At 51.0% G+C, this 57,671-nt stretch carries 49 protein-coding genes (1 of these 49 running past the window's edge); 19 read left to right on the top strand and 30 right to left on the bottom strand.

All coding sequences use genetic code 11. The annotated features are described in order from the left end of the window. Positions 1-12, bottom strand: the 5' end (the start) of a protein-coding gene (locus EKM94_RS08735; RefSeq protein WP_125600542.1) for a guanylate kinase. Its footprint begins 552 nt before the window's first position; 12 of the gene's 564 nt are visible here — the first part of the coding sequence; the start codon lies at positions 10-12; the stop codon falls past the left edge of the window. 204 nt (positions 13-216) lie between these two features. Between EKM94_RS08735 and EKM94_RS08730 the strand changes: the two genes are divergently transcribed. Further along, a complete protein-coding gene (locus EKM94_RS08730; protein WP_125600539.1) occupies positions 217-426 on the top strand; it encodes a DUF2187 domain-containing protein in 210 nt (69 codons plus the stop codon). An 804-nt stretch (positions 427-1,230) separates the two neighbouring features. Continuing rightward, positions 1,231-3,192 (top strand): asparagine synthase (glutamine-hydrolyzing), encoded by a 1,962-nt coding sequence (asnB, locus tag EKM94_RS08725; protein ID WP_125600537.1) that lies wholly within the window; start codon positions 1,231-1,233, stop codon positions 3,190-3,192. A 515-nt stretch (positions 3,193-3,707) separates the two neighbouring features. Here asnB and EKM94_RS08720 read toward each other — a convergent pair. From EKM94_RS08720 to EKM94_RS08705, 4 genes are all read right to left on the bottom strand, one after another. Then, positions 3,708-4,046 carry a hypothetical protein gene (locus tag EKM94_RS08720; RefSeq protein ID WP_125600534.1) on the bottom strand — a complete coding sequence of 113 codons (339 nt, stop codon included), beginning with the start codon at positions 4,044-4,046 and terminating at the stop codon, positions 3,708-3,710. Positions 4,047-4,207: 161 nt separating this feature from the next. After that, complete coding sequence (gene brnQ, locus EKM94_RS08715) at positions 4,208-5,581, bottom strand: branched-chain amino acid transport system II carrier protein (protein ID WP_125600531.1); 1,374 nt, start codon at positions 5,579-5,581, stop codon at positions 4,208-4,210. Positions 5,582-5,669: 88 nt separating this feature from the next. Beyond that, positions 5,670-6,293: an LVIS_2131 family protein gene (locus EKM94_RS08710; RefSeq protein ID WP_125600528.1), complete on the bottom strand. Its 624-nt coding sequence runs from the start codon at positions 6,291-6,293 to the stop codon at positions 5,670-5,672. Positions 6,294-6,618: 325 nt separating this feature from the next. Beyond that, on the bottom strand, positions 6,619-6,837 hold the full coding sequence (locus tag EKM94_RS08705; RefSeq protein ID WP_125600525.1) for a hypothetical protein: 219 nt from the start codon (positions 6,835-6,837) through the stop codon (positions 6,619-6,621). 209 nt (positions 6,838-7,046) lie between these two features. On the opposite strand from EKM94_RS08705, the gene EKM94_RS08700 reads away from it, so the two are divergent. Beyond that, a complete protein-coding gene (locus EKM94_RS08700) occupies positions 7,047-7,229 on the top strand; it encodes a hypothetical protein (RefSeq protein ID WP_125600522.1) in 183 nt (60 codons plus the stop codon). Positions 7,230-7,271: 42 nt separating this feature from the next. Here the strand turns inward: EKM94_RS08700 and EKM94_RS08695 are convergent, their stop codons facing one another. Continuing rightward, entirely contained in the window at positions 7,272-8,180 is a 909-nt protein-coding gene (locus EKM94_RS08695) for a LysR family transcriptional regulator (RefSeq protein WP_125600519.1), read from the bottom strand. A 118-nt stretch (positions 8,181-8,298) separates the two neighbouring features. Here EKM94_RS08695 and EKM94_RS08690 point away from each other — a divergent pair, with 118 nt between their 5' ends. Further along, the gene (locus EKM94_RS08690; protein WP_125600516.1) at positions 8,299-9,510 is read left to right on the top strand and encodes an aminotransferase-like domain-containing protein; all 1,212 of its coding nucleotides are present in this window, start codon (positions 8,299-8,301) and stop codon (positions 9,508-9,510) included. Here the strand turns inward: EKM94_RS08690 and EKM94_RS08685 are convergent. After that, entirely contained in the window at positions 9,503-9,769 is a 267-nt protein-coding gene (locus EKM94_RS08685; RefSeq protein ID WP_125600513.1) for a hypothetical protein, read from the bottom strand. The genes EKM94_RS08690 and EKM94_RS08685 overlap by 8 nt on opposite strands. A gap of 13 nt (positions 9,770-9,782) precedes the next feature. Further along, a complete protein-coding gene (locus EKM94_RS08680; RefSeq protein ID WP_125600510.1) occupies positions 9,783-10,169 on the bottom strand; it encodes a hypothetical protein in 387 nt (128 codons plus the stop codon). A gap of 469 nt (positions 10,170-10,638) precedes the next feature. On the opposite strand from EKM94_RS08680, the gene nrdH reads away from it, so the two are divergent. The 3 genes from nrdH to nrdE are packed head-to-tail and all read left to right on the top strand — an operon-like array spanning position 10,639 to position 13,402. After that, complete coding sequence (nrdH, locus tag EKM94_RS08675; RefSeq protein WP_125600507.1) at positions 10,639-10,878, top strand: glutaredoxin-like protein NrdH; 240 nt, start codon at positions 10,639-10,641, stop codon at positions 10,876-10,878. Beyond that, positions 10,879-11,262: a class Ib ribonucleoside-diphosphate reductase assembly flavoprotein NrdI gene (gene nrdI, locus EKM94_RS08670; RefSeq protein ID WP_125600504.1), complete on the top strand. Its 384-nt coding sequence runs from the start codon at positions 10,879-10,881 to the stop codon at positions 11,260-11,262. It begins immediately after the preceding gene. Continuing rightward, positions 11,237-13,402: a class 1b ribonucleoside-diphosphate reductase subunit alpha gene (gene nrdE, locus EKM94_RS08665; protein ID WP_125600501.1), complete on the top strand. Its 2,166-nt coding sequence runs from the start codon at positions 11,237-11,239 to the stop codon at positions 13,400-13,402. Before nrdI ends, nrdE begins: the two co-directional genes overlap by 26 nt. Before the next feature lie 68 nt (positions 13,403-13,470). Here the strand turns inward: nrdE and EKM94_RS08660 are convergent, their stop codons facing one another. Then, positions 13,471-13,662: a hypothetical protein gene (locus EKM94_RS08660; protein WP_125600498.1), complete on the bottom strand. Its 192-nt coding sequence runs from the start codon at positions 13,660-13,662 to the stop codon at positions 13,471-13,473. 315 nt (positions 13,663-13,977) lie between these two features. Beyond that, the gene (locus EKM94_RS12830; RefSeq protein ID WP_263853242.1) at positions 13,978-14,100 is read right to left on the bottom strand and encodes a hypothetical protein; all 123 of its coding nucleotides are present in this window, start codon (positions 14,098-14,100) and stop codon (positions 13,978-13,980) included. A 296-nt stretch (positions 14,101-14,396) separates the two neighbouring features. Here EKM94_RS12830 and EKM94_RS08655 point away from each other — a divergent pair, with 296 nt between their 5' ends. The 3 genes from EKM94_RS08655 to EKM94_RS08645 all read left to right on the top strand — a co-directional run bounded on the left by EKM94_RS08655 (position 14,397) and on the right by EKM94_RS08645 (position 16,532). Then, on the top strand, positions 14,397-14,591 hold the full coding sequence (locus EKM94_RS08655) for a hypothetical protein (RefSeq protein WP_125600495.1): 195 nt from the start codon (positions 14,397-14,399) through the stop codon (positions 14,589-14,591). A gap of 32 nt (positions 14,592-14,623) precedes the next feature. Further along, positions 14,624-15,592 (top strand): class 1b ribonucleoside-diphosphate reductase subunit beta, encoded by a 969-nt coding sequence (nrdF, locus tag EKM94_RS08650; RefSeq protein WP_125600492.1) that lies wholly within the window; start codon positions 14,624-14,626, stop codon positions 15,590-15,592. Between the two features lie 355 nt (positions 15,593-15,947). Further along, positions 15,948-16,532: a VanZ family protein gene (locus tag EKM94_RS08645; RefSeq protein ID WP_125600489.1), complete on the top strand. Its 585-nt coding sequence runs from the start codon at positions 15,948-15,950 to the stop codon at positions 16,530-16,532. Positions 16,533-16,711: 179 nt separating this feature from the next. Here the strand turns inward: EKM94_RS08645 and EKM94_RS08640 are convergent, their stop codons facing one another. The 5 genes from EKM94_RS08640 to EKM94_RS08620 all read right to left on the bottom strand — a co-directional run bounded on the left by EKM94_RS08640 (position 16,712) and on the right by EKM94_RS08620 (position 20,569). Further along, the gene (locus tag EKM94_RS08640) at positions 16,712-17,494 is read right to left on the bottom strand and encodes a putative ABC transporter permease (protein WP_125600486.1); all 783 of its coding nucleotides are present in this window, start codon (positions 17,492-17,494) and stop codon (positions 16,712-16,714) included. Between the two features lie 11 nt (positions 17,495-17,505). Beyond that, entirely contained in the window at positions 17,506-18,168 is a 663-nt protein-coding gene (locus EKM94_RS08635; RefSeq protein ID WP_125600483.1) for a hypothetical protein, read from the bottom strand. A gap of 185 nt (positions 18,169-18,353) precedes the next feature. After that, positions 18,354-19,679: an extracellular solute-binding protein gene (locus EKM94_RS08630; protein ID WP_164511168.1), complete on the bottom strand. Its 1,326-nt coding sequence runs from the start codon at positions 19,677-19,679 to the stop codon at positions 18,354-18,356. Positions 19,680-19,934: 255 nt separating this feature from the next. Then, entirely contained in the window at positions 19,935-20,189 is a 255-nt protein-coding gene (locus EKM94_RS08625; protein ID WP_125600478.1) for a hypothetical protein, read from the bottom strand. Then, on the bottom strand, positions 20,162-20,569 hold the full coding sequence (locus EKM94_RS08620; protein ID WP_125600475.1) for a hypothetical protein: 408 nt from the start codon (positions 20,567-20,569) through the stop codon (positions 20,162-20,164). Before EKM94_RS08620 ends, EKM94_RS08625 begins: the two co-directional genes overlap by 28 nt. 453 nt (positions 20,570-21,022) lie before the next feature. Between EKM94_RS08620 and EKM94_RS08615 the strand changes: the two genes are divergently transcribed. Further along, positions 21,023-22,423, top strand: coding sequence for a C69 family dipeptidase (locus tag EKM94_RS08615; RefSeq protein ID WP_125600472.1), 1,401 nt, complete (start codon positions 21,023-21,025; stop codon positions 22,421-22,423). Positions 22,424-22,679: 256 nt separating this feature from the next. Here EKM94_RS08615 and EKM94_RS08610 read toward each other — a convergent pair whose 3' ends face one another. The 4 genes from EKM94_RS08610 to EKM94_RS08595 all read right to left on the bottom strand — a co-directional run bounded on the left by EKM94_RS08610 (position 22,680) and on the right by EKM94_RS08595 (position 28,271). Then, positions 22,680-24,743, bottom strand: a complete 2,064-nt coding sequence (locus tag EKM94_RS08610) for a beta-galactosidase (RefSeq protein WP_125600469.1) — start codon at positions 24,741-24,743, stop codon at positions 22,680-22,682. Then, a complete protein-coding gene (locus EKM94_RS08605; protein ID WP_125600466.1) occupies positions 24,743-25,591 on the bottom strand; it encodes a sugar ABC transporter permease in 849 nt (282 codons plus the stop codon). Before EKM94_RS08605 ends, EKM94_RS08610 begins: the two co-directional genes overlap by 1 nt. 2 nt (positions 25,592-25,593) lie before the next feature. Then, positions 25,594-26,871 (bottom strand): carbohydrate ABC transporter permease, encoded by a 1,278-nt coding sequence (locus tag EKM94_RS08600; protein WP_125600463.1) that lies wholly within the window; start codon positions 26,869-26,871, stop codon positions 25,594-25,596. Between the two features lie 125 nt (positions 26,872-26,996). Next, complete coding sequence (locus EKM94_RS08595; protein ID WP_125600460.1) at positions 26,997-28,271, bottom strand: extracellular solute-binding protein; 1,275 nt, start codon at positions 28,269-28,271, stop codon at positions 26,997-26,999. 196 nt (positions 28,272-28,467) lie between these two features. Here EKM94_RS08595 and EKM94_RS08590 point away from each other — a divergent pair, with 196 nt between their 5' ends. Next, positions 28,468-29,496 (top strand): LacI family DNA-binding transcriptional regulator, encoded by a 1,029-nt coding sequence (locus EKM94_RS08590; RefSeq protein WP_125600458.1) that lies wholly within the window; start codon positions 28,468-28,470, stop codon positions 29,494-29,496. A gap of 561 nt (positions 29,497-30,057) precedes the next feature. Here EKM94_RS08590 and EKM94_RS08585 read toward each other — a convergent pair. From EKM94_RS08585 to EKM94_RS08575, 3 genes are all read right to left on the bottom strand, one after another. Further along, positions 30,058-30,261, bottom strand: a complete 204-nt coding sequence (locus EKM94_RS08585; protein ID WP_125600455.1) for a hypothetical protein — start codon at positions 30,259-30,261, stop codon at positions 30,058-30,060. 81 nt (positions 30,262-30,342) lie between these two features. Continuing rightward, complete coding sequence (locus tag EKM94_RS08580) at positions 30,343-32,682, bottom strand: HAD-IC family P-type ATPase (RefSeq protein WP_125600560.1); 2,340 nt, start codon at positions 32,680-32,682, stop codon at positions 30,343-30,345. A 98-nt stretch (positions 32,683-32,780) separates the two neighbouring features. Next, positions 32,781-33,173 carry a hypothetical protein gene (locus EKM94_RS08575; RefSeq protein ID WP_125600452.1) on the bottom strand — a complete coding sequence of 131 codons (393 nt, stop codon included), beginning with the start codon at positions 33,171-33,173 and terminating at the stop codon, positions 32,781-32,783. A 361-nt stretch (positions 33,174-33,534) separates the two neighbouring features. Here EKM94_RS08575 and EKM94_RS08570 point away from each other — a divergent pair, with 361 nt between their 5' ends. The 6 genes from EKM94_RS08570 to EKM94_RS08545 all read left to right on the top strand — a co-directional run bounded on the left by EKM94_RS08570 (position 33,535) and on the right by EKM94_RS08545 (position 47,172). After that, positions 33,535-35,910, top strand: coding sequence for a bacterial Ig-like domain-containing protein (locus tag EKM94_RS08570; RefSeq protein ID WP_125600449.1), 2,376 nt, complete (start codon positions 33,535-33,537; stop codon positions 35,908-35,910). Positions 35,911-36,275: 365 nt separating this feature from the next. Further along, positions 36,276-38,375: a bacterial Ig-like domain-containing protein gene (locus EKM94_RS08565; RefSeq protein ID WP_125600446.1), complete on the top strand. Its 2,100-nt coding sequence runs from the start codon at positions 36,276-36,278 to the stop codon at positions 38,373-38,375. 273 nt (positions 38,376-38,648) lie between these two features. Further along, on the top strand, positions 38,649-40,790 hold the full coding sequence (locus EKM94_RS12825) for a bacterial Ig-like domain-containing protein (protein ID WP_125600443.1): 2,142 nt from the start codon (positions 38,649-38,651) through the stop codon (positions 40,788-40,790). A gap of 813 nt (positions 40,791-41,603) precedes the next feature. Next, positions 41,604-43,109: a gluconokinase gene (locus EKM94_RS08555; protein WP_125600441.1), complete on the top strand. Its 1,506-nt coding sequence runs from the start codon at positions 41,604-41,606 to the stop codon at positions 43,107-43,109. Positions 43,110-43,431: 322 nt separating this feature from the next. Continuing rightward, the gene (locus EKM94_RS08550; protein WP_125600438.1) at positions 43,432-44,073 is read left to right on the top strand and encodes a hypothetical protein; all 642 of its coding nucleotides are present in this window, start codon (positions 43,432-43,434) and stop codon (positions 44,071-44,073) included. Positions 44,074-44,307: 234 nt separating this feature from the next. Then, positions 44,308-47,172 (top strand): helicase C-terminal domain-containing protein, encoded by a 2,865-nt coding sequence (locus tag EKM94_RS08545; protein WP_125600435.1) that lies wholly within the window; start codon positions 44,308-44,310, stop codon positions 47,170-47,172. On the opposite strand, the gene EKM94_RS08540 is transcribed toward EKM94_RS08545, so the two are convergent. From EKM94_RS08540 to EKM94_RS08515, 6 genes are all read right to left on the bottom strand, one after another. Beyond that, positions 47,138-47,377 (bottom strand): hypothetical protein, encoded by a 240-nt coding sequence (locus EKM94_RS08540; protein WP_125600432.1) that lies wholly within the window; start codon positions 47,375-47,377, stop codon positions 47,138-47,140. The two genes, EKM94_RS08545 and EKM94_RS08540, sit on opposite strands and share 35 nt — an antisense overlap. Positions 47,378-47,950: 573 nt before the next feature. Continuing rightward, entirely contained in the window at positions 47,951-49,534 is a 1,584-nt protein-coding gene (locus EKM94_RS08535; protein WP_125600430.1) for an ABC transporter, read from the bottom strand. Continuing rightward, complete coding sequence (locus tag EKM94_RS08530; RefSeq protein ID WP_125600427.1) at positions 49,527-50,294, bottom strand: ABC transporter ATP-binding protein; 768 nt, start codon at positions 50,292-50,294, stop codon at positions 49,527-49,529. The genes EKM94_RS08535 and EKM94_RS08530 overlap by 8 nt, the downstream gene beginning before the upstream one ends. A 320-nt stretch (positions 50,295-50,614) precedes the next feature. Continuing rightward, positions 50,615-51,517, bottom strand: a complete 903-nt coding sequence (locus EKM94_RS08525; RefSeq protein ID WP_125600424.1) for a DUF7916 family protein — start codon at positions 51,515-51,517, stop codon at positions 50,615-50,617. Between the two features lie 39 nt (positions 51,518-51,556). Further along, positions 51,557-53,335, bottom strand: coding sequence for a glycoside hydrolase family 35 protein (locus EKM94_RS08520; protein ID WP_125600421.1), 1,779 nt, complete (start codon positions 53,333-53,335; stop codon positions 51,557-51,559). Continuing rightward, positions 53,328-54,680, bottom strand: coding sequence for a PTS sugar transporter subunit IIC (locus EKM94_RS08515; RefSeq protein ID WP_125600557.1), 1,353 nt, complete (start codon positions 54,678-54,680; stop codon positions 53,328-53,330). Before EKM94_RS08515 ends, EKM94_RS08520 begins: the two co-directional genes overlap by 8 nt. A gap of 295 nt (positions 54,681-54,975) precedes the next feature. On the opposite strand from EKM94_RS08515, the gene EKM94_RS08510 reads away from it, so the two are divergent. Further along, a complete protein-coding gene (locus EKM94_RS08510; protein ID WP_125600418.1) occupies positions 54,976-56,163 on the top strand; it encodes an ROK family transcriptional regulator in 1,188 nt (395 codons plus the stop codon). 153 nt (positions 56,164-56,316) lie between these two features. On the opposite strand, the gene deoD is transcribed toward EKM94_RS08510, so the two are convergent. Together deoD and EKM94_RS08500 are read right to left on the bottom strand one after the other, a co-directional pair. Next, positions 56,317-57,015 (bottom strand): purine-nucleoside phosphorylase, encoded by a 699-nt coding sequence (gene deoD / locus EKM94_RS08505; RefSeq protein ID WP_125600415.1) that lies wholly within the window; start codon positions 57,013-57,015, stop codon positions 56,317-56,319. Positions 57,016-57,069: 54 nt separating this feature from the next. Next, positions 57,070-57,357, bottom strand: a complete 288-nt coding sequence (locus tag EKM94_RS08500) for a hypothetical protein (protein ID WP_125600412.1) — start codon at positions 57,355-57,357, stop codon at positions 57,070-57,072. Positions 57,358-57,671 lie beyond the last annotated feature (314 nt).

The following is a 57,671-nucleotide window of genomic DNA, read 5'->3' as shown; positions in this document are numbered from 1 at the left end:
GTTTGTGTTCATTGCAACATCGATACTCCTTTTGAGTTTTGGTTTGGTGGTCAACCAGCGTTGCGCTTTGACCCAACGCGGCCGGTGCTTGCTTCATTTGCAGTGCGCCACCGGCTCCAGTCTAGCGGTACCCCGGGAACCTGGTCAGCGTCCCCGGGCAACCCAGGCCAACCAACAAACCTTTGCCAAAAAAATAAAACGAAATGAGGCCGCGTCATGGAAATCACAGCGATCAAAATTGGCGATCAGTTCAAATGCCAAGTCAAGGAAGACATGGACTATCACTTCACCGGTGAAGTTGAGAAAATCTACGAACACGCGGTGCTGCTTCATATTATTGAACACGACGCGCGGGATAACGAGAATGTTTATGAGTTGAACAATCGCATTGTCGTTAACTGCAAGCAATTATCCGCGATCGCCTAGTGTCCGTGCCCGCGTCCCGACCCTGACCATCAAGTCACTGAAGGTCTGGACGCTTTGCTGCGCGTGCCTAACGTGTTAGGTCACAACGTCAACCAAGCAAGACTGCCCCTGCTTCCGTGGGGTCGGTCTTTTTTTCGTGGTTGGATTTTGGGGAAACGCCGCCGCAAAACTAAGCAAATGGTGATTAGGTTCATTATACCGAATTTTGCCCCGGTTTTGAGCGTCAATCGTGGAAATCTTTGGGCAAATTTCCCCGCCACCGCTCACGCCGCTCGTTATGGTCGATTCTGGCGCGGCCGACGATTTTTTCTCAAATTTCGCTTGTGTTTTATAATCATAAGTGCCATGCTTGATAGTTGGGAGTAGCTCTTAATCACTTTGTCGCGCGCCCGATTTTTTGGGTTTAGCGGCGGCGAAGGAGCAGGAACGCGGAAATTTAGCTTGCCATCAAGATGACATGTTTTCACTTGGGAGAAATGAACCTGCCACTTAGGTTCGGGAAAAACGATTACTTGATTTCATTTATTTTAGGGAAAACGGAACGCGTTGGCGTACTTAGAAGTATGGCTGTTTAACTGAACTTCGGTTAAGTGCGGCGAGCCGACCCCGCCGTTGCAAAAACTTTTTTCTCTTGCGATCCAGTGAAAGCTTAAATAAATCTTACGAGCATTACTGATTAACTTTCCGCCAAACTGCTGTTAAAATGAAAGGCGAGCAGAATCTCAAACTGTTTTTCAGAAAATAAATAAGTCAACTGGGCAGGGCACGCAGGATTGTGCATTAAGCAGACATTAAGGAGATAACATGTGTGGAATTATAGCATTTGACGACACAACGATCACTGACAAGCAGACGGTGATCGAAGATATGATGGAAATGATTCGCCATCGTGGGCCAAATATCAAAGGCGGCGGGCACTATCTCAATGACCAGGTGGCGCTAGGCTTTTGTCGGCTAAGTATCATTGATCTTCAAGGCGGTGGGCAGCCAATTTCCAATGAAGATGGCACGATCATGATCACTTTTAACGGTGAGATCTATAATTACCAACATTTACGGACGGAACTACTGGCGGCGGGCCACGTGTTCAAAACCAAGGCGGACACCGAGGTCTTGCTCCACGGTTATGAGGAATGGGGCATGGCCGGGACGTTGAAGCGGGTCCGGGGCATGTTTGCCTATTTGATTTGGGACGACAACAAGCAGACCCTTTATGGCGCCCGCGATTTCTTCGGAATCAAACCTTTGTATTATTACGATAATGGCACGACCTTCATCATCGGTTCTGAGATCAAGGCCTTTTTGAAGCACCCAAATTTCAAAAAAGAACTGAACAAGGACGCGCTGAAATCCTATTTAATGAACCAATACAATGATCTCCCGGAAACTTTCTTCAAAAATGTCTATCGCTTCCCGGCCGGACATTGGTTCGAGCGACATGACCAGCACACCAAGTTGCACGAATATTGGGATGCGAAATACGACATCGACTATAACCGCACGCCAGAAGAAACGGTCAAAGCGATCGATGAAACCGTGGCGGAATCCGTCAAAATGCACAATATCGCTGATGTACCCGTTGGTAGTTTCCTGTCTGAAGGCGTCGATTCCAGTTATATTACCACGCTCTTACGGCCTAAAGAGGTCTTCAGCGTTAATTTCGACAATGGCCCTTACAACGAAGCTAGTGCGGCCAAAGCCCTATCTGACGCCGAGGGGCTCCATTTCAACGAAACAACGGTCAATGCCGACGAAGCCTTCCATGACTTTGCGGAAATGCAGTACCACATGGATGAACCTGATGGCAATCCCTCACTGATCCCACTGTGGTATCTTTGCCGCCTCGCCCGGAAGAAGGTCACCGTCGCTCTTTCTGGCGAAGGCGCGGACGAACTTTTTGCCGGTTATGTCAATTACGGCATGCACTCCCATCACCAACTGATCAAAGTTTTCGCCAATGGCTTGAGTAAATTGCCGCTGGGGGCGCGGACCCGGCTGGCCCATGGCATCAAGCGAATGCCTAATTTCCCTGGTAAAACGCACTTGTACACCCATACCGCCGAGCCCTCCGCTTATTATGTCGGGGAATCGGTGATTTATGATCCCGACCAACCCACGATTTTCACCAGCAAACAGGCCAATCAGGTCTTGTGTGCCCCTTATCGCAACGACGCCGATATCCATGACAACTATCGCGAAGACTTCCGCAAAGTCGCTAACGCCGAGGCTGTCAAGCAAATGCAGTACATCGACTTGCATCATTTTATATTGAACGACATTTTACAAAAAGCCGATAAGATTTCCATGGCGCACTCGCTGGAGCTACGCGTGCCCTTCTTGGATAAGAAGGTTGCCGAATTGGCCAATTCAATTCCTTCCGACCTCCTCTTGACTAAGAATGATACCAAAGACATCTTCCGGCAAGCGGCGGCGCGTCACTTGCCCGAGGACTGGGCCACCCGCCCCAAACTTGGCTTCCCAGTACCGATCAAGACGTGGCTCCGCGAAGAGAAATATTTCCAGCAAGTCAAGGCGTTATTTAACGAAGATTGGGTCCGCGAGTTCTTCGACCGGGACCAGATCATCACCCTCCTAGTCGATAACTACACCGGCCGCATCGACGCGCGCCGCCAAGTTTGGACGATCTACACCTTCCTCGTTTGGTACCAACTGTACTTCCGCGATTTCGACAACACCATGGCGAAATACGCCCACGTCCAGCCAGAAGTCCAGGCCTTGATGGACAGTGGCAAGCTGACCAACTGAGCTGCACACCACGTCCCAACAAACAGCCGCTAACCAAAAGCGGCAAACAAAAAGTGATCGCACATCCGGGCAGGATGGCGATCACTTTTTTTAAGGGGAGGAGTAAAAATGAAGAAAAATTTGGTTTGTTAGCAACACCGGGCAAGTGTGCCAACGGGCGCGTCGTGGCGGGCAACCACTGAGCACCACTGATCATTGACGGGCAATCAATGATCGGATTTAAGTTTAAGATTTGTCTTGGAGTTGATAGATTACAAGGGCTGTTCGCGCACCGGGCAAGTGTTTGACGTTTTCCTTTGCTTTCTATGTTGATAACTATAACCTGAATGTTTGAATTGCTTTTGCTCAAATTGTGCTACTTCGGCGATGAAAATTTGAAGAAATTATGAACACGTTTCAAAACAGAGTGTGAGCCACCCCGGGTTGCGCTTGAGCATTAGCCTAGCGATTGTTTTGAAAGCGCATCTTGCTTCCGGAACAATCGCTAGGCTAAGCGGAAAGCGCTGGGGTGGCGATCACGTTTCTATCACGACCGCGGCTTGCGCTGCGAGAATCGGGGTGAGCTCGCTGTGGGCATCACTTTGAGCTTCGCAAAAACCGCGAATCTCAAAGCTGAGCCTTGGTCTAAGTGGCAAAGCCACTAAGACCAATTTCACGGCGATCTCACCCCGATTCTCTCCGCTCCAGCCGCTCAAAGTTATAACAGGCGTTTGAGCACTCTCGCTAACTGACAGGCTAAGACCAATTGATGAGGTACTACGCAATTGACGACCTTGGTTCGTGGTTTTCAATTTGAACTTGGTGACACCGGGAAAGGCTTGGCTGATCTGCTCGATCAAGTCTTGCTGAATCAATGTGATTGATTGGGTAGCGGTCAGAAATCATTTTTTTGCGTGGCAAAGTTGCTGGCGTAACCCGAGAGATACCAGCCTTTTTGTTCGAATTCATTACAATGTTGCCAGACTGCCCCGCCAGCGACTAGTAAATCAGACGGCGCTGATTTGATCGTTCAAAATCAAAACGAGCGATCGGACCGCAATGGATCGCGCGGATCCCAGAAATTATCTAAAAGTAACCCAAATAATAAACCGAGAATCGCCGGGATCAGCCAGCCCAAGCCATAATCAGACAGGGGCAAGGCCGCGTTCCACCAAGCGAGGCGATTCAACCAGGCCGATTGATCGATCAATTTCCCCGGCAGGCTGGTCAAAGCGGCCAAAAGCGCAGGCAGCGCCACTAGAATCATCGGCATCCGGTAAGCCCACCGATGAGGCGGCTTGACGAAAAAGGTGGTCAAAGCGCTGAGCACCAAGGCGATCGCCAGCGGATACATGAAGGTCAAGAAGGTGTCCGAATAGGTGATCAGCTGGTCCAAGCCGACATTGGCGATCACGACCGCCACGCCGCTCACTAGCAAAATCCATTTTTGGTAAGCCACTCGGGGATAAAGTTGCTCGAAGGTCTCGCCGAAAGATGTGATCAGGCCCACCGCTGTTTTCAAACAGGCCAGAATCACTAGGGCGCCTAGGACCACTTGGCCGAGATTGCCGAAATAATGATCCGCCACCGTGGCCAAAACAACGGCCCCATTCGTCTGAACACCATAGCGCTGCACACTGGTCGCGCCTAAATAAGCCAAACAGCCATAAATCACACTCATCAAAACCGTACTGATGATTCCAGCGCGGATCGTTTCTTTGGCGACCATCTTCGGCGTGGTCACACCGCGCTGCCGCACCGCATTCACGATCACGATTCCAAAGGCCAGCGCCGCCAACAGATCCATCGTGTTATAGCCAACACCGAAGCCGGTGCTGAACGGATGGCCACCATAGCCCACCAGCGCCCGCTGATCCACCGCCCCCATTGGCTTCAGAAACGTCACGGCCAACAACGTCGCCAGAATTACCAGAAACAGCGGATTCAAGATTTTGCCAACATAATCCAGCAACTTAGCCGGCCGGCGGGACAACCAATAAGCCACCCCTAAGAAAATCAGCGAAAACAACACCAAGGGCCACCATTGCGAACTCTCCGTCAAATAAGGCCCGAAGCTGATCACAAAGGCGGTGTCCGCCAGGCGCGGCAAAATAAATAACGGACCGATCATTAAATACAACAGCACCGTGAAGATCCGCCCAAAATGACGCCCCACTTTGCTGGCGATCGCCAACAACCCATTGCTCTGGGTCAAGCCGATCGCGCAAACGCCCAGCAGGGGCAACCCCACCGCGCTGACCAGCATGCCCAATAAAGCGGGCCAGAAGTGTTGCCCCGCGCTTTGCCCCAACGACACAGGAAAAATCAAATTGCCCGAGCCAAAAAAGAGACCAAATAACAAAGAGCCCGTAAAAATCAATTCGCGCGTGCCTAATTTATCTTTCTTCAATCCACTACCCCAAAACTTTCTCGCCTAAACCGTCATTCTAGAACAGCCAATTGGATTTTGCCCGGTCCAATTGGCTGTGTTTTTTTAATCAATCTTCACTTACAAAGGTGCTTGACGGCACTCGGATCATCGTGTATTCCAACGCGTTATGACCGACCTTCATGCCCAATCCATTCCAGAAACCCGGCTTATAAGTCGCCTCGACCCGGGCCACAAACGCTTGATTGTAGCGTTTATCCGCCTTCTTGATCATCTTGTTCGGGAAATGGTAAACCCGCGCGCCAATCGAAACCGGCTTGCTCCCAGTCGCGATACTCGCGTGAATACTCTTGACCTGATTGCGATGACCCTCAGTCCAATAGGTGTACGTTTGGATCGCTTCTCGTCCCGAGCCGCGAGCAACGGTGACCATATAGCCGGTCCCGCCACTGGTTTGCAGCACCAACGGCTCGGTCGTGTAGCTGACAGCCACGCGGTCCTGTTCGCTGACATCGACCCGAGTGAACAAGGTTTGGTACGCCATGAAAACAAAGCCCGCCGCAAACACGACGACCAGCAACATGTCTTTGCCGAAAACGGGCCAACTGAATGTCTTCCGGTTCATCACGATCATGCGAATGTGGCGATGGCGGATGTTTTGAATTATTACGATGAGATAGACCAATAATAGCAACCATGCACCAATACCGATCAAATTCCAACCTGAATTCATTTTCAATACCTCCCAAAAGCATCTATCTAAAATTATAACTTATTCTCTCGGTCCCTGCACGGAAACAAAGGTCATTCCTGCGAAATTTTCTGGAAACGCGCACTTTCCTGATAGTACGATGCCCGCAGCTTGCGCTGCGCGTGGCGTTGGTGGATGGCAGATGTGGTGGGGCTCCAGGTCGGGCTGGGGGTGGTGGAACGCTGCGGGCACGACTTGAAGCTTTTCGGAAGTGCACCAAAAATCTTCAAGCTCGGCCTTATTGTAGGCGATAAATCGCCAACAATAATATCGCGGCTGACTCACCCCCAGCCCGACCTTCCGCCAACTAGTAAACAGAACACCAACGCCACGCTCCGCTCAACGTTATCTTATTCATTGAAGCATTCACGCCAACTGGCGAACTATGGCTAATTGATGGAGAGCCACGCGGTTGACGGCCGTGGTTAGTAGTTACAAGATTTAAATTGGTGACACCAGTGAAGTCTGCCAGATGAACTAAGGCAAGTTCTGGAGGAATCAGCTGGATCGGTCGATTTCCACACAAGGATTGGTCAAGGAAGCAAGTAGAGATTGTTCAGCCGACGCAAAATATCCCGACTTCTTAATCCAAATCTGTTGGTATTGCCGTACCACCTCAAAAGAGGGCGATTGTTTTGACCTCTAGCTCGCAAAAGCACTTCGTCAAATCCTTCGCCTCGATTGCAGATAGGCTCAATTCTGTTCAGCAACCGGCTGGGACTGCGCGGCTCAGTGGTGAAATTGTCCTTGGCGGCTTTGCCGCTTAGGACAAGGCCTGATTTTGAGACAAACCGCGCTTTTTGCGGATTGGCTCAAAACAGCGCCCACCACGTTCCAGTCCGCAACAGCAGTCCCAGCCGGTTGCGCTCACGCGCAACACCCTACCACACCCGCAATCAAGCGAAAAACAAAGAATAGAGGCCCACCATTACAAGCCCAGTCCAAACCAATCGCCCGCCCCTAATCCCGTGGCGCGTTACCCAGATACCGCTGATCATACACCTCCGCCAGATGATGACGGATCGTCTCGATCATCAACCGCGTCGATGGCGTTTTGACCTGAACCTTGTTGCTGATCATGCAGATTGTGCGATAAAACGGTTGGTCGAAGGGATAGATATGGACCCGTCCGGTCAATTTTTGTAAGGCGAGTTCGGGTAAAATGCCGAGGCCCAAGTCGCTTTCCACCATCGAGAGGATCGATTGGTCGTCGATCGAATAGGAAATCGAGCTGGTGGTCACGTCGTAACGATCCAGGGCTTTTTTCGTATCGCCGTCGTAATCGATCTGTTGCAAAATAAAATGGCGGCTGCCAATGTCGTTCAAGGTGACGCTTTCGCGATTGGCGGGGACGAAGCTGGTGGGCGTGACGCAGCGGATCGGGTCGGCCAACAGCGGCTCAACGATCAAATCGTCATCCACTGGGAGCGTGGAAAAGCCTAGATCGACGCGACCTTGGCGCACCATCTGCTCGATTTGGGTGAAGGTGCCTTGAATAATGCTGATCTCAATGCTGGGAAACTGCTGGCGAAACGCCTGGATCACCGGCGGCAACCAATTGATGCAAACACTGCTGAAGGCGCCGATCCGGATCGAACCGGCATTCAAGCCCTGGATATTGGCCGCCACCTGCTTCAACTGCGCCTCCATATTCAGGATCGCTTGGACCAACGGATAGATCGCCTGGCCGTCGCTGGTCAGCTCGACCCCTGTCCGGCGGCGAATAAACAGAGGAAAGCCGAGTTCGGTCTCGAATTGATTGATCGAATGGCTGATGGCGCTAGGCGTCACATGCAATGCTTGCGCCGCTTGATTGAAGGTTTGACAAGCCACGACTTTAGCGAAAACTTCGTATTGAAAAATTGCCATCACTTTTTGCTCCTTTTAGAGTGAAAAACATTCACCATAAATTCAAGTAGTTGAAATTTACTATTGTCTAAAAATAGTTTACCATACTGTTGAACCAAAATTAAGGGAGGTCATCAAAATGAAATCATTCGCAACTCGGACCGCATTGACCAGCAACACAGGTGTCGAAGACCTCATTCCTGACTTTGACGCTAAACTGATTTCTTTTGCCGGGGGATTACCTGATCCCAAACTTTTTCCTAAAAAAGAATTAGCGCTCAGCAGCCAACGTGTGCTGTTAGATGGTACAGAGAATCCATTACAATACCACAACGCCAAAGGCTATTATCCACTTCGTAAATTAATCGCCACCGCTTTGGCTCAAGAAGGCGCCGCCGAGGATCCGCACCACATCCTTCTGACCCAAGGCGCGCAACAAGGCTTGGACTTGGTCGCGAAATTATTCCTGAATCCCCACGACCGCATTGCCGTTGAGGCCCCCACCTATGTTGGCGCCTTGGCCGCGTTCACCGCTTACGAGCCCACCTACTTGGAATTGCCCATGTCTCCCGACGGTTTAGACTTGGACTTACTAGAGCGCGCTTTGAAGCAAACCACGATCAAATTTCTCTACACCGTTCCTAATTTCCAGAATCCCACCGGTTTCGTCATGTCTTTGACTAAACGACAACGGCTGGTCCAATTGGCGCAAAATTATGATTTCTATATTTTGGAAGACGATCCCTACAAACATCTGCGCTACGCCGGTGCAGATCTCCCTTCGATCCGGTCGTTGGATCACAGTGGTCACGTCATCAGTCTGGGCAGCTTTTCGAAAATCCTGGCACCTGGCCTACGCCTAGGCTGGCTAGTCGCCGATGATCCCATCTACACCCAGATCCGGCTTTTGAAAGATGGCGCTGATTTAGAGTCACCGGCGCTGATCCAACAGATCGTCGCTGATTACTTGGTCAATAACGACTTCAGCGCCCATTTGCAACAAGTCCAGGCCGATTATCAACAACGGCGCGACTGGATGCTGAGCGCGCTTGAAACCAATCTACCTGCTGGTTGGCAAACTTCGCAACCCAACGGTGGTTTCTTCCTTTGGGTCACCGGTCCGGAAAATGTCGATCTCAATCAGTTGTTGCGGACGGAAATCGGGCCGCAGGATCACATTCTCTACGTGCCTTCGACCAATCTCTACGCCAGCAAAAATGTGAACAACGGCGCGCGGCTCAGTTACGCTGGCGCCTCGCACGCTCAGATCGATGCGGGGATCAAGGTTCTCTGCGACGCCTTCCGCGCACAAAAACCACAGTGCGGAATCCCGTCGGTTGCAACTAATTAGGCACAGATAAAAGTAGGTTGGCCGCAGCTTGCGCTGCGAAATTCGGGGTGAGCTCGCTGTGGGCGCTGTTTTGAGCCAATCCGCAAAGTGCGCGGCTTGTCTCAAAATCAGGCCTTGTCCTAAGCGGCAAAGCCGCCAAGGACAATTTCACGGCGATCTCACCCCGAATTTCTCCGCTCCAGCCGCTCAACGTTATAACAGACGTTTGAGCACTCACGCCGACTGACAGGCTATGGTCAATTGATGGGGTTTCACGCAATTGACAACCATGGTTAGTAGTTACAAGCTTTAGATTGGTGACACCAGTACAGTCTGCCTGATGAACAGGACTCGTTCTCAGTGAACCAACTGAATTGATCGGTTTTCATCCCAAAATTGTTCAAGTAGCCGGTAACGCGGTCCAACCAATGCAAACTGTGCCAACCAACCAATCCGGAATCCGTTGGCATTGCCGGACCACCCCAAAAGTGGGCAATGGTTTGACCGCTAGCTCGCAAAAGCACTTCGTCAAATACCCAACTTCGATTGCAGATCAGCTCAATTCTGCCTAGCAACCGGCTGGGACTGCGCGGCTCAGTGGTGAAATTGTCCTTAGCGGCTTTGCCGCTTAGGACAAGGCTCGATTTGGAGACAATTCCCGCTTTTGGAATTGGCTTCAAACGACGCCCACCACGTTCCAGTCCGCAACAGCAGTCCCAGCCGGTTGCGCTCACGCGCAATCCCCACCCGCACCTGCAATCCAGCGCAAGTTCAGGTACAAAAACAGCACTGCAAATCCAAATCACACCAACCTATCTAATAATATGCAATGCCAAGGCATAAATTTCCGCAAAAAATGTAACACGATTTTAACTTGTATCAGGTAAGTCTTGAATCCAGCGGGTTCGAGACTTTTTTGTTGCGCCGGTCTGCGAGGTTAAAAGTGGGACGGTTGGCGACAATCGTGGCTTTACACAATAATTTGTATACGAAAATTTGTTCGAGCACAATATGTTGTGTATTCTTGCTGGCGTCGGTATAATCAAAATCATCAACTTACGCAGTTTTGACCACTCTCGACAATTAGTCCGCTAGGCGAAAAATCGTGTCGCGGCCACTGCGTTGCAAAATTATTGGGAGGTTTTACCTATGAACAAGCAAAAAACCATCTTATATACCCGTGATGGCTGTATGCAGTGCAAAATGACCAAGCGTTATTTAAGCGAGCATCAGGTCGACTTTCAGGAGATCAATATCAGCGAGAATCCGGCTTCGGCTGCTTATTTGCGGGAAAAGGGCTTTGCTAGTGTGCCGTTGGTTTTCCGTCAGGATCAAGACGCGCCGATCGTTGGTTTTCGTCCGGAAGCTTTACAGAAGTTGGTCGGTTAGATGGCGCTGGCTTTCTATTCGATCACCGGGCAGACGCGGCGTTTCCTAGCTAAAACGGGGCTGGACGCTTACGAGATCACCGATGCGGATCCCTACCACGCGATGAACGCGCCCTATTTGCTGGTGGTGCCGACCTATGATGACGAGATGTTAGAGCCGGTGATCGAATTTCTCGGCTACCAGAATAACGCTCGTGATCTGCAAGGCGTGGCTGGCGGCGGCAACCGCAATTTCAACGAGCTGTATATCCATAACGCTAAAGATATCGCCCGCGGCTTAGACGTGCCCGTGGTTTTCGACTTTGAATTCAACGGGACCGCAGCTGACGTGGCCCAATTCCAAAAGGTGGTGCGCCAATTTGAGTCTCAAAAGTCTCGATCTTAATGAAATCACGTACTTCAAATTAAATAACGAATTGAATCGGCCCGTTGACGGTCAGATTCCTTTGGGGAAGGATCAGGCGGCCTTACAAGCTTTTCTCACAGAAAATGTGGCGCCGAACACGCGGAAATTCGCCACGATCAATGAGAAGATCCAGTGGTTATTGGCTCATGATTTCCTGGAGCCTGAGTTTATCGCCCGGTATTCTCCCGCATTTATTGACCAGCTGGCGGCTTACTTGGCCGACCAACATTTCACCTTCAAGTCGTTCATGGCGGCCTATAAATTTTACAATCAGTATGCGTTGAAAACCGATGACGGCAACTTTTACTTAGAAAATTTCGAAGATAGGGTTCTTTTTAATGCCCTTTATTTCGCGGATGGCGATGAAGCGTTGGCGCAACAATTGGCTGACGAAATGATCCACCAACGTTATCAGCCGGCAACGCCAAGTTTCCTCAACGCTGGGCGTCAACGTCGCGGCGAGTTCGTGTCCTGTTTCTTGATCCAGATCACTGACGACATGAACAGCATTGGTCGCGGCGTTAACAGCGCCTTGCAGTTGTCACGGATCGGCGGCGGCGTGGGGATCACCCTGTCCAACTTGCGTGAGGCGGGCGCGCCGATCAAAGGGATCCAAGGCGCTTCTAGCGGCGTTTTGCCGGTGATGAAGTTGCTGGAGGACAGTTTCAGTTACAGCAATCAATTGGGCCAACGTCAAGGCGCCGGCGCCGTGTACTTGAATGTTTTCCACCCGGATATCATTGCCTTTCTTTCCGCCAAGAAAGAAAACGCCGACGAGAAGGTCCGCGTCAAAACGCTATCTCTAGGCGTGATCGTTCCCGATAAATATTATGAACTGGTCCGTGCCGACGCGAAAATGGCGCTGTTCAGCCCTTATGACGTGGAACGCGTTTACGGCCAGCCCTTCTCCTACGTGGATATCAGCTCCGAATATGAGCGCATGGTCGCCAACCCCGAGATCCGCAAATATTATTTGCAGGCCCGGGAATTGGAAAATGAGATCAGCAAATTGCAGCAAGAATCCGGCTATCCTTATATCCTCAACATCGACACCGCCAATCGCAGCAATCCGATCCCGGGGCGGATCGTGATGAGCAACCTTTGTTCCGAGATCCTCCAAGTCCAAACCCCAGCGCAATTGAACGACGCGCAAGATTTTGTCAAAATGGGCACCGATGTGAGTTGCAATCTCGGTTCCACGAATATTTTGAACTTAATGGCCAGCCCTGACTTCGGCCGCTCAGTCAACGCCATGGTCCGCGCGCTGACCTTTGTTTCCGACACGTCGAACATCACTGCCGTCCCGACGATCGCGTACGGCAACCAGCGCAGCCACGCCATCGGTCTTGGTGCCATGGGCCTGCACACCTTCCTGGCCAAAAATCACATTGAGTATGGCTCACCAGAAGCCTTAGAATTCACCAGCACTTATTTCATGCTGCTCAATTATTGGACCCTGGTCGCCAGCAACGACCTGGCCCGCGAACGCCAAGAAACCTTCGCTGACTTTGCGGACTCCGCCTACGCGGATGGTTCCTACTTTGACCAATATCGCCAACAGGATTGGGGCCCACAAACGGCCAAAGTCCAGGATCTATTCAAGCATATTTTCATTCCGGGACCAGCTGACTGGGCCGAACTCCAGGCCAAAGTCCAGCAAGACGGCCTTTACAACCAAAACCGGCTGGCCGTCGCGCCGACTGGTTCGATTTCCTATATCAACGATACCAGCGCCAGTTTACATCCGATCACCCGCCTGATCGAAGAGCGCACCGAGAAGAAAAACGGCAAGCTGTATTTCCCCGCGCCCCTGCTGGATAATCAGACTTTGCCATACTACAAGTCGGCCTATGACACCGATATGCGCAAGGTGATCGACACTTACGCGGCGGCGCAAGTCCATGTGGATCAAGGTATGAGCTTGACTTTGTTCCTGCGGGCGACGATTCCCGCCGGTCTCTACGAATGGAAAAATGAGCCGGAACAAACGACCCGCGATCTGAGTATTTTGCGGAACTACGCCTTTTATCGCGGGATCAAATCGTTGTACTATGTCCGCACGTTTACCGATAACGCGCAAGAAGTCGGCAGTAACGACTGTGAGAGCTGCATTATCTAATGGCTTGACTAAAAAGTAGGTTGGCCGCAGCTTGCGCTGCGAAATTCGGGGTGAGCTCGCTGTGGGCGTCACTTTGAGCTTTTCGGAAGGGCGCCGAAAATCTCAAAGCTGAGCCTTGTCCTAAGCGGCAAAGCCGCCAAGGACAATTTCACGGCGATCTCACCCCGAATTTCTCCGCTCCAGCCGCTCAACGTTATAACAGTCGTTTGAGCACTCACGCCGACTGACAGGCTATTGCCAATTGATAGAGAGCCACGCAATTGACGGCCGTGGTTAGTGGTTGCAAACTTTAAATTGGTGACGCCAGCGCAGTCTGTTTGATGAACTGAGGCAAGTCCTTGATGAATCAGATGAATCCGGTCGATTTCACCGAGGATTATCTAGGGGGCTGGTGTGGTGGAACGCTGCGGGCACGACTGACTCACCGCCAGACGGATAAACAGCCCACCAACGCCAGAGTGCGAACCGACCCGGGTAGCTCCTGAGCATTAGCCTAGCAACTGTTTTGGAAGCCGCACTTTGCTTCCGGAACAATTGCGTAGCTAAGCGCAGGGAGCTGGGTCGGCGAACACGTTTCAACGCCACACTCCGCTCCAGCCGCTCAACGTTTTAACAGCCGTTTGAGCACTCACACCATCCGGCAAGCTATCACCAATTGATGGAGAACCACGCAAATGACGACCGTGATTAGCGGTCACCAGCTTTAAATTGGTGACGCCAGCGCAGTCAGTTTGATGAACTCAGGCAAGTCCTTGATGAATCAGCCTAGTCGGTCGGTTTTCCACCAATGATTGTTTGTGGAGCGAATAAAGATATTCAACCTACGCAAAGTAGTCCGGTCTCCTAATCCAAATCGGTTGTCATTGCCGTACCACCCAAAAAGTGGGCAATGGTTTGACCTCAATCTTGCAAAAGAACTTCGTCAAATACCCAACTTCGATTGCAGATAAGCTCAATTCCGCCTAGCAACCGGTTCGGGCCATGCGGCTCAGCAGTGAAATTATTCTTTGCGGCTTTGCCGCTTAGAATAAGGCTCGATTTTGAGACAAGCCGCGCACTTTGCGGATTGGCTCAAAACGACGCCCACTGCGTTCCAGCCGCACAAATGGCCCGAACCGGTTGCGCTCACGCGCAACACCCACAAAACCCTGCCATCACACGAAAACAAGCTTCAGAAAACTTAATTTAGCCGTGGTCTTACGGCCATCAGGAGGAAAACAAATGGTTCAGACTTATTACGAGGCCATCAATTGGAACAGCATCGAGGACGCCATTGATAAGGCCACTTGGGAGAAACTGACCGAGCAATTCTGGCTTGATACGCGAATCCCTTTATCCAACGACTTGGACGACTGGCGCGGCCTGAATACCGCCGAGAAAACGGTGGTCAATCATGTTTTTGGCGGCTTGACCTTATTGGATACGCTGCAATCCCAAGACGGGATCGATCAACTGCGCCGTGATATTCGCACACCGCAGGAATTGGCGGTTTTCAACAATATCCAGTTTATGGAATCGGTCCACGCCAAAAGTTATTCGTCGATTTTCAGCACCCTTTGTACCAGCGAAGAAATCACCGAGATCTTCACTTGGACCAACCACAACGAGTATTTACAGCGGAAAGCAGAGATCGTCAATTCGATTTACCAAACAGGCACGCCTTTGGAGAAGAAAGTCGCCAGCGTTTTCCTGGAAACCTTCCTGTTCTATTCTGGCTTCTATACGCCACTTTATTACTTGGGCAACAACAAGCTGGCCAACGTCGCCGAAATCATTAAGTTGATCATTCGTGACGAATCGGTCCACGGGACTTATATTGGCTACAAATTCCAACTGGGTTTCAACGAGTTGGACGCGGCGGCTCAAAGTCAGTTTAAGGATTGGCTCTACAATTTACTCTACGATCTTTATGATAACGAAGAGAAATACACCGCGGCGCTGTATGATCAGGTCGGCTGGACCGAGGACGTCAAAACGTTTCTCCGTTATAACGCCAATAAAGCGCTGATGAACTTGGGCCAAGATCCGCTGTTTCCAGACACTGCCGATGATGTCAATCCGATCGTGATGAACGGTCTCTCCACGGGAACCGCCAATCACGACTTCTTCTCCCAAGTTGGTAACGGCTACTTGCTTGGTCACGTGGCCGCGATGAAGACGAGTGACTACGAGATCGGTCGCCAGAAGTAAGCTGTCAGAAGTAGCCGCCAGCGCGAGACATCGAACGCCAACTTCGCCCAACAAAAGAGGCCGAACTCGGCCTGGTGAACTCATTGCCGCTTGGGGAGGCTTCGTCGGTTTCTTCCGCGATCAACAACTTTTTTAAAAAATTTTTCAACCGTTATAACGCCGCTACATCGCTGTTTCAGCTGATTGTAGCGGCGTTTTCGCTTAACTGGCGCTGGCTTAATAGTTGAACCTTGGTCAGATAACGCTTATGATTGGACTAATTATCGTCAACCCGTGCCGCGCGTGGTTCACTACCCCGCAAGACTAAGGCGAGGTGATAGCGGCCCAGCGCCGTTCTCAGAAAGGAGTGGTCCTGATGATTCATGGTCCTCATCAAACTTTTATCGCGCCGATCCAAGTCAAAGCTGCCGTGATGATTCCGGTTTTCATCCTGCTCTGGCTGTGGTTGGTGCTTCGTAACCTGCGCAAAAATCAGCTCAGTTGGCCCCGTCAAGGCGTCAATGCCTTACTCCTGACTTACTTGAACCTCCTACTGAGCGTCACCGTTTTCCCCTTTCTGATTTTCCCGCTAGGTTCGCCGATCCATCAGCTGGACTTCGGCAAGCAGACGTTGTTGACGGAACTGAACCCGCTGGCCTTTCTTGGTTACCAAGTCTCCCAAAATCTCGGTAACCTGATCATGCTGGCGCCGTTGACCTTTTTAGCGCCGCTCCTGGTGGCCCGTTTTCAACGCTTCTGGCAAAGTTTGGCGTTGGGTCTGCTCACCTCATTGAGCATTGAATGCACCCAACTGCTGATGAATTATTTCTACTTGGGCAATCGGGTTTTCGATTTAAGTGACCTTCTGCTGAACACCAGCGGCAGCTTGCTCGGCTGGCTGTTATTCAAGTTAGTACAACGTTGGTGGCCGCAACTACTTCGCCGCTTACAAGTTGCTTGAGCCCGCGCAACTTCCCAACAAAAAAAGTCTCCCTGCTACCAGGACAACCACCTGCTTAAAACTAAGCGCAGGTGATTGGTTGGGGGCAGGAAGACTTTTTTAATTGGTCTGAACGTGGGGCCCCAGCAAGCTTAAGGCAGCCGGGTCTGGCCCACCGTTATATTGCGCCATAACGGCGATTACTTTTGGTGTTTCTTGCGTAAGGCGTTAACTAATTCTTTCAACTCGTCCATATGATTGCTGGCATTCTCAACTTTCATATTGGGGAAACTCCGCAGCAAGTGACGTTGACCAAAGTTCAAGTTGGTCAAATGGGCGCGCCGTTGCGGGTATTTCTCCAAGAAATCGTCCCAGCTTTCATGCACATCTTGCCGCAATCCAGCCACGCCAGTACTGAGCTCGGCCCGGCGTTCTTCGATGGCCTGGTTGAGTTTTTGCATTTTGGCGCGGAAGGATTGGAGATTCGCTAAGGTGAAGCCGAAATCGAAGGAGCCTAGCGCGATCAAGATCACCGGCAGAATGAAACCGAACCGTTGCTGCAAATGACTGACCAACAACAAAACCTCCGGCTGAACGAATTTGATGATCAATACGCAACAAATCCCCCAGAACAACGAGATCGGCAAGGCCACATAGCCCTGAATATTCAGCGGCACATTGGCGTAATTCCACCATTTAGTGTGGAACATTTTCTCCAGCAGGAAGCCGGTTAAATATTCCAGCGCCGTCACTAACAGTGTGGCCAAAACGAAGAGGAGCACCACCTGATTTTGCCACGGGCGCAACAAGTAAACAACGCCGACCACGCCGAATCCATAAATCGGCGTGATCGGGCCGATCAGAAAGCCTGTATCCACGAAGCGATGTTCCTTGAAGGCCTTCAAACTGGTTTCCCACAACCAGCCGATCAACGCGTAAATGAAGAATTGAAGCACAATTTCGGTAAAAACTCGCTCACTCATGCCCGACCTCCCTACTTCGTCGTCTTCTTGGCCGCCGCTTTCTTGGTGGTCGTCTTTTTAGCCGTGGTCTTCTCGGCTGTGGTTTTTTTGGTCGTGGCTTTCTTGGTCGTTGTTTTCTTGGTCGTGGTTTTCTTGGTTGTGGCTCGTTTTCGCGTCGTGGTTTTCTTGGCGGTTGCCTTGGTGGTTTTGACCACGGGGACCGGTTTCGGTGCTGGCGGATTCTGGAAATTCGCCACGGTTTTGGCCCAATTCGCGGCCATGATCGTCGCCGCCGCGGCTTGATACCCCGCCGGATCAGCCTCACTGCTACCCAACAAATCGATGTGGAAATGGGACACATTTAAATGCTCGGCGCGGGTCACCAAATACAAGTTCAAGGCGACAGACGCGGCTTCATCAGTAAAGAATTGATTAACTTTCTTATGGTCCGCCATGGGCAGATTGACCGGACTCAACTCCACGCTGAACTCCGCCGCCGGTTCGCCGCCAATGGTATAGCTGGCGTAACCCAAGCGTCCCTCATCAAGTAGGCTGGCCACTTGCGCCAATAGGTTCGCCGCGACCGCTTGGAAAAACGCCTCATCACGCGTCGTGGTTTGTGGGGTGGTGACGATTCGTAACTCTGGCTCTTGCTCTTTTAACGCTGCTTGAAATTGCGCAACAGACATTTTCATCTGAAAAACTCCTATTCCTAACTTTTGACTCCCCTAGCATACCATAATTCCAGGGGAAAACGCCCGAAATACCTAGCGCAGTGGTTGAAATTCCGACAACTGGCCGCCTCATCAAACTTCACCATCAACGTTTGACCAAGCGCAAAAAAACCGAACGACCTGCTAGTGGCCGCTCGGTTAATCGCTTAGTTATCGGCCTGTTGATGCGCCGTGATGACATTCTCGGCAACCGTTTGTAACTCCGCCTGCCGCTGAGACAATGCCTCAGGCGTCGCTTCGACGCTGGTGATCGTGGCCAGCAGGGTCTGCCGATAGAGACTGTATCCGACAAAGGTTTGCGCCTTGAAGGAGGTCTTGATCGAACGGATCGCCGCATGATATTGCGGTGCTGCCTTCAGCCAAGCTTGATAGCGTTTACTTTGGATCGCCGAACCCGTGACCGGCACATATCCTGAGGCCATCGACCAATCCGTGACCTGTTTCTTTTGCAAAAGGAAGCGCATGAACTGCCAAGCGCCACGCCGTTGCTCCTTGGAGGCCTGCTTAAACATGACCAGATCATTGCCAGCCAAGACATTGGTGGAACTGCCGCCGTACTCCGGCAATATCGTGGTTCCCCAAACCAAATGGCTCGTTGCTTGATGCTTGGTTTGCGGTTGCACCGCGGCTTGTTGCAGCTCGGGAATGGCCGAACTAGAGCCAAAGCCAAAGACCGTCCGCCCCTTGACGAAATCATAGGTGAAGGAATGGTCTCGTGGCGCCATTTTGATCAGGCCGTTCTGTTCGGACTTGGTGATCATCTGCGCCAACACCTGATTAGGCGCCGTATTTATGTTCACGTGTAGCTGGGCGTCCACCGGTTGCTGATTGATGCCAAAAGCCATACTCTCCAGCTCCAAATCCGGTGAGTGATCCATCGTGATCGGCGTTAACCCCAGCGCCTTCGCCTTGGCCGCGGTCGCCAACAACTCATCCCAAGTCGTCGGCACCTGCAACTGGTATTCATCCAACAATGCCTGATTGTAGTAAAGAATCCGCGTCGAAATCGAGAACGGCATCGCATACTGCTTACCATTATACTGTCCCGTCGCTAAAAAGCTGGGATTGATATCGATCAATTCCTGATGCGACAAAGCTTGCTTACCCTGATACATCATTTGATCCAGCGGCTGTAACAAATCCGCCGCCACATAGTCAGCGATATTCGTATAGGGCGTTTGCGCCAAAACGGGCAGTGTCCCCTTCTTGCTGGCCTGCTTGATTTTCTTATTTAATTTGCTGTAGCTTCCCCAAGATTTTGTAACAACATGATACGTGTGCTGCGAACGATTGAATTCATTGACCAACTTCTGTTGTGACTTTGCCCATGAACCTGTCATTCGATGCCAATACGTGATTTCCACGGGTTTGGTCGATTCGGCTTTTCCCGCAACTGTGTGCTGGCACCCCGCCAGCAGCAGTACCCCCCAAATGAGCAAAATCAATTTTGCACTTTGGCTGTATTTCCGCATAGTTACCCCTGCTTCATTTCGGTTTAGAAAGTCCTCTTCCATTATGCATCATTTGAAAGCGCTTGACAAACCGAATCGCGAAATTGTTACGATTTTATCTTGGTTGTAACAGCGCTGGCCATAAAGTAGGATGGTCGGGCTGGGGGTGGTGGAACGCTGCGGGCACGATTTTGAGCTTTTCGGAAGTGCACCGAAAATCTCAAAACTCGGCCTTATTGTAGGCGATAAATCGCCAACAATAATATCGCGGCTGACTCACCCCCAGCCCGACCTTCCGCCAGACGAACAAACGAACCACCAACGCCACGCTCCGCTCCAGCCGCTCAACGTTTTAACAGCCGTTTGAGCACTCACGCCGAGTGGCAAGCTATGGAAAATTGATGGAGAGCCACGCAATTGACGGCCGTGGTTAGTGGTCATCAGCTTTAAATCGGTGACACCAGTACGGTTTGTCTGATGAACTAAGGCAAGTTCTTGATAAATCAGCTGGATCGGTTGGTTTCCAACCAAGAATTGTTTAGGAGCAGGTCAAGATGTTCAACCAACGCAAACTGTACCAACCAACAAATTCGAATCCGTTGACATTGCAGTACCACCCCCCAAAAGTAGTTTTGAGCCAATCCGCAAAGTACGCGGCTTGTCTCAAAATCAGGCCTTGTCCTAAGCGGCAGAGCCGCCAAGGACAATTTCACGGCGATCTCACCCCGAATTTCTCCGCTCCAGCCGCTCAACGTTTTAACAGCCGTTTGAGCACTCACGCCAGTTGGTAAGCTATTGCCAATTGATGGGGAGCCACGCACTTGACGGCCGTGGTTAGTGGTTACAAGCTTTAAATTGGTGACACCAGGACAGTCTGTCTGATGAACTAGGACAAGATTTTTCTGAATCAACTGAATCGGTCGGTTTTCAACCCAAACCCGCTTAGGTAAATGAGAAAACGTTGGTGGCACTATCCGAAATGTATCGACCTACTAATCCAAATCTGTTGACGTTGCAGTACCATCAAAACAGTTGGCGATTGTTTTAACCTCTAGCTTGCAAAAGCACTTCGTCAGCTACTCAACTTCAATTGCACGTGTGGCTCAGCGGTGAGATTATTCTTAGCGATTTATCGCTTAGAATAAGGCCTGATTTTGAGACAAGCCGCCGGGCTTGCGGATTGGCTCAAAACAGTGCCCACCGCGTTCCAGCCACGACAAACGTCCTGAGGCGGTTGCGTCCACATCCAAACCCAGCACACCCGCAATCAAGCGCAAGCATAGCAACAAAAATCAACAGGTGCTTTTCCACCGAACTCGGGTTAAAATGAAACCGTACCCAAAACTGAAAGCAGGTGGATTCCCATGTCCAGACCCACAAGCGCGTGTACCACGATTTTGGTGGGCAAGCGGGCTTCCCGCGATGGCTCGACTATGATTGCCCGAAACAACGATGGCGGCGTTCTTAATCCCAAGAAATTTGTGCTGGTCCGCGCCGCGGATCAGCCCCGGCACTATCAGGCGCCGTTCAGTGACTTCGCTCTTGAGTTGCCGGCAAACCCGTTAAGTTATACCAGCACACCGGCGGCGACTGATCCGGTGGGGATCGGTTCCGCGTCGGGCATCAATCGGAAGAACGTGGCCATGAGCGCCAGTGAAACGATCACCAATAATGGTGAGATTTTAGGCGTGGATCCCTTGGTGCCCAATGGGATTGGTGAAGAGGATCTGATTGCGACAGTGCTGCCCTTCATTGATTCGGCGCGAGCGGGCGTGGTGCGGTTGGGCCAACTGGTGGAAACTTATGGCACCTGTGAAACCAATGGCATCGCCTTTGCCGACCAGGATGAGATCTGGTACCTGGAAACAATCGGTGGTCATCACTGGGCGGCGCGGCGTTTGCCTGATGATTGTTATGTGGTGGCGCCGAATCGTTTCAATCTGACCGATTTCGATTTCACCGATCCCACGGTTTTATTTGCGGCGGACTTGCCCCGATTGATCAGCGAGCATCACCTAAATCCTGATGTCAACGGGATCAATTTGCGCCATATTTTCGGGACGGCGACGGTCAAGGACACTCATTATAACAACCCGCGGACTTGGTTTGGCCAACGCTATTTCAATCCGGAAATCGTGCAGGATCCTTGTGACTTTGACCTGCCTTTCTGCCAACGACCCGCTCATTTGATTGGGATCGAGGACCTGAAATTCGTGCTCAGCTCCCACTACCAAAACACCCCCTTTGATCCTTATGGCTCTGGGACGACGGCTGACAAAACGCGATTCCGGCCGATCGCCATGAGTCGTAATCAGGAAATGCACATTTTGCAATTACGACCTGACGTGGACGCGAGCATCGCCGCGATTCACTGGGTCGCGTTTGGGCCCAACACGTTCAATATGGTGGTGCCTTTTTACGCCAATTGTCGGGACACGCCTGCTAGTTATCGCGACACGGCCACCCACTATGCGCCGGATCAGGCCTTCTGGCTCAGTAATAATCTGGCGCTATTGGGCGATGCTCACTACAACCTATATTTGGACAGCGTGACCAATTTCGCCAGCGCGCTGTTGGCCGCATGCCGCCAATTGCAAGGCCAGGCCGACGCCCAAGCGCCTCAGCAAGCCGATCCGGCCAGTTATTTGACCAAGATCAACCAGGACTTGGCCCAATGCTATCTCACCCACAGTTACCGACTCATGGACCAGTTGTTGGCCCTGGGCAAGCCGCAAATGAAGATCCAGTTCATGATGAAGGATTGACCCCACCGTTTTGACCAGCTCTCCCCCGTCCAAAAAAAGCCAAAAAAGCCCCCGATTTTCCGGTTAGGGCCAACCGGAAAACAGGGGGCTTTTGCGTGGTAACAAATTTGTTGGAGGGAAAATTTAACTGGGCATGACTTGGTGTCTCGCTCAGCTGGACCGCGAGCCTGCTTTAGGAGGATTAGGAAGAGGTCGGCACTGGCTGTGCTAGGTTGCGGTTGGTCCACAGGTAGTTGCTAAGCAGTGACTGGTGTGGTCACTTGATCAGCTCGTGGAAAACAAGAACTTGATAAGGCGCTAATTCTTGGGCGCCTGCAGGATAGGTGCGGTTGCTGAGCACTTCGGTCAAGGGTTGGGTCAAATTGATGGTGTTGGCTGTCTCGCCGAAGTTCATCACAAAGAGGTAGCGTTGATTTTGGTCGCCACGGACTTGGATCGAGATGTCGGAGCTTGCTTTTGCCAGTGGATAAGTTGGGTGCAGGTCCAATTCCGTGGCTAATTGGTGATACAGCGCCGTCAAGCAGGCGGCATCGGTCCGTGCGGCAAGGTAATAGGCAGTGCCAGCGCCGTATTGATTCTTGGTAATGGCCGGCTGACCTGCATAGAAATCCGCCGTGTAGGTGGCCAAAACGCTGGCCGTCTGATTGGTGATCACTTCACAGTAATCTTGGGCTGGATAGGTCTGGTCACCGTAATGAACGCCGTTATGTTGGTGCGGATACAGGGTATCGACTTCGGTGGTTTGGACGCCATATAGTTCATGAAGGCGTTGAGGCTGATCACCTAGGTAGGCCAAGGTGCGCTCGTCGACCACGCCGCTCAAATAAGTACCGACCACGGTCCCACCTGCTTGGGTAAAGTCCGCCACTTTATCGATCCAAGCTTGATCCATCAAGAAGTGCATTGGGTCAAGTACCAGTTGATAAGGCGCTAGATCTGCTTGGGGACTGATCACATCAATGGGAATATCGTGACGCCAGAAATAGGCGTAATGTTGTTGTAGCGTTTGCCAATATTGCTTGGTGGTGTCGGCGTAGGCTTCACTATCGGCTAAAGCACACATGTTGTCATAGTCGAAAACCAGCGCGACTCGAGCGGGCACATGCGGTAATTGCCGGACTGGCGCCAATTGCTTCAAGTCGGCGCCTAACTGGCTGACCTCCTGGAAGGTCCGGGTCGCCGTGGAGCCATGGTGATCGACCACCGCCCCATGAAACATCTCCGAGGCGCCGCGTGATTGGCGCCACTGGAAGTACAACATACTGTCCGAACCACTGGCGATATTTTGCAGGCCAGCGAGCCGATTCACCCCTGGGCGCTTGGGCCGGTTGAACGGATGCCAATTAACTAAGGAAGGTGAGGATTCCATGATCAAGAAATCTTGTTGCTTCAAGCTTCGATAATAATCATTGATCATCGCCACTTTCAGCCCCAGATCAGCGGTTGATTCCTGGTCATTTCCCCACGCAGGATATGAATCCCAGCTGATCACGTCCAAATGCGTCGCGAACTTCTGATAATCCAGGCCGTGAAAAGGCATCATCGCCGGTGTGTCGGTCATAAAGTTAGTCGTGATCGGAATTTCAGGTGTCAATTCCCGCAACGGTTGGATTTCATTTTCATAGAAATCAATCGTCTGATCGGTCACGAACCGGCGCCAATCAAGGTTGAGCCCCTTCAAATTAGTATCGCCGATGGGTGAAGGCGAGTGGATCTGATCCCAAGCCGTCAAGGTGTGACCCCAAAACGGTGTCCACCAAGCTTCATTGACCGCCGCAAGGGTTTGATATTTCTTTTGGACCCATTGACGGAAGGCTGCTTGGCACAGGTCACAGTGACATTCGCCGCCGAACTCATTTGAAATATGCCAGAGCAATAAGCTCGGGCGCTGGCCGTAACGTTCCGCCAACTTGCGATTGATCTGCTGGGTCTGCTCGCGGTAGCTGGGCGCAGTGAAGCAGTGATTATGCCGCCCGCCGAACAGCGCCTGGCGCCCATATTCATCGGTCCGTAAAACCTCGGGATAGCGATCCGCCAACCAGTGTGGCCGCGCGCCGCTTGGAGTCGCCAGGATCACCCGCCCATTCATGGCCTCGACGCGATCGAACACCTGGTCAAGCCAACCGAAATCATAATGGCCTTCCTCAGGCTCCAAGGCCGCCCAGGAGAAGACCCCCACCGTCACGGTGTTGACCCCAGCTTGGGGCATCATCGTGAAATCTTGGTCAATGATCTGCGGGTAAGCTTGCCATTGATCGGGATTGTAGTCCCCGCCATGTAAAAGATAGGGTAATTTTAAATGTGCTTTTGGAACCGTCATTAGCCTTTCGTCCCCCCTTCAGTTAATCCTGTGACGAAGTTCTTCTGTAACAAAATGAAGACGATCGCCACTGGAATACTGATCAAAATCGCACCGGCCGCAAAAGTGGTATAGCTGGCGCCCATTTTGTCAGAAATCAAATTATAAAGTCCGATCGGTAACGTGTACGCTTTCGGATCACGCAAGATCACAGACGACAAGGCGAAATCCCCTAGAGGACCGGTGAAGCCATTCATCGCCACGACCGCCAACATCGGTTTGGCCAGTGGCATCAAGATCTGTAAGAAGATGCGCGTATTGCTGGCCCCATCGATCAAGGCGCTTTCGTCCAAGGACCGCGGGATCGAATCCAGATATCCCTTCATGAGATACGTGTTCATCGGGATCTGCCCGCCGACATAAATCAAAATCAAGAGAAAATGGCTATTGACCAAATTCAACATCTGGGCCATGACGAACAAGGCGATTAAGGCGGAGAATTGCGGAATCATTTGGAGTAAGAGGAACAAGGTCAGCCCGTTTTTCCGGCCGACGAAACGGAAACGGGAAAAGGCGTAAGCCGTCAGCGACACGAGAATCACCGACAACACCATCGTAAACAAGCTGATTTTCAAGGAATTCAGGAACCATTGGAAGTAATAGAAAGTCCCACTGGTTTTCGTCAGTGCCTGATAATGGGCCAAGGTCGGATTCTTCGGGATCAAGGTGGTGCTGACCAGGCTATTGCCGCGGTTGAAGCTGGCCCCGATCGTCCAAGCTAAGGGATAGAAGATACTCAGGGAGACTAGTCCCAGCAATAAATAAGTGAAACCTAAACGGGTATGTTTTCTTCTTTTGATACTGTGCATGACTAGCCCTCCTTAAACGAATTGGTCCGCCGGAATTGGATCAAGGCGATCAGAATAACGAAGAATGACAAGAGAATCGTCAACGCCGCCGCCAGCGCGTATTGACTGGATTGCATCGTCAATTTGTAGATCCAAGAAACCAGAATATCGGTCCCGCCTGCCGTGGAATTGGCCACAGCCGGTCCCCCGTTATTGAACAGGTAAATGATATTGAAGTTGTTGAAGTTGAACGTGTACTGAGTGATGATGATCGGCGCCATTTGCGTCAGAATAAACGGTAACGTAATGTTGCGGAATTTCTCCCACGCGGTCGCCCCATCCATCAACGCCGCTTCGTAGAGATCCTCGGGAATCGATTGGAGCACCCCGGTCGTGACCACGAAGATATAAGGGAACCCTAACCAACTTTGAATGAACAACAAGGCAACCTTGGTCCAATTGGCATCGGTCATCCACGGAATCGCCTTGATCCCCAATGAATGTAACAAGACATTGTTGATCGCGCCGAAACTATCATTGAACATCCCAGCGAAAATCAAAATGGTGACAAAGCCAGGCACTGCCCAAGGTAACACCAACACTGTGCGCCAGAATTTCTTGAACTTGAGGTCTTTTTGATGGACGACGATTGCCAGAAAGATACCAATGGCGATCGACAAGGTCGAAGCCACCAAGGTCCAGATCACGGTCCAGCCTAAAACATCAAAGAACGTTGACCGCCAAATATCCACGGTGAAAATCTGTTTAAAGGTGTTGAAGCCGACCCAATCCGCTAAATGCGCTGGGGCCGTATGATACAAATTGTAGTTGGTAAACGCCAAGGCGAAACTGAACAAAATCGGGAAAATCACCGTAAAGATCAGTAACAGCACGCCAGGACTCACTAACAAATAAGGATAACTATTCTCGGTCATATCCTTGAAGCTTCGTACAAAGCCAGCTGGTTTCAGACCGTTGTCCACGGCCTCACCATTCTTATAGGCGTCGCGGAGATTCAAATAGTAGAACAACAACCCGATCCCCAGAACCAAGACCGCGATCAACCCTTCTGCCAATAGGAAAATCGAATTATCCCGCGGAACCTCGGTGCCTAAGGTGAACAGACCCCAGAAGCCCATATTGAACAGATTGGCGAACCCGCCGACGTAGAGAATCGCGATGAGCAGGAAGAGACAGCCTTTGAGAATTTGACGGTTGAAGAATTGGCCCACCCCGGGAATGATCGAGAGAATCGTGGCCAGGGTTGCATGAGAGAGGCCTTTCTTTTCAGCTTGTGGCATTTGATAACCTTCTTTCGTAATGGATCACTGTGTCAAGAATCGAAAAGTGGGTCACGCCCCGTGACGCGTCCAACTGATGTCCTTCCAGTTCACGCCACAGTTCACGCCCACTTGTTCGAAAATAACTACTTGTTATCCGCCGCTTTGATGGCGCTGTTGATTTGAGAAACCGCGCTATCTAGCGCTTTCTTCGCGGTTGATTTACCGGTATCGACAACTTGTAACGCATTGTTTGCTGGCGTCCAAACTTGATCCATCTCGGTAATATTTGGTGTTAATTCCGCGTGTTGTGACTGCAAAGCCACGGCAGACGCGTTAACATCCTTCTTGACCAGATCACTTTCAGCCAAACTCTTGACCGCGGGAACTTCGCTGGTCTTCTGGTAACGAACTTTCGAATTCTTAGCATTGGTCAGATATTTAACGAATTTCTCCGCTAAATCGGCATTCTTCGAGTAAGAGCTGACATTATAACTCTTGACCCCAATGAAGGAACCCATATGCTTGCCATTTTCCAATTCAGGTAATTCAACGACCCCGTAATCAATGCCGGCCTTCTTATAAGGCTCGAAGTTCCAAGGACCGGAGATGACAGCGGCTGCCTTGCCTTCAGTGAACAGGGAATCCAAAACGTTGATCCCTTTGTCGCCAATGATACCTTTCGGGAACAACCCTTCTTTGTAGAATTTGCTAACATAATTAGCCGCATCCACTGAACCGCTGTTGTTCAAGCCAATATCCTTGGCATCAAAGTTGCCTTTAGAATCCTTGCCGAAGATATAGCCGCCATAACCACTGAAAACACCTTGCGCATAGTAGATCTGATCCCATAAAGCCAACAAGCCATACTTGCCTTTTGCTCGTTGTTCTTTAGAGAAGGTATACCATTCTTCCGTTGTCTTAGGCAGATCAGCCTCGGAAACAAGCTTCTTGTTATAGTAGAGAATTGTGGTTTCCACTGCTTTTGGTAGGCCGTAGACTTTACCTTTGACGATTTGGGATTCCATGGCGGAATCAGTGTACAGTTTCTGGGTCGCTTTAGAAACGGTCAGCGGCTTCAATAAGCCTTCTGTGACCGCGGTCCCGATTTGATCACCAGGGATCGTGATGACATCTGGACCAGTGCCCGCTGGTCCATCAAGCCGAAGCTTCTCTAATTGTCCGGCGTATTCTTTCTCAACGATTTTGACTTTGACATTGTTCTCCTTACCAAAGGCTGCCGCAGCCGCTTTGATCCCGGAACCCTTATCTTTATCTTCCCAAACTAATAAGGTCGAGCTTTTCTTTGAGCTGCTGCTTGACGCACCGTCGCTGGAACTGGACGGGCCACACCCGGTGAAAGTCATGAAAACCCCTGCCGTTGCTGCTAACGTTAGCGCTTTGATCCAATGCTTTTTCATATCGTGTTTCCACCCTTCAAAAAAACCTGTAATCGTTTACAAGATTCATCATACGCCCGATTTTTGAATTTGTAAACAGCTTTATTAATTAAATTACTAAATTATACTAAACAATATTTACTTCTGTTTACTACGGCTTTACAACGTGATATACTTATTTTGACGAAATATTTACTAAAACCAAGGAGGGACGCCCATGGTCACTATTCGCGAAATCGCCCGTAAATCAGGTTTTTCCGCCGCGACCGTTTCACGCCTGCTGAACCACGACCCAACCTTCTCCATCGCGGAGGATACTAAACAACATATTCTAGAAGTGGCCCATGAACTGGGCTACGACCGCAAGGAGATCACGCCACCGCAACGTAATATCGCGGTCTTCTTCGCGATCACCCCCAAGGAAGAGCTGGAAGATATTTACTTCAATAACTTACGCCAAAACATCCAAGAAAATGCCCATAAACAAAATATGACCGTGACCTTCTACCATGATCCGGCGACGATCGACCAAATCGCCACCGATGACGCGACCGACGGCTTCATTGCTGTGGGCAGTTTCCCCACGGCGATCTTGCACAAGTTACAAGCGTTCTCAAGTAATGGTGTGTTTATCGACACCAATCCCCTACCCGAATCATTCAACTCTGTCCAGCCCGATTTGACTTACATTGTCAAACACGCCATCGACGTGTTCCGCGCGCGTGGTTTCCAACGGATCGGGTTCATTGGTGGCTGTAGCTTTGACCCGGATACTCATCAAGCCGGTCTCGATGAACGGGAACGGGTTTTTCGCAGCTATATGCAAGAGCTGGGTCTGCTGGATGAACGCTACATTTTCTCCGCGGGGCACTTCGCGGTGGGCACCGGCTATCAACTAGGGCAGCAAGTCGCCACCACCCTGGCCGACCAACTACCCGATGGCTTCTTCGTCGCCTCTGACCCGATCGCGGTCGGCGTTTTGCAGGCCTTCAACGAGGCCGGGATCATTATTCCTAAGGATACCAGTATCATTAGTGTCAACGATATCGACGTGGCCAAATATGTGTCGCCACCGCTGACGACTTTCCACATCGATATTCCTGAACTCAGCAGGTTGGCGATCAACCTGTTGAAAGACGATCTGACTAGCTCGAGTACCACCAAACGTCGGATCTTGGTCAACGCCAAAATGGTCGTCCGCAAGAGCTTCCTTCCCAATGAACTTGACGAGGCCGAGCCGCGATAGCTTGGCAGATAAAAGTAGGTTGACCGCAGCTTGCGCTGCGAAATTCGGGGTGAGCTCGCTGTGGGCGCTGTTTTGAGCCAATCCGCAAAGTGCGCGGCTTGTCTCAAAATCAGGCCTTGTCCTAAGCGGCACAGCCGCCAAGGACAATTTCACGGCGATCTCACCCCGAATTTCTCCGCTCCAGCCGCTCAACGTTATAACAGCCGTTTGAGCACTCCCGCCAACCGTCAAGCTATGGCAAATTGATGGGGAGCCACGCGGCTGACGACCGTGGTTAGTGGTCATCAGCTTTAAATTGGTGACACCAGCGAAGTTTGTTTGATGAACAAACCCAGTTCTCAGTGAATCAACTAAATCGGGCAGTTTCCATCCATGAATTGTTGAGGAAACGAGTAGAGATGTTCAGCCTACGCAAACTGTACCGACCAACTAATCCGAATTCGTTGGCATTACCGTACCACCTCAAAAGTGGGCCATCGTTTTGACCTCTAGCTCGCAAAAGCACTTCGTCAGATACCCAAATTCGATTGCAGATGGGCTCGATTCTGCCTAGCAACCGCCTCAGGACGTGTGGCTCAGCGGTGAGATTATTCTTAGCGATTTATCGCTTAGAATAAGGCTCGATTTGAAGACAATTCCCGCTTTTGGAATTGGCTTCAAACGATGCCCACCGCGTTCCAGCCACGACAAACGTCCTGAGGCGGTTGCGTCCACACCAAAACCCATCCCAAAGGCAATCAAGCATAGGTTTAATAACTGTTTCACTAACAAAAAGCCTCGTCAATCAGCGACGAGGCTTTTTATAATGCGCTCATTTTCTATTGGGACAATGGGCTCGTGGCGTAATCAGCGCCATTTGATGCGGCTGAAGACGCGGCGGCCCAAAGCTTCTCGTAGCAACATGAACAGCGGCCAGGCAATGAGCAACAGGCCTAAATAATACCAAACGTAAGGCCACGCCAGGATTCGATGCAAGCCGAAAATGGTGGTGGTATAGATAAAGGTGGCGAGAAAAGCAGCCACTAAGCCGCCGATCAACACCAGTTTGCGACCGGCGAAGGGGCGGCTGATCACCAGCAGCGCGCAGAAACCGATCGCGCCGATGGCAAAAACCGACATGGTTGAGGTGACTAGATAGGACCAATTTTGCCAGTGTCCGGTGATGCTGATCCCCAGCAATAGTAAAATATCGCAGATCGCTGCCGGCGCGGCGATCTCCATGACGTTATGCATGAACCGGCCAGCTGGCGGGCGATAATTCGGTTCGAGGGCTAAGAAGAAGGTGGGAATGCCCACGGTCAGCGCGTTGACCGGCGTTAGTTGGGACAATTGGAAGGGGTAAACCGTGCCCAAGACAATGAAGAACAAGGCCAAGGCCACGGAATAGATGGTTTTGATCAAATATAACGACGCGACCCGTTCCACATTGTTGATGACCCGGCGCCCTTCATTCAACATGAAGAGCAGTGACTCGAAATTATGGTCCAGCAACACGAAATTGGCGGTGGCTTCCGCCGCTTCGCTCTCCCCGGCCATAGCGATGCTGCAATCGGACTGGCGCATCGCCAAAACATCGTTGACGCCATCGCCGGTCATCCCAACGGTCAAGCCATTGGCCTGCATCGCCTTGATCAGCCGGGCTTTTTGTTCCGGTCGCACCCGCCCGAAAACTTGAAAACGTTGGACCAGCGGCCGATAATCCGCGTCCGCCGCTAGCGCGCTCATGTCCACATAAGCCTCCGCGCCTTCGATCCCCGCTTGCCGCGCCACATTGACGACGGTTACCGGATCATCGCCAGAGATGATTTTCAAGGCGACCCCTTGGCTACGCAAGTAATCAAAAGTGCCCTTCGCCTGGGGGCGCACCTGGTCAGCGATCAAAATCAGACCCAGCACTTCCTGATCAGCCGCGGGCGCTTGCGCCACCACCGCCAAAACCCGATAGCCAGCGGCCGCCGCGTCTTGGGCTTGTTCCTGCAACGGCCCGTGGAAATCAGTGATAATGAACGCCGGCGCGCCCATCAAATAACGGGTCCCCGCCGTGGTCACGAAGCCTGAAGCCTTGGTTTCCGAGGAGAACGGCAACACTTCCGCCACCTCCGCGGACCACGGGGTGGCCGCCAACGCCAGAATCGCTTTGGCAGTGGCGTTTTCTTCGGCGGTGACAGCGACAATCTGGCTAGCCACCGCGGTTACTTGTGCCGCCGTTCCGGCCAGTGGCAAAACCCGGTCCACCGTTAAATTCCCCGTGGTGATCGTGCCGGTTTTGTCCAAGCAAAGGGTATCGACACGGGCCAAGGTTTCGATGGCGTTCAAGGAGCGCACCAAGATTCGTTTCTTCGTCAGATTATAGGCGCCAGTCGCCAAGGCAATCGAAGTTAACAGCACCAAGCCTTCCGGGATCATCCCGATCACCGAAGCCGCCGTGCCTAAAATCGCGTCGTTGAAATTGCCGCTTTTGCCATAGGTCCGGAAAAACAGCAACAGGCCCAGGGGAATGATCGTGTAGGTCAAAACCCGAATGATCCGGTTAATGATCCGCATCAACACGCTTAGCCGCGGCTTTTGTTGGCTGACCGCATTGGACAATTGGGCGGTGAAACTTTGCAGCCCCACCTGCGTCAACTGGATCAGCCCTTGCCCCGCCACGACGAAGCTCCCGGAGTAGACCGGATCTTGGGCTTTCTTGGCGATGGAATCCGCTTCACCAGTCAGGCCTGATTCGTCGACTTGCAAGCCAGTGGTCTGGCGGACGATCCCATCCGCAGGCACTGTTTCGCCCCGCTTCAACACCACCAAATCATCCAACACCAATGCTTCCAACGCCACTTGTTGCGGCTGACCATCACGCAAAACTGTCAACGTTTGCTGGTTGACCATATTCAAACGATCGATCCGCAATTTCGCCCGAATTTCCTGATAACTACCAATGATAATGTTGACCAAGACCGGTCCCATGAAGAAAAGATTGCGATAAGACCCGGTCATGAAGATCAAAATCGCGATCACCAAGTTGAGCAAATTGAACAGCGTGAACAAATTAGTCCCAATGATCTGCGGGATCGAACGGGACAGTTGTTTGATTTGCACATTAGTTTGCCCCGCCGCCGTTTTCGCGGTGACCTGAGCTGCGGTCAAACCTGTTTGACAATCGGTTTCGGTTTTTGGTCTCAAACGGTCCGCCATCATTTGGCCTTCTTTCACTGACTTATACTCAAATTTTAGCACAGTCCGGCGTTGGGCGGGCATTTAGCGCTGGCGGATCGGTAAAGCATAATGATTTCTTAACAACCCGTAGAGGGCGTGGCGGGCTGCGGGCAAAAGTATGCTGTTCGCAGCTTGCGCTGCGAAATTCGGGGTGAGCTCGCTGTGGGCGTCACTTTGAGCTTCGCGAAACCCGCGCGAATCTCAAAGCTGAGCCTTGGTCTAAGTGGCATAGCCACTAAGACCAATTTCACGGCGATCTCACCCCGAATTTCTCCGCTCCAGCCGCTCAACGTTTTAACAGTCGCTTGAGCACTCACGCCATCCGGAAAGCTATGGCGAATTGATGAGGAGCCACGCAACTGACGACCGTGGTTAGTAGTCACCAGCTTTAAATTGGTGACACCAGTATAGTTGGTCTGATCAACTCGGGCAGGGCGCTGATTAGTCCAGCCGAATCGGCCATTCTTCACCCAAGGATTGTTAAGGAAATGGGTCAAATTGTTCGGCTGGTGGGCAAGCTGTGTCTAATTAATTGACACTACGTAACGGACGACTCGACCTGGAAATGCGCCACTTTTTGGAAGGGCGATTGGCCTTTGTTGGGTGAGCAAGCGCGCAAAGTTGATTTTACTTGTGGAAACATAACGTCCATGTTAAACTCGAGCTGTGATGATCTGTACTTATTATGACCTTATAAAAAGATTACCAATTTCTAAATATCGGCTAAAATACAGTAATTCATTGGGGTTCATTGGCTATACCATTATTTTTTAATATTTCTGGAACACATACTTTTAATCAGCTTTAACGATTATTCTGGGGGGAATAACCATGAAAAATAGAAAGTATCTCTCTTTAGCTACCCTTAGCGCCGTGGCAATCCTGCTAGGCGCTAATTTGAGTCCCGCCGTTGTTAACGCCGCCGATGCAACCACATCAGCGGCAGCGGCGAGCACGAGCAGTAACACAGCCAATGTCAGTGGTGAAACCACTGGCAACGGGGAAACGCCGGCGAATAATCTGGCGACCACAGACACGACAACTGATCCAGCGGTCACGTCTGCGCCGATCGCAGAAGAGCCGGACGCGGAGCCATCCACGGTGGATAGCAAAACAGTTGGCACTAATGGGGAACCCGACACTAACAATGGCGGCAACGAGACAACCGGTGCGGCCACGAACGGTGCGGCCAACGCTGACGATGCAGATGCCGACAATGCGGATGCTGACAATGCAGATGCTGACCAGACGACGCCAACCGACGGCGCGCCTGTGGCTGCGGCGCCCAGCACCAAGGCAGAGGAAAGCATTGATAGCTGGATGCCGAATAAGGCCCTCCAGCAAATTGTTTTGCCTTGGCTCCAAAGCTCGACGACAGAGAAAACTTGGGCTAGCGTGGCGGATATTACCAAGGCGGACATGTTGTACTTAACGGAACTCGATAATCGTTCGTCGAAAGTTCCTAAGAATCTTTGGAATACGGTCACGACTGATGGCAGCAATTTCTCACTTGAGGGTTTACAGTATGCGACTAACCTGAAAAAGCTCACGATGACCAATCAACTAAATAATCCATCCACTTCCATTCGTGGCAATCTTGTTGATGTGTCACTGTTGCGTGGATTAACAAGTTTACAGTACGTCAACTTGTCATTGAATCGAATTGAAGATGTCACACCATTGACAGAATTGCCAAATGTTACCCACTTGGATGTTGCTTACAATTCAATCAGGGACCTATCAAGCATTGTCAAGAGTCGCTACACAGCGGGATTAAGCTACACCTTTCAGATGTCCGTGTGGGACGATGAGCTAATCTACATCGACCCCGATGCTAAGGTTAACACCTATTGGCCAGTTACCGTGGCACGTAAAGAGGCGTTTCCCAGTGGAACCGACTTAAGTAGTATCACTACTGAAATCCCAACCGGAACAGGGCAATTAGTCTTCTTTGACCCCATAAAGAATCCAGCATACGCCGGCATGGGCCAAGCTTTTTATAATGGCGCCGGCGTAGATGGCGCAGCCGCCTTCAAACCTGTGATCAATGCGGATGGCTCAGTCCTCTATGGTGTCGTCCACGGAGAAAGTCAATACATTAACCAATGGATTGATGTGAAACAAGACGGGGAAAAATATCGGGTGTACGTGAGTTATTGGTTCTATTTACCGAAATTCATTTACGAAAATGGCGCGCCCGTATTCTGGAGTTTCACGCCTTATCTAGTCAAAGCAGACCTGGCCACCCTCAACGCCCACAATTCCGAAATCTATGTTGGTGACAGCTGGACGGCGGAGGATAACTTTGACGACAGTTTGAACCACGAGGGGAACCCACTCGATTTCGGCAAGGTGACCGTCTCAGGAACCGTGGATACTACTACGGCCGGGGATTATCCCATCACTTACAGCTATGGTTCGCTGACGAAGACGGTCACCGTCAAGGTCAAGGAAAATCAGGCGCAGATCAATGCCAAAGACACCACGATCTACGTTGGTGACATCTGGAAACCGGCGGACACTTTTATCAGTGCCACCGATCGTGATGGCAACGATGTTTCGTTGGATGATCTGGAGGTAACCCATGCGGTGAACACCGGCACTCCGGGTAAATATCCGGTCACTTACACGATGCCGGCCGTTCTGCGTGATGGTTCGGCGCAACCGCAAGCCACCAAGGAGATCACGGTCACCGTTTTGAAGAAGACGGTCACCCCACCAGCTGAGGACAAAACCGCATTGAACATCAAGCCCAGTACCACGCTAACCGTGGGCGATGACTGGACGGCCGCGGACAACTTCATTAGCGCCTTCGATCGGAATGGCAATGCCGTCGATCTCGGGGCGATCAGTGTTTTAGGCACCGTTGACACCAGCAAGCCCGGCGTTTATCAGGTGACTTATGCTTACGCGGGTCTAACAAAAATCGCCACGATCACGGTCAACGCTGCTGATCCGACTGACCCGACTGATCCAACCGATCCGGTTGACCCAACGGACCCAACTGACCCAACGGATCCGACCAAACCAACCTTACCGATTACTGGTGGTGACCGGCCGACCGCGCCTGTTGAGCAACCGGCCACGGACAAGGTGACCTTGCCGCAAACTGGCGAACGGCAAACGCAAGGTGCCTTCTGGGCCATTTTGCTTGTGGGCCTGACTGGTGTGGCCGCGGTGCACTTCTGGTTACGCAAACGCGCTTGATCGGTTGACCCAACCATTCGCGCCCCTGCGACTAAAAATAACCCTCAACCCAAACGTACCTTGGATGAAGACTCGAACGTAACTTGGATGAAGACCTGATGGAAGCAAACGCATCTGACTAGAAAGACCTGATGTGATTGGATATCGGGTCTTTTTCTGTCTGCTTGGCGTTAGGTACCATGACTTTTTTTCTGAAAAACTCGCCAAATTCCGGCAAAAGCGCTACTTTTGGTAGATTGTTTGACCATGCTAAACTGGATTAACCCTAATGAAATCGTTAGTCTGTGGCGGTGATTTTCCCAACAGCATCGCCGGAAAACGATTGGTCATGCTTTGCCCATTAATCATTATTTCAGGAGAGAGCTATGAAGAAAAGAAAAGCTTTGTTTCGCGTCAGTATTGGGATGGCGGCTGTGTTGTTCAGCGCCAATTTGGTCCCGGCAATCGCTCAGGCGGCTACTGTTAGCGCGGAATCAGAGGCCGCCCGTCCCGATTCCGACCAGCGTGACCAGCAGCTGCCACTTCCCCCATCTAGCCCTGCCACCTCGCCAGACCCAGCGACGGACCCCGCGGAACCGATCGATCAGTGGATGCCCAATCGGAAATTACAGCAATTGGTCTTGTTTTTCCTCCAAGGTCTAGGTGATGACGCGGGGAAAACTTGGACAAGTGTCGCCGATATTACCAAGGCGGATCTGGCGAAATTAAAGATCCTGATGACCACCAGTACGGGTCTCCCAGAGTACGATATCCAGGTCGATCTCCCCGCAGAATTGGAAGGCACCTGGATCGACGGCGTCCACTCCTACTCACTTGAAGGTTTGCAGTACGCAACCAATCTGGAACAGTTATGGCTGGGCAGCCTTAATTTACATGTTGAGCCGGGAATTTATGTCGGTGACATTACCGACAGCGATCTTGCCATCCTGACTCAGTTGCCACAGCTGACTCATCTTGGATTACAAGGCAATCGGATCACCGATGTGCGGCCGCTGACCAAGTTGTCGCACTTGCGCGAACTTGTTCTGACCTATAATCAAATCGCTGACTTCTCGGCACTTGATGCCAATAACTACACCAATTTGGAGATTCACAGTCAATTTGTCCAACCTAAACCGGTCTATATTGACCCGGAAACGGCCAGCTTTGACTTAACGCCAGGCTATTTCAACGCGCGCCTGAAGTTACCCAAAAATTATCAATCCACGGATCCGCTGAGTCCGACAAAAGTTGATGACAAGCATCTGGATCGAATCCTCATCGAGAACCCCACGCACGCTTTGTCCTTTTATAATGCGGCGGCTAAAGCTAACATTATTTTTGACGATGGCGCCACGGAAAACGGCGACACCACTGACTCCATGGGCACCATCCATTACACCCACATCTATCCGCAAGTAACCCCGGGAGACGTCATTTCACCAGAAGACAATCCTGTCGCGCTTGAGCAGCCTTACTACTATTACATGATGGCCAGTTTGGGTACCCCCGCAACTGGGGAGATTTTCTTCGTGGCTCAGCCTTACACCAACGACAGTCTCGCCCAGGTCAACGCTCACGATTCCGCGATTTACGTTGGGGACGGTTGGAAGGCCGCGGACAATTTTGATAGCGCGGTGGGCGTTGACGGGCAAACACCCGTCGCTTGGTCAGACATCAAAGTCACGGGCAAGGTGGATTTGAAGAAGCCGGGCACGTATCCGATCACCTACACCAGCGCGAGTGCCGAAACAACCATCAACGTCACCGTCAAAGAAAATCGCGCGCAAATCGAAGTCCGCGATCAAACCATCGCTTTTGGCACCAAGTGGGACCCCGCGGCGGCTTTCGTTAGCGCCTATGACCGAGATGGCCGCGGGCTATCCTTCCAAGATTTGACCGTCAGCGGCACGGTGGATACCGGCAAACCCGGGGTGTATCAGGTGCGTTACAGCTATGGCAACTTGACAAAAACCGCCACGATCACCGTCAAAGCGCCGGCTCCTTCCGAACCCGAAGGCACACCTAAGCCGCCAAATCCGGTTGACCCAGAACAACCAGGCACCCCCACTGCTCCAGAGAAACCCACTAACCCGAGCCAACCCACTAACCCAGACAAGCCTACGAAACCAAGTCAGCCCGCCATTCCGGACAAGCCTGCTATCCCGAGTCAGCCCGCTAGACCGGACAAGCCTACAAACCCGAGTCAGCCCACCGGACCAAGCAAGCCAACCCCCACAGAACAGCCGACCAACCCAATCGATCCAGCTCAATCAACACCGTCCACCGAGCCAACTTTACCAGAAACTAGCGAAACACATCCAAAAGCGCCAGCGAGTACTGCTAAGCAGGCGCGCAAAAATCCGCAACCAAACGCCCTACAACAAACCCCAGTAACTTTTTGGATACTTTTAGCAGTGGGCTTAACCGGCTTGGCCGCGGTCCATTTCTGGTTGCGGAAACGAACAAGGACGGATGGTGATTAGCCAGTCCTAATCCAAAAAAATTAAAAACTGATTCAAAGCCTGGTGGCAACGGCCATCAGGCTTTTTGTGATGTCAAGATGAGCGGCCGTCCAAAACCTGATGGCGATTGCAAACGCTTCATTGCCTTACTTGACTAAACACGCTAGAATAAAATCGATATTATGTCTAGATACCATATGTCTACTATTGGAGATCAAATTAGAATTGGCTACCGACAATTGAATATTGGAAGATTTATTTTTATCCTTGACGATTATTCTGGGGGGAATAACCATGAAAAGAAAAAAGTATTTATTTTTTGTAACCATTAGCGCCGTGGCAATCTTGCTTGGCGCTAATTTGAGTCCAGCCGTGGTTCACGGTGGTGTCTCGATTGGCATCAGTAGTAGCTTTCTCACAACAGATCAGGCTGTTAAACCGGGAACTGTCGCGCATCCCAGCGACCTTGCCGCTGAAGTGCCCTCTGATGAGACTGCGCCAATCAACGAGTGGATGCCAAATACCCGGTTACAGCAATTAGTCTTAATCTATCTACAACAGTTCACAATCCTCGATCCTACGAAGACTTGGAACAGCGTTGCGGATATCACCCGAGACGATATGGCAATGTTGACCCATCTTAGTACTCGTGGACTGTATGACGCGGACTATCCTGAACTCAGTATTCCCAAAGAAGACCAGAACACTTGGGCGGCCGCTGGCGATGATGAGTACTCCTTGGAAGGTCTACAGTACGCGACCAACCTAGAAATGTTATCACTCTGTAGTGATAATCTGAATATTCAACCTGGGATGCGTTTTGGCGCAATCAAAGATTTGAGTCCTATTGCCGGTCTTAAAAAGTTGAAAACAATCAACTTGCAAGGTAACCAGATTACTGATGTTCATATAATTGCCGACCTACCAAATGTAACAGAGCTTGATCTACTAAATAATTGCATTGGCGATCTATCACCGCTTGACGCTAACAAATATTCCGAGTTAAATGTCTATAATCAACTCGTTACACCGGCACCTGTTAATATTGATCCCACAAATCCTACATTCAAATTGACCAACGATTACATTAATTCCGTGATCAAACTTCCAAGAAATTATAAGTACTCATCGACTCAGCCGGTTCCGGTAACCAAAAATAGTCTCGGAGTTGAGATCTCACGAAGGCCATGGACAGCTTGGTTTTATTACAACACTTCAAAAGAGCAAGATATTCAGGCAACGGACCAAGAAATCCAATTCAAGAATATGGCAACTCAAGAAACACCGGGCCCCTCAGGCACAGTCACAGTCAGCAACGGCCAAATCTACAGTCTTAGTCAATTACCCTACAAATATTACATGATCGTCGACGTCAATGCGGTCAACGCAAGTGAAACAAGAGGAATGTTTACATTGTTCCAGCCCTACACCAACGACAGTCTCGCCCAGGTCAACGCCCACTATTCCACGATTTACGTTGGGGACAATTGGACGGCCGCGGACAACTTTGACAGTGCAGTGGGCGCCGACGGGCAGACTACGACTGACCCTACCGATGTCACCGTCACGGTCAAAGACGAAGCTGGTGGCGATAGTGCGGTCGACACTTCAAAACCCGGGACCTACAAGGTTACCTATGCGTTCGCCGGCGCCGAAACAACGATCACGGTGACGGTCAAGGAAAACCTAGCCGCGATCGAGGCCAACGATAAAACAATATATGTTGGTGATCACTGGGAGCCAGCGGATACTTTTGTCAGCGCCACCGATCGCGACGGCAATAATGTTCTGTTACCGCAACTCACCGTGGACCAGGATGTTAAGACGGACACACCAGGCACGTATCCAGTAACTTATGCGATTCCAGCCGCAACTCTCGACGCTGCGGCGAATCCGCAAGCGCAGAAGACCATTACCGTCACGGTCAAGTCGAGGACGGTCACCCCACCAGCCGAGGACAAAACAGCGCTGACGATCAAGCCAAGTACAGAACTAACTGTCGGTGACCAATGGACCAGCGCGGACAACTTTATCAGCGCGTTCGACCGCAACGGCAACCCCGTCGCTTTCACTGAAATCAGCGTGATCGGCTCGGTCGACACTAGCAAAGCCGGCGTTTATCAGGTGAGTTATGGTTACGGTGGCCTGACCAAAATCGCCACGATCACCGTCAAAGCCAAAGATCCAACAGGACCAACTGACCCGACCGATCCAACCGATCCAACTGATCCAACAAACCCGACTGACCCAACCAAGCCAACCCTGCCAATTACCGGTGGTGAGAAACCTACGAAACCGGTAAAGAAGCCCGATCAAGACCAACCAACCTTGCCGCAAACTGGCGAGCAGCAAAGCCAGATTGCCTTCTGGGCGCTTGTGGTTGTCGGACTATCCGGCGTGGCTGCAGTCCATTTCTGGCTACGGAAACGCGCGTAACCAAAAAACGGGGCCCAATCAGCAATGCTCAAGATGCGCCGAAAAAAGCAACGAATCAAACAGACAATTTTAGCGAAAGTAAAACCTGACGTGCAACGCGTCAGGTTTTTTTGATCCGTGCTACCCTGGCAGAATAGCCCCTGATGACCACAACGGTGCCAGTGTTCTCGCCGCAAGTAATCGGGACCAACTAACCAAGGTCATCAATTGCGGGGCTCCCCTAACGATTGGGTCTAGCCACCCCGGCGCGTTAGTGCTTGCGAATAAGATACAATTGAGCGACTGGAACTGCGCGCGTTAGAGTGAGACCGCAGTGAAATGGTTCTTGGCGGTTTACCACTTAGGACAAGGATCAGCTTTGAGCTTCGCGAAACCCGCGTGAAGCTCAAAGTGACGCCCGCAGCGAGCTCATCCCGAAGCGCACAGTGCAACCCGGGTCATCATCGAAACGTACTATCCCCACCTGATTTCTGTGCTTAGCTACGCAATCAACCAGTTTGGTTGATTGCGTAGCTAAGCGTTGGTGGGCTGTTTACTAGTTGGCGGAAGGTCGGGCTGGGGGTGAGTCAGCCGCGATATTATTCTTGGCGGCTCTGCCGCCTAGAATAAGGCCGAGCTTGAAGATTTTCGGTGGTTTTCCGAAAAGCTTCAAGTCGTGCCCGCCGCGTTCCACCACCCCCAGCCCGACCTGGAGCCCCTCCACATCTGCAATCCACCAACGCCCCGCGGAAACGTGCTGCATACAACTGACTTGCATGTTCCATCGCTTTTCACTACACTGAAATCAGAGCATTTTTCAGGAGGCAGTCACCGATGATTATTGGCGTTGACGTTGGTACCACCAGCACCAAAGCGATTCTTTTCGACACGAACGAGCGGGCCGTGGCCACGGCGACCCAGGGTTATCCGTTAATTCAGGAGAAGCCGGGGCAGGCGCAACAAGAGCCAGCCGCGATTTGGCAGGCGGTCGTCAGCGTGATTCGGCAGGTTCGGCAACAAGCGCCAACGGTGACGGTGACGGCGGTCAGCTTGTCGACGGCGATGCATAGCTTGTTACTGCTGGATTCACAGCATCGCCCATTAACGGCGCTGTTCACGTGGGCCGATAACCAGGCGGCGGCCACGGTGGCGCAACTGCGGCAACAAGCCGATGCGGCGGCGTTCTACCAAGTGAGCGGGACTCCCTTGCACCCGATGACGCCGCTGGCCAAACTGTGCTGGTTACAAGCAACGCAGCCGGCATTATTGGCGCGTACCGCCTACTTCGCCGACCTCAAAAGCTACTTAGTTTGGCGCTTGACCGCTCAATTCGCCCTGGACGTCAATCTGGCCAGTGCCACCGGTCTGCTGTCCTACGAAACCGGCCAATGGGCACCACAACTTTTACAAAAATTGGCGGTGCGTCCAGACCAACTGCCGCAAATCGTCCCGATCACCCAACACTATCCCCTGACTGCGGTTGCGGCCAGCACCTTGGGCTTGGCGCCGACGACCCAACTGGTGGTTGGCGCCAGCGACGGCGCTTTGGCGAACATCGGCTTGGGCGCGGTCCACGATCACCAAATCGCCTTAACGATCGGAACCAGTGGCGCCGTGCGCGTGATCAGCGCCCGACCACAATTGGCGCCTCACGGTGAGTTGTTCTGTTATCGGATCGACGCCGCTCACTGGCTTTTAGGCGGTCCCGTCAACAACGGTGGGATTATTTTGCAATGGGCCTTGGACACCTTCTGCCCTGACCTGCAAAATACCGCTGACCCGATTGGCGCCTTGATCACTTTGGCCGCGCAAAGTCCCCTGGGCGCCCGCGGGTTGATCTTCTTGCCTTACTTGAATGGCGAACGCGCGCCGTTTTGGGATGGCGACTTGACTGGTCACTTGATCGGCTTGCGCAGTCAGCATACCCGCGCCGATCTGTTGCGGGCGATCTTGGAGGGGATCACTTTCAACTTGGCAATCGTCACGCAACAACTAAGCGCGCTTGTGCCCGCCGCCGCAACCGCCACCTTACTGGGAACGGGCGGTTTTGCCCGCTCGACCTTCTGGTGCCAGTTGATCAGCGATGTGTTCGCCCGCGACTTGGTGATCCCCCAACAAATCCAGGGCTCCGCGGTAGGCGCCCTGCGTGTGGCCCAGCAAGCTTTAGATCCTGACCATCCTTGGTGGCGCCCGCAACCGCCCGTCGCGACCACCACCTATCATCCCGACACCGCCAAGGCCCAAATGTATCAGCGCTTACGCCCTTTATGGTGGCGTTTGGCCCAACAAAACGCGCGCCCCAACCCTGAACTGGCCGCTTGGCAAGCTCTGACAGACTGAGCCTGGCCAACTCGGGCTGCGGCTCCCGTCAACTTGGTGACCTAAACCTACTTGGTGCGGTCAATTGACCCACCTGATCCGATGATTTTGGGAAAACTAGCAAGCCGGTCTAGAAAGCGTTTACACAGATATTTTTAAGTGCTATAATAAGTTTTAACTAAGGATGGTATTTCAAATTTTTACGATCGGTCGCAATCATCAAGTTTGCCTGTCCATGAAGCTCGTGGCGCAACGGCGGTGCTCCCCATTGGCTGCTTTGTGCCCCGATAATTGGTCGCAGAGATACCGCCAACCAAGTCGTTCGTGAAGGGTGTGGGTAAGATTGAAAACTAATCTGAAAAGGATCGTCATCGGTGTGCTACTCCTCGCGATCGTTGGTTTCGCGGTTTGGACCAAGCGAGCTGGTCCGGCCAACGTCGATTTGCGCAGCACCCCATTACTGAAAAAAAAGGGCAAGCTGACCCGAACTTCACGGAGCCAGATGATTGCGGCGCTGGCTCGCCGAGAAAATCTCAGATCGAAAGAGGCGGAAGACCAGCTGTTTCCAGATCAGACCAAAGGTGGCATCAATCTATCCGATCCCAAAGCCCCCACTGGCTATGCCATCATCACCACCACCGCCCACGTGCAAAAGTCGCTCAAAGATCTGCCGATCGGCACCCTGCATTTCTATTGCACCGCCAATCGATCCGGTCCTGTCAAGAAAATCAAAACAATCCAATACGTCAGCTTCCAACCCTATAACCACAAATCTTATGCGGGATCAGCCGACTATTTACTGCTAGATTCCGATTATGCTGTCTGCCTATTGCGCGGTAATCTCTACAACTACGGGGGCGCGTCGACCGCTTCTGGCGGCAGAGCGGTCGCACCAGGTGATCAAAACGGTAGTATCGAATACACGCCCATTGGCAACGTTAACTTTTATCAAGCTGTCTTCGAACAATACATTGTTTCATTCTAAGTCAAAGAGCTAGTAACGCCAGGGGCGTTACTAGCTCTTTGCTCATCTGCGGGCGCCGGCGACTACTCATTGCGCCAACTTTTTTTTGCACTGGGCGCCGCGCTCCTGCTGGTGTGTCGGCTTGGCTTTTGGCGTGATTTATCTTACACTTGAAGCATGCGCTTTGATCGGGTGTGGGCCCGCCACACGATGTCGGATCAAACCTTCAAATGCTAGTCCTAGAAATGAGCGATTATGGTAAAAAAACTTGGCATCCGCGAACTGATCGAATTCACCTTAAAATCCGGCGACCTGGTACCGCAACCTTCCAGCAATCACACCGCGTTGGAAGGGGCGCGGATCCACCGCCGCTTGCAAAAACAAGCCGGTCCCGATTACCAAAAAGAAGTCCACTTGACTTATGAAACTGAATTAGATGGCACAGCCTACTTGATTGAAGGCCGCGCCGATGGTGTCGTGATCGATCCTGATTCCGGCGCTATTTTGGTGGACGAAATCAAGACTTCCGAGCCGGCTTTCGCGGACTTGACCGCCGACGCCTTGACCCGCTATTGGGGCCAAGCCAAATTCTACGCTTGGCTGTTGGCGGAGAAACAAGACGTGGCCACGGTCACTGTGCAACTGACTTATTTTCAGACCTTGACCGCAACGATCACCCGGGAACAACAAGTTTGGTCCCGGACTGATTTACATGATTTCGCGACCAAAGTCATGACGGAATATGAATATTGGCTCCATCTCCGCTCCAGCTGGCGGGCGCGGCGGAATGCGGCAGCGGCCACCTTGGCGTTCCCCTTCCCCGCTTTTCGTGAGCAGCAACATCAATTCGCCGGGGTGGTCTACAAAACCATCGCCGCGCAGAAGTTGCTCTTGGCGGAGGCGCCTACGGGAACGGGGAAGACCATCGCCACCCTTTTCCCCACGGTCAAGACTTTCGGCGCCGAATTGAGTGAGCGCATCTTCTACCTCACCGCCAAAACCAGCACCCGCCAAGTCGCCGAAGAAACCGTTCAACTGCTCAACGATCACGGCGCCCAACTAAAAAGCGTCACGATCACCGCCAAGGACAAAAGTTGCTTCATGGTCCAACAAGGCCTGGAACCGCAAAATTGCCCCAACCACGTGGGCTATTACGACCGCAACAAGGACGCCCTCAAGGACCTGTTCGCCCACGAAAACCGCTGGGACCACGCCACCATCGACCGCTACGCCGAGAAATACACGATTTGTCCCTTCGAATTCAGTCTCGACGCCAGTTTGTTCGCCGACGTGATCATCGGCGATTACAATTATCTTTTCGACCCTCAAGTTTACCTGCAACGTTTCTTCGCTGACCCCCAGCCGGGAAGTGTTTTCCTGATCGACGAAGCCCACAACCTAGTCAGCCGCAGCCGTGAAATGTATAGCAGTAGCCTTGACGAGCAACTGATCAAGCATCTCAAAAAGGAAATCCGCGGCCACCAAAGCACCGCCGTGAAACAATTGCGCCGCGCCCTGAAACCTTTGCAAGCCAGCTTCAAGACGCTGCAACAACTTTTCGACGCAACCCCGACCGCACCGGCAAAAGTTGATCCTACGCAGTCCGTTGCACTAGCGCCAGCAAAAATCAGCCCCGCACAACCAGCAACGCCAACAGGCACGCAAACTAATCCGCTAAGGGTTGCTGGAAGAGCTGAAGATCAGGAGCCCGCCAAGCGGACCGAAACAACGATTGACCCGGGCATGGCCGCCAAGCTTGAAACTGGTGGTGAGGAAAATGACGCCACTAATGTGGGTGAAAGCGATGCGACAAACAAGGAAACAGGCGCTGGCGCCAATGATGGAAAAAACGACACGGCAATTAGTCAAACCAGCGATGTGACCCATGATGAAACAGGCGGCCATGCCCGGGAAAATGAAACAGATTTTTCAAATCAAACCGAGCCTGAAAATGAATCTGAAAACGAACTTGAACAGTCTAAAACGGAACCTGAAAACGAGTCCGAAAAACCGCCAATCACCGTGCAACTGCTGACCCAGAAATATGGTGGCAATGCCAAACGCGGCGATACACCTGACTTGGCGCTTTTAAGCGAACCCGATGAGGACTTCATCGAGCTCCTGTACCGGTCTCTGGAGAAGCTGGGTCTTTGGTTGCAAGACCACCAAGAATCCGAGTTTCATGAATCAGTCTTAAATCTCTTTTTTGCGGTGAACACTTTCCTGAAAATTTACGACTTCTATGGTGAAAATTATCAAACGATTGTCACCACTACCCCGACTTTGAAGATCACTTTACGTTGTTTGGATGCCAGTGAATTTTTGCAAACTTCGCTTCATAAGGGCGATGCGGCGATCCTGTTTTCCGCCACACTGACGCCACTGAGCTACTACCAAGAAACGCTGACCGCCGCGGATCCCGATAGCCTGATCTACCGGATCACCTCACCTTTTCCGCCGGAACACCAGGGTTTGTGGATCACCAATTACGTGCAAACCACCTATCGCCAGCGTGAAACCAACCTGCCCCGAATCGTGGACACCCTGTTACAAATGATCAGCGCCCGCACTGGCAATTACCTTGTTTTCCTATCTTCCTACGGCTTCTTGCAACAAGTCGCCACCGCTTTCAGTCAAGCGGCCCCCCACGTGAAAATCATTCAGCAAGAAGCTGGCTCCAGTGAAAAAATCCGGCAAGACTTTCTGGCCGCTTTCACCCATGACCCTGACGAAACGCTGGTCGGTTTTGCCGTACTCGGCGGCGCTTTCTCGGAAGGCATCGACCTGCAAGGGACCCGGCTGATTGGCGTGGCGATCGTCAGCGTGGGCCTACCCGGGCTTAGTCTGGAAAACGACCTACTTCGGGATTATTATCAGGAGAAAAACGGTCAGGGCTTTGCCTACGCCTATCAGCTGCCCGGCTTCAACAACGTGTTGCAAGCCAGTGGGCGCGTCATTCGCGGCATGGCGGATCGCGGGGTGATCTTGTTGATCGATCAGCGGTTTGCCAGTGGGCGTTACCGGCAGCTGTTTCCGCCGCACTGGCAGCGAGCGCAACTGGCTCGGTCGCCGCAGGAACTGGCCCTCAAGCTCGCTGACTTCTGGGCGCGGCAAGCTTGATAAAAAGTTGCGTGGCCGCGGCTTGCGCTGCGAAATTCGGGGTGAGCTCGCTGTGGGCGTCACTTTGAGCTTCGCAAAACCCGCGAATCTCGAAGCTGAGCCTTGTCCTAAGCGGCAGAGCCGCCAAGGACAATTTCACGGCGATCTCACCCCGAATTTCTCCGCTCCAGCCGCTCAACGTTATAACAGCCGGTTGAACACTCACGCCGGCTGACAAGCTATGGCCAATTGATGGGGAGCCACGGAATTGACGGCCGTGTTTAGTGGTTACAATCTTTAAATTGGTGACACCAGTACAGTTCGCCTGATGAACTGAGACAAGTTCTTGATGGATCGGCCGAATCGGTCGATTTCCACTCGTGGATTGTTAAGAAAACGGAAAGAGATGTTCGGCCGACGCAAAGTATACCGATCTCCTAATCCAAATCTGTTGATGTTACTGTACCACCAAAAAAAGGCGATTGTTTTGACCTCTAGCTCGCAAAACCACTTCGTCAAATCCTTCGCTTTGATTGCAGATAAGCTCAGTTCTGTTCAGCAACCGGGTCGGGCCATGCGGCTCAGCAGTGAAATTATTCTTTGCGGCTTTGCCGCTTAGAATAAGGCTCGATTTTGAGACAAGCCGCGCACTTTGCGGATTGGCTCAAAACGACGCCCACTGCGTTCCAGCCGCACAAATGGCCCGACCCGGTTGCGCTCATGCGCAACACCCACCAAACCCGCAATCAAACAAAAAAACCGTCAAAATGCAACGGTTTTTTCAATCCAATCATTACAATCAATCCAAGCGCCGCCAAAACGACCGTTGGAAATACCGTGACAACACCCCAGCGACGATCAGTAAGATCACCGCGGCGATCACATTCGCCCAAATCGGCTGCACCGTGACCGCAGACGCATAACCAACCACAGCTAAGACGCCAAGGATCATACTGCCACCTAAAACGAGCACTAAAGCGAAGTTCCCGCCACCGCGACTGAACAGTTGGTTGATGTTGGTCCAGTCCGGCAAGTGCAGCCGGAAATCACGAATGAAGTAATAATGACTCAAATAATAGGCGCCATAGACAACGCCGAGGAGCGTCATCACCAGTAGTAGCGGCGGAATGTGGACCACGAAGGCGGCGATCAGCGCCACCACTGCGCCAATTAAGGCTTGGATCAGAAAACCAAGGCGGAATTTCTCCCGCAGATAACGATTCAGCGACAAGGGCAGCGCCTGGATGAATTCGTAGTTTTGTTTATCCAATGAAATCAAGTTGGCGACGAAGGAAACTTTGTCGGTGATCATCGTTGCGAGGACAATACCACCCACGAAGAAAACGCCAAACCAAGGATAAAATGATAACCGACTTAAGTTGATGCGGCCACCCAAACCAAAGGACATCAAGAAAATCAAGGGTGCCATCAGGGTCGTCGAAATAACCTGCATGATCAAATTGGGTTCTTTTAACAATTGACGATTATAAAAGCCTAACAGTGGCCGCAAACCGCTGGGTAGTCGGTGTTTGCGCGTGCCACCACCCATATCGGTGTTGGACTGAGTCAATTGCGTGAACAGATCCGGCAAGATCCATTGACGAATCACCAGAATCAAAATTCCTAATAGCGCCACGAAAATACCAAACCCCAGCAAACCGGCACCGCTGAGTGGTTGGGCGAGCAAATGATATAAGGGCATGAAGATCTGGAGCGGTTTTGTATCAATGGTGTTCGCGCCGGCGGAACTAGACTTCATATTGGTGAAGAAAATCCCCACCATCATAAAGATCATGGTCAAGCCCAGCAACAAACTGGTCGCTGTTTCCTTATGTTGCTGGAAGAACTTGGTCTTGGTCAACCCGAAAACGACCAAGCTCGACGCTGCCAAGACGACCGCCGTGAACAGAATAAAGATGACCAGGGCCAACAGGACGGCCAAGGGGATCACGATCCCCGCACGCCAGCTGAGCATGAAGAAAATAATCACCATTGGCAGGATGAACGGAATCACCCCGATCAAAACGACGATGATTTTAGCGAGGAAAATTTCTAAATTACGCAAAGGTAGCGGCAAATAACCTGGCAGATCCGCGCCTTCGAAGAAGATATTATAAATCGCGCTGATGGCTTGGGTCACCCCCAGCAACACAAATAAGGCCACGTAATAGGTGAAGATCCCGGGAAACTTGTGGAAGTCCAGGCTCAACATCAAGAAGCCATAAATCAAAATGAAAATCAATCCAGATGAGATGTACTGATTCAGCAAGCTTTTGGTCAGCCGCTTTCCTGCTTTACCCTTCTTCCGCAGTTTATCAGTGACTTGAGGACTGATCAGGCGCAAATTGACCTGGGTCAGGACGCTGAGTTGGCGTTTATTCATGTTGCTCACCATTCAGGTCTGCCACCAAATGCCCTTCCGCTGACTGTCGCCCGACCATCTGCAAATAGATCGTCTCCAAAGATTCCTGGGGATGGGCCGCCAACAAGTCCGCCACCGAGCCGTTATAAATCATCTCGCCTTGCTTCAAGATCGCCAACTCATCACATAGTTGTTGGGCAGTGTCCAGAACGTGGGTCGAGAAAATCACGGTCTTGCCCTTGGCCGCGTGCGCCTTCATCATCTCTTTCAAATCGAAAGCCGCCTGAGGATCCAACCCTTGCAAGGGCTCATCCAACACCCAAATGTCCGGATCTGGCAACAAAGCGCCAATAATGATTGTTTTCTGGCGCATCCCGTGGGAGAAACTCGCCAGCGTTTCATATTGATGCGCCGCCATCTCGAACAGATCCAGCAACTCCTGCCGCCGTGCCGCTACTGCCTCGGCGTCCAAGGAATAAGCAGCGATGATCAAACTCCAATATTCATTGGCCGTTAATTGCATGAAAATATCCGGAATATCTGGCACATATGCGATCTTCTCTTTGACCGCGTGCCGCTGGGTCGCCAGATCCAACCCGTCCACCGTGATCGTGCCGCTGGTCGGTTCAATAATACTGACCAAACTTTTCAACGTGGTCGATTTACCAGCGCCGTTGTGCCCCAAGAAGCCGAAGATCGCGCCCGACTTGATCTTCAACGTTAATTCATCCAACGCCACTTTATCGCCGTATTTTTTCGTAACTTTATCAAACTGAATCATTGATTTTCCTCCCCTAACTCAGGTAATACTTCAAGTATACCAATAAACACCGCGCCTTTCGACAACATTACCAATTTTTTCTATAATGATTCAGTCAATAAAAACTGATAGCATCAGGCTTCTAACTGTCCGAAATCGTCGTTGCTGGCAAGCGCCTGAATCAGTGGCATTAGCGCCAGCGGGACACAAGTTCTGATTGTCCTGATGACATCAAAAAAAACCCAAATAGAGGAGGCGACCTCTACTTGGGAAAAGATTCTGGGTTAGGCAATTATTTAGAAGTCAGCTTGATTGCAGGCCAGCGAAACTGGTGCAACAAACTAACGATTGATCGAGCGTGCAATGCGTGAAATCGTGTGATGACTGCCACGAATCGCATCGCTTAAAGCAATAATATTCTGAACGGGGGCAACACCTCCAAATCCGGCATCGCCGATATGTTGGATATCGACACCACAAATTTTATTGGTCAGCGCAATTCGTTTGATCACATCGGTTTCGGAACCTTCTTGACTGGTGCCGATCGCGCTCATCACCAAACCACCTTGGGCATGCACTGCTGTGACAATTTCCGTCAGCATTTGCTGGTTCACGCCAGGAACGGTCCCCACCGCAGGGACCAGCACGATATCTGCCCCTGCTGCCAAGAACGTCCGAGCAAGATCCGCCGTGATCAAAGGTTCGCTGACCCCAGAACTATGCATCTTCCCGGCAATAATCAAGCCAGGGAAATTATCACGCGCTAGCCTGATGCTGCGGGCGATCGTCGAATTCGTCACGCCCGTTCCCGGATTACCCGTTAAACAAATAAAATCAAACTGTTGCCGTGTTACTTGCTGAAGCGTTGCCTGACTCAATTGACGACCGGCAGCAATCGGTGTTTGATTCTCGACCATTTCGCTTAGCTCCCCGACAGGTTCGAGATTCACACCGATCGGACAACCTGCTAATCGGTGTAGCTGTTCCACGATGTTGTTCGCCTTTCCCTGCTCTGGAAGCCCGGAAATAACCGGCTCAAACACATCAACACCATTTAGCAAAACCAGATCAGCCCCAAAAGCATGGGCAATCTCGGTGCTGGTAATATCGGCAACAACGGCCTCACGACCGGCAACATTTTCAGAGAGCAGCGTGCGACCCTCGCTGGCCGCAATACTTTGTTTCAACTCAAAGCGGTTCATTTTCAAAAGCTCGGAGGTGTCCGCGCTGATTAATCTTTTCAAACTCTCAACTCCTGCAGCTATATTTTGACGCAACTAATCTTAATAAATTGGCTTAGCGGAAAAATCGATTTGATCAACGCGCTTTCCTTCGGTTTCGAAAACAATGATTTCATTATCCGGCTTAAGTAAACCGGCGGGCACATACAAATAATTGGTCGGACCTACAGACCAATAGCGTCCCAAATTAAAGCCGTTGATGATCACACAACCTTTACCCCAAGCGCGGCAATCAATGAAGGTATCGCTAAAGTCTTCGATCGCAAAGTGAAAATGATAGAAACGCGGTTGGTTAGGACTGTTTCGATTGGGCAGTTCCGCCGAGAAGTCCAAATTAGCGACCATTTCAGCACTAAAGTCCAAAGCCACTTGCCGCCAACCAGAATGAAAATGATTATTGATCATTACGCCACCGGCGATGCCTTTATGTTGAGAAGGCGCGTTGAGCTTGGGTCCATAATTAACGCGACCGAGATTCTCGACTAAAATACCGATCTGTATCTCGGCACCAGTGCCTGAATACTCAACGGTGTCACCAAGGGTCTCGTGATATTGACAAGTGAGCGTCTGATTATCGATCAGAATATGGGCCCGATCCGCTGCCTGAACTAATTTTATTTTCTCAGGGTGACCATAATTCTTCACGCTGGTTTCATAGTAGGCATAACCGTAACCGCCACCCAGTGCCTCCATTGGTTGCGTTTCTTGACTGTTCTTAAAGGTAAAGTGTCCACTGTGGAGTGCGGTGGTCAGGTCCAGGGCACCATCGGCAATGATCGTTGGATATTGCTTGTAGTGCCGTTGGCGTGGCTGTTCCTGTGGTAACTCTGGATAACATTCATGGATCACGGCCTTCAGGGCATTGTATTTAGCGGTTGGCGCCCCCCATTCCGTAATAGGGGCATCATAGTCATACGACGTGATCTGTGGCAAATCGTTGGCCCGTGTGGAACAACCATTGAAGAACCCGAAATTCGTACCACCACGCATCATGTACAAATTGAGACTGCCTACCTCAAGAAGTTCTTTGATATCCTGCGCGAATTCAGGCGCGTCACGGCGGATGATCGGTTCACCCCAGCGATTGAACCAACCGTCCCAATATTCCATACACATCAAGGGCCACTTCTGCTGGTGTTGCCGTTGAAAATCAGCCAAAACAGCTAAATTCTCCTGCGCGGCCGAGCCAAAGTTCCCAACCGTTAAAATATCATCATCGATCAGCGCTCCTGAATCCAGCGCCTCGGGCCAAGTGCCATCTGCCGTGAACAAGGGAACTTCGACCCCCTCGGCACGCATCATTTCTGCGATTGCTCGCGGATAACTGTGATCATTGCCATACGAGCCGTACTCGTTTTCAACTTGCATCATGATAACTGGTCCACCCTGAGTCACTTGATAAGGCGTCAGTCGCTTAAACAGTTCATGATAATAAGCAGCCACAGCCGCTAAGAAACGTGGGTCAGTCGTGCGCACTTTCAGTCCAGGTTGATTAAGTAACCAGGCCGGTAAGCCGCCCCAATCCCATTCTGCACAAATATATGGGGACGGTCGCAAAATCACTTTCAATTTCAGCTGATCAGCAATTTCAATAAATTTCGTCACATCTTTAATACCGGCAAAATCGAAGCAGCCTTCTTGGGGCTCATGAAGATTCCACGGCAGATAGGTTTCCACCGTATTGAAACCCAACGCCTTCAAATTAAACAATGTATCCTGCCACTGACTGGGGTGGATCCTGAAATAGTGCACCGCACCTGATAAGATCTTGAAGGGACGACCGTTTAAATAGAATTGATCTTTAATTTCAAAATTAGACATTTTGTTGAAGTTCCTCATTGTCACCCATCTTGACAAACGGCAAGTAAATCAACGTCGCCAATGCAATATTAACCAGTGATAGAACGATTGCCCGCCAATCAAACGCCGTGGCGAAGAAGCCGTATAGCACTGGTGGCATTACCCAAGTCACGTTTTGCGTCACTGGTGCGACCAACCCCAACTTCGTGGCAAAGTACGAAACCGTCGTCATCACCGCAGGGCACAGAATAAAGGGAATAAACATGATCGGATTCAAAACAGTTGGTAGGCCATACATGACTGGCTCGCCAATGTTGAACATCACGGGGGCGATCCCTAATTTGGCAACTTCACGATAATGACTGTTCTTAGACTTCCAGAAGATCGCGATCAGTAATCCTAAAGTCGCGTACCAAACAAAGGCGCCGAAGGAAACACTTGTCCAAATATAAGGAATTGGTTTATGATTCTGATAAGCATCCAAATTGGCTAACATCGCTACGCCGAAGACCCCTTCCATAATCGGAGCCATGACATTGCCACCATGGATCCCGAAGAACCAGAAGAGTTGGGTCAACACGGAAACAGCTAAGACGGCAAAGAAATTCTGTGACATCCCCAATAATGGCGTTTGCAAAACCTGATAGATCCAGTCAATGATCAACTTACCTGTCAACATTTGGAAGAAATGCGATAAGATCGCCACCGAATACATCGCGATAAAACCAGGAATGATCGACATGAAAGGCGTGGCGATCGCTGGTGGCACTGATGCCGGCAACTTAATGGTCCAATTCTTATTCATGATCTTACAAAAGATGATCGAACTCAAAAAGCCAATAATAATAGCGGTGAAGTAGCCATTGGATGTGATTTGCCCAGCCGGGATCATGCCGCTGATCGTTGCGGTCAAACCATCTTTCCCCACTGATAAACCATCAACACCTTGCAACAACTTCTTTAAAGCACTTAATTTATTCGCTGACACTGCAAATGTGGTCGACATCGACTGACCCAATGAAATCACAAATGATGATAATGTGACCAGCGCAGCCGACAAGCGGTCAACCTGATAAATCTTGGCGACATTGACACCCAAGGAAACCACAAACATCAGGGTGACGATTGCCAAGCTCCCCTTAAAGACCAAGTTATTGATATCAACCAACCATTGCATGTTGGTGGTGATCGCAGGTAAATTGAATTGGTCGGGAATATCCACTAAGAACGCATTAAAGAGGATTGCTAATGACCCTGTCATGACAACGGGCATCGTCCCGATAAAAGCATCCCGCAATGCTACCAAGAACTTCAAATTACCAATTTTGATAGCCAGCGGCAATAAATATTTCTGTAGTCGATCCATTAATTTATTCAAGGTTAGGGCTCCTTCATGATTGATAATAACATTTTGAAACTAATTCAAATAACTGAATCATATCCAAATACGCTAATAATTCCATTAACAATAGTAGTGGCGACGAGAAATCGGCCGAATAGCTCGTCGATAAAGCGAGATAAATAATAACAAATTGTCATTAACACGTTAAGAATAGATTATAAAATATAATTTGTCAACCGCTTTCAGTTGACTTTTAAGCATTATTTGATTATAATTAATAATTATCATCAGTTTTGTTCCCAAAAGTAGAGGAAGACAAATGAAAATAACAAAAAAGCAGCAGGCGTTGCAATCGAAAGTGATCGACGTCATTTATACACAAGGTCCCATTTCCCGAATCGATATTGCTAATTTCACCGGAATCACGCCGGCGACCACTAGTGCGATCACCGCAAGTCTGATCGAGTCCGGATTAGTGACGGAGGCTGGCGAAGAGATTCAGCAACAAACATCTGGCCGGCGCAAGATTCTCTTGCAAATCGTTGCTAACCAACAATTCTTTATTGGGTCAGAATTATCGGAGAAATACTTCTCGTTCTGCCTAACCGACAATCTAGGGACCGTGGTCAAAAGCAACATTGTCAGTTTTCAACCACCACATGCTTTTACCGATCATTCAAGTAACGATTATCTCCAACTGTTGAAGCAGTTTTATCATGAATGCTTACCCTACCAGCCAACAGCGATCGGGATTGCTTTGCCCGGTCACTTTGACCCCAAGCAAAACAAAATACTGACCAACAACGCGATTTGGAATCAATTCGATCTCCTGCAAATTGCCCAGAGTTTCGACATCCCTGTATTCTCCGAGAATAATGTTCAAAGTATGGCCAAGGCTCAGCGCATTCTCAAAACTTCGCAAACTGACAGTAATTTCCTGTATCTGCATATTAGCCGCGGCATGTTCTGCTCTTATATGTATCAAGGCGAGATCTATGGGAGTCAGAATCAGCGCATTGGTGAAATTGGGCATACTACCGTCAACCCAGATGGGGAGTTATGTGAATGTGGGAAACGTGGCTGCCTCCAAACGTACGCCAGTGAGGCCTGGATCATCAAAAAGGCTAAAATACTCTTCTCGCATACAAAAGGTACTTATCTGCACCAACTAATCGATGATCAAAACGAGATCAATATCAAGACGATCATCAACGCGTATCACCTCGGCGATGACGGCATCAATAACATTCTGCAACACGCACTCAAATATCTCGCGATCACGTTAGAGAATATTTCCCTGTTGATTGATTGCCGGACAATCTATCTTCACAGCGAATTATTCAACGATGCCGAGCTTTTTGACCTGCTTCAAGAAAAGATCCAACAAAACATTAGCCTGGCAAATTTCGAACGTTCCCAACACCTCGTCGCGCTACCCTATACCGACCTGGATGGCGCCGTTGGAGCTTGTGGCTTCCTCATTTCTAAGTTCCTCCTAGGAAAATAAGTGGACCAGCAAGTAAATCGTGAAACGATTCAAATCACGCTCCTCCAACGATCGAGCGCAACATCCACCACGCCATGCCCACCCAGATTGCAAAAAAAGAGTATCCGGACCGAAATTGGTCTGGATACTCTTTTCAGATGCTAAAAATCAGTGTTAATTTGTTTGCAACGCAATATTGATCATGTCGTTGAAGGAAGTTTGCCGCTCTTCGGCAGTCGTTTCCTCGCCGGTGATCAAGTGGTTGCTGACCGTGAAGACGCCCAGCGCGCGGCGTTTGAACTTCGCCGCCAAGAGATATAGGGCTGGTGTTTCCATCTCGGTCGCCAAAACGCCGTAATCGATCAATTTTGGCATGTCGATCTCGTCATTGTAGAACCGATCCTCGCCTAAAACGTTACCGACATGATAACGAATGCCATCTTGTTTCGCCACCGCCACTGCTTTTGCCAGCAGTTCATAATCAGCCACTGGAGCGAAATTGATGCTAGGGCCAAAGGTATTATTGACAATGGCAGAGTCGGTCGAAGCCGCTTGAGCCATCACCACGTCGCGAATTTTGACATCTGGGCCTAAGCCGCCAGCAGTGCCGACGCGAATCAGCGTTTGGACATCGTAAAATTGGATCAATTCATTCACATAGATTGAAATCGACGGGATCCCCATCCCAGTCGACTGAACGGAGACCCGTTCGCCGCGATACAGACCGGTATAGCCAAAAGCGTTCCGAATCTCGTTATAAAGATGGATATCAGTCAGAAAATTCTCGGCAATATATTTTGCGCGCAGGGGATCACCTGGTAGTAAAACTTTTTCAGCGATCGCACCTTTTTCGGCGCCAATATGTGTACTCATGTTTTTTCCTCCGTTATCGTGTATTGTTTATCATCCGCTTGGTAGCGTTGGTTGTTATTGCTTAAGCTGTCTTGAAAGTAGATTGCCCGCAGCTTGCGCTGCGAAATTCGGGGTGAGCTCGCTGTGGGCGTCACTTTGAGCTTCGCAAAACCCGCGAATCTCAAAGCTGAGCCTTATTCTAAGCGGCAAAGCCGCTAAGAATAACGACACGGCGATCTCACCCCGAATTTCTCCGCTCCAGCCGCTCAACGTTATAACAGTCGCTTGAGCACTCACGCCATCTGGCAAGCTCTGGCCAATTGATGAGGAGCCACGCAATCGACGACCGTGTTTAGTGGTCACCAGCTTTAAATTGGTGACCCCAGTGCAGTTTGTTTGATGAACTCAAGCAGAATCTTGACGAATCAACTGAATCGATCGGCTTTCCACTCGTGGATTGTTAAGAAAACGAGTGGAGATGTTCAGCCTACGCAAAGTATACCGGTCTCCTAATCCAAATCAGTTGGCATTGCCTTACACCCCAAAAAGGGCGATTGTTTGACCGCTTACTTGCAAATGCACTTCGTCGAATACTCAACTTCGATTGCAGATAGGCTCAATTCTGCCTAGCAACCGCCTCAGGACGTGTGGCTCAGCGGTGAGATTATTCTTAGCGA

Origin of the sequence: Lapidilactobacillus achengensis (assembly GCF_003946655.1) — a bacterium.
In the GTDB taxonomy this organism is placed as follows: domain Bacteria; phylum Bacillota; class Bacilli; order Lactobacillales; family Lactobacillaceae; genus Lapidilactobacillus; species Lapidilactobacillus achengensis.
The sequence above is the reverse complement of the archived record's forward strand: the minus strand, read 5'-3'. Positions and strand labels throughout refer to the sequence as shown.

Excerpts from the sequence above, each read along its gene's own strand:
- EKM94_RS08730 (WP_125600539.1), top strand. The coding sequence starts at position 217 with ATGGAAATCACAGCGATCAAAATTGGCGATCAGTTCAAATGCCAAGTC.
- asnB (WP_125600537.1), top strand. The coding sequence starts at position 1,231 with ATGTGTGGAATTATAGCATTTGACGACACAACGATCACTGACAAGCAG.
- EKM94_RS08710 (WP_125600528.1), bottom strand. The coding sequence starts at position 6,293 with ATGAATTCAGGTTGGAATTTGATCGGTATTGGTGCATGGTTGCTATTA.
- EKM94_RS08695 (WP_125600519.1), bottom strand. The coding sequence starts at position 8,180 with ATGGCAATTTTTCAATACGAAGTTTTCGCTAAAGTCGTGGCTTGTCAA.
- EKM94_RS08690 (WP_125600516.1), top strand. The coding sequence starts at position 8,299 with ATGAAATCATTCGCAACTCGGACCGCATTGACCAGCAACACAGGTGTC.
- nrdH (WP_125600507.1), top strand. The coding sequence starts at position 10,639 with ATGAACAAGCAAAAAACCATCTTATATACCCGTGATGGCTGTATGCAG.
- nrdI (WP_125600504.1), top strand. The coding sequence starts at position 10,879 with ATGGCGCTGGCTTTCTATTCGATCACCGGGCAGACGCGGCGTTTCCTA.
- nrdF (WP_125600492.1), top strand. The coding sequence starts at position 14,624 with ATGGTTCAGACTTATTACGAGGCCATCAATTGGAACAGCATCGAGGAC.
- EKM94_RS08645 (WP_125600489.1), top strand. The coding sequence starts at position 15,948 with ATGATTCATGGTCCTCATCAAACTTTTATCGCGCCGATCCAAGTCAAA.
- EKM94_RS08640 (WP_125600486.1), bottom strand. The coding sequence starts at position 17,494 with ATGAGTGAGCGAGTTTTTACCGAAATTGTGCTTCAATTCTTCATTTAC.
- EKM94_RS08635 (WP_125600483.1), bottom strand. The coding sequence starts at position 18,168 with ATGAAAATGTCTGTTGCGCAATTTCAAGCAGCGTTAAAAGAGCAAGAG.
- EKM94_RS08630 (WP_164511168.1), bottom strand. The coding sequence starts at position 19,679 with ATGCGGAAATACAGCCAAAGTGCAAAATTGATTTTGCTCATTTGGGGG.
- EKM94_RS08615 (WP_125600472.1), top strand. The coding sequence starts at position 21,023 with ATGTCCAGACCCACAAGCGCGTGTACCACGATTTTGGTGGGCAAGCGG.
- EKM94_RS08610 (WP_125600469.1), bottom strand. The coding sequence starts at position 24,743 with ATGACGGTTCCAAAAGCACATTTAAAATTACCCTATCTTTTACATGGC.
- EKM94_RS08605 (WP_125600466.1), bottom strand. The coding sequence starts at position 25,591 with ATGCACAGTATCAAAAGAAGAAAACATACCCGTTTAGGTTTCACTTAT.
- EKM94_RS08600 (WP_125600463.1), bottom strand. The coding sequence starts at position 26,871 with ATGCCACAAGCTGAAAAGAAAGGCCTCTCTCATGCAACCCTGGCCACG.
- EKM94_RS08595 (WP_125600460.1), bottom strand. The coding sequence starts at position 28,271 with ATGAAAAAGCATTGGATCAAAGCGCTAACGTTAGCAGCAACGGCAGGG.
- EKM94_RS08590 (WP_125600458.1), top strand. The coding sequence starts at position 28,468 with ATGGTCACTATTCGCGAAATCGCCCGTAAATCAGGTTTTTCCGCCGCG.
- EKM94_RS08580 (WP_125600560.1), bottom strand. The coding sequence starts at position 32,682 with ATGGCGGACCGTTTGAGACCAAAAACCGAAACCGATTGTCAAACAGGT.
- EKM94_RS08570 (WP_125600449.1), top strand. The coding sequence starts at position 33,535 with ATGAAAAATAGAAAGTATCTCTCTTTAGCTACCCTTAGCGCCGTGGCA.
- EKM94_RS08565 (WP_125600446.1), top strand. The coding sequence starts at position 36,276 with ATGAAGAAAAGAAAAGCTTTGTTTCGCGTCAGTATTGGGATGGCGGCT.
- EKM94_RS12825 (WP_125600443.1), top strand. The coding sequence starts at position 38,649 with ATGAAAAGAAAAAAGTATTTATTTTTTGTAACCATTAGCGCCGTGGCA.
- EKM94_RS08555 (WP_125600441.1), top strand. The coding sequence starts at position 41,604 with ATGATTATTGGCGTTGACGTTGGTACCACCAGCACCAAAGCGATTCTT.
- EKM94_RS08545 (WP_125600435.1), top strand. The coding sequence starts at position 44,308 with ATGGTAAAAAAACTTGGCATCCGCGAACTGATCGAATTCACCTTAAAA.
- EKM94_RS08535 (WP_125600430.1), bottom strand. The coding sequence starts at position 49,534 with ATGAATAAACGCCAACTCAGCGTCCTGACCCAGGTCAATTTGCGCCTG.
- EKM94_RS08530 (WP_125600427.1), bottom strand. The coding sequence starts at position 50,294 with ATGATTCAGTTTGATAAAGTTACGAAAAAATACGGCGATAAAGTGGCG.
- EKM94_RS08520 (WP_125600421.1), bottom strand. The coding sequence starts at position 53,335 with ATGTCTAATTTTGAAATTAAAGATCAATTCTATTTAAACGGTCGTCCC.
- EKM94_RS08515 (WP_125600557.1), bottom strand. The coding sequence starts at position 54,680 with ATGGATCGACTACAGAAATATTTATTGCCGCTGGCTATCAAAATTGGT.
- EKM94_RS08510 (WP_125600418.1), top strand. The coding sequence starts at position 54,976 with ATGAAAATAACAAAAAAGCAGCAGGCGTTGCAATCGAAAGTGATCGAC.
- deoD (WP_125600415.1), bottom strand. The coding sequence starts at position 57,015 with ATGAGTACACATATTGGCGCCGAAAAAGGTGCGATCGCTGAAAAAGTT.